The sequence below is a fragment of the Alcaligenes sp. SMD-FA genome, assembly GCF_025960365.1.
Taxonomy (GTDB): Bacteria; Pseudomonadota; Gammaproteobacteria; order Burkholderiales; family Burkholderiaceae_B; genus Alcaligenes; species Alcaligenes aquatilis.
Map to the genome: position 1 here is coordinate 631869 of NZ_CP110108.1, position 54290 is coordinate 686158.

At 56.2% G+C, this 54290-nt stretch carries 59 protein-coding genes and 1 pseudogene (2 of these 60 cut by a window edge); 34 read left to right on the plus strand and 26 right to left on the minus strand.

The window, feature by feature from the left end; translation table 11 throughout:
* The 4 genes from OKX01_RS02870 to OKX01_RS02885 all read left to right on the plus strand — a co-directional run.
* Positions 1 to 699: the 3' portion of a crotonase/enoyl-CoA hydratase family protein gene (locus tag OKX01_RS02870; RefSeq protein ID WP_125277088.1), read on the plus strand. 72 nt of this gene lie to the left of the window's left edge; 699 of the gene's 771 nt are visible here — the last part of the coding sequence; its start codon lies beyond the left edge, outside the window; its stop codon occupies positions 697 to 699.
* A gap of 101 nt (positions 700 to 800) precedes the next feature.
* Entirely contained in the window at positions 801 to 2708 is a 1908-nt protein-coding gene (gene asnB / locus OKX01_RS02875; protein WP_264672426.1) for an asparagine synthase (glutamine-hydrolyzing), read from the plus strand.
* 51 nt (positions 2709 to 2759) lie between these two features.
* Complete coding sequence (locus tag OKX01_RS02880; protein WP_264672427.1) at positions 2760 to 3644, plus strand: EamA family transporter; 885 nt, start codon at positions 2760 to 2762, stop codon at positions 3642 to 3644.
* A gap of 371 nt (positions 3645 to 4015) precedes the next feature.
* Complete coding sequence (locus OKX01_RS02885) at positions 4016 to 4168, plus strand: hypothetical protein (protein ID WP_162988100.1); 153 nt, start codon at positions 4016 to 4018, stop codon at positions 4166 to 4168.
* Positions 4169 to 4229: 61 nt separating this feature from the next.
* Here the strand turns inward: OKX01_RS02885 and OKX01_RS02890 are convergent, their stop codons facing one another.
* Complete coding sequence (locus OKX01_RS02890; RefSeq protein WP_230019012.1) at positions 4230 to 5726, minus strand: 7TM diverse intracellular signaling domain-containing protein; 1497 nt, start codon at positions 5724 to 5726, stop codon at positions 4230 to 4232.
* Positions 5727 to 6097: 371 nt separating this feature from the next.
* Positions 6098 to 6781 carry a LuxR C-terminal-related transcriptional regulator gene (locus OKX01_RS02895; RefSeq protein WP_108728108.1) on the minus strand — a complete coding sequence of 228 codons (684 nt, stop codon included), beginning with the start codon at positions 6779 to 6781 and terminating at the stop codon, positions 6098 to 6100.
* Between the two features lie 269 nt (positions 6782 to 7050).
* On the opposite strand from OKX01_RS02895, the gene OKX01_RS02900 reads away from it, so the two are divergent.
* Positions 7051 to 7383, plus strand: coding sequence for a hypothetical protein (locus OKX01_RS02900; protein WP_108728107.1), 333 nt, complete (start codon positions 7051 to 7053; stop codon positions 7381 to 7383).
* Between the two features lie 366 nt (positions 7384 to 7749).
* Here the strand turns inward: OKX01_RS02900 and OKX01_RS02905 are convergent.
* Positions 7750 to 9363 (minus strand): annotated as a pseudogene (locus tag OKX01_RS02905) (ABC-F family ATP-binding cassette domain-containing protein).
* A gap of 488 nt (positions 9364 to 9851) precedes the next feature.
* Here OKX01_RS02905 and OKX01_RS02910 point away from each other — a divergent pair.
* Positions 9852 to 10493, plus strand: coding sequence for a DsbA family protein (locus tag OKX01_RS02910; RefSeq protein ID WP_094195622.1), 642 nt, complete (start codon positions 9852 to 9854; stop codon positions 10491 to 10493).
* Between the two features lie 104 nt (positions 10494 to 10597).
* Here OKX01_RS02910 and OKX01_RS02915 read toward each other — a convergent pair whose 3' ends face one another.
* Positions 10598 to 11248 carry a carbonic anhydrase gene (locus tag OKX01_RS02915; RefSeq protein WP_094195623.1) on the minus strand — a complete coding sequence of 217 codons (651 nt, stop codon included), beginning with the start codon at positions 11246 to 11248 and terminating at the stop codon, positions 10598 to 10600.
* Positions 11249 to 11356: 108 nt separating this feature from the next.
* Here OKX01_RS02915 and cynR point away from each other — a divergent pair, with 108 nt between their 5' ends.
* Positions 11357 to 12244, plus strand: coding sequence for a transcriptional regulator CynR (gene cynR / locus OKX01_RS02920; RefSeq protein WP_094195624.1), 888 nt, complete (start codon positions 11357 to 11359; stop codon positions 12242 to 12244).
* 45 nt (positions 12245 to 12289) lie between these two features.
* Here cynR and OKX01_RS02925 read toward each other — a convergent pair whose 3' ends face one another.
* The gene (locus OKX01_RS02925) at positions 12290 to 12826 is read right to left on the minus strand and encodes an ureidoglycolate lyase (protein ID WP_094195625.1); all 537 of its coding nucleotides are present in this window, start codon (positions 12824 to 12826) and stop codon (positions 12290 to 12292) included.
* A gap of 222 nt (positions 12827 to 13048) precedes the next feature.
* On the opposite strand from OKX01_RS02925, the gene ccmA reads away from it, so the two are divergent.
* Genes ccmA through OKX01_RS02975 form a run of 10 tightly spaced genes read left to right on the plus strand, consistent with a single transcriptional unit; the run spans position 13049 to position 20273 of the window.
* On the plus strand, positions 13049 to 13669 hold the full coding sequence (gene ccmA / locus OKX01_RS02930) for a cytochrome c biogenesis heme-transporting ATPase CcmA (RefSeq protein WP_264672428.1): 621 nt from the start codon (positions 13049 to 13051) through the stop codon (positions 13667 to 13669).
* On the plus strand, positions 13663 to 14331 hold the full coding sequence (gene ccmB, locus OKX01_RS02935) for a heme exporter protein CcmB (RefSeq protein WP_094195627.1): 669 nt from the start codon (positions 13663 to 13665) through the stop codon (positions 14329 to 14331). Before ccmA ends, ccmB begins: the two co-directional genes overlap by 7 nt.
* Positions 14332 to 14336: 5 nt before the next feature.
* Positions 14337 to 15068, plus strand: a complete 732-nt coding sequence (ccmC, locus tag OKX01_RS02940) for a heme ABC transporter permease CcmC (protein WP_094195628.1) — start codon at positions 14337 to 14339, stop codon at positions 15066 to 15068.
* Positions 15068 to 15253: a heme exporter protein CcmD gene (gene ccmD, locus OKX01_RS02945; protein WP_230019015.1), complete on the plus strand. Its 186-nt coding sequence runs from the start codon at positions 15068 to 15070 to the stop codon at positions 15251 to 15253. Before ccmC ends, ccmD begins: the two co-directional genes overlap by 1 nt.
* Positions 15246 to 15695: a cytochrome c maturation protein CcmE gene (gene ccmE, locus OKX01_RS02950; protein ID WP_094195629.1), complete on the plus strand. Its 450-nt coding sequence runs from the start codon at positions 15246 to 15248 to the stop codon at positions 15693 to 15695. The genes ccmD and ccmE overlap by 8 nt, the downstream gene beginning before the upstream one ends.
* On the plus strand, positions 15692 to 17665 hold the full coding sequence (locus OKX01_RS02955) for a heme lyase CcmF/NrfE family subunit (protein WP_264672429.1): 1974 nt from the start codon (positions 15692 to 15694) through the stop codon (positions 17663 to 17665). Before ccmE ends, OKX01_RS02955 begins: the two co-directional genes overlap by 4 nt.
* The gene (locus tag OKX01_RS02960) at positions 17662 to 18192 is read left to right on the plus strand and encodes a DsbE family thiol:disulfide interchange protein (protein ID WP_094195631.1); all 531 of its coding nucleotides are present in this window, start codon (positions 17662 to 17664) and stop codon (positions 18190 to 18192) included. Before OKX01_RS02955 ends, OKX01_RS02960 begins: the two co-directional genes overlap by 4 nt.
* Entirely contained in the window at positions 18189 to 18662 is a 474-nt protein-coding gene (locus OKX01_RS02965; RefSeq protein WP_094195632.1) for a cytochrome c-type biogenesis protein CcmH, read from the plus strand. The genes OKX01_RS02960 and OKX01_RS02965 overlap by 4 nt, the downstream gene beginning before the upstream one ends.
* Positions 18659 to 19534: a c-type cytochrome biogenesis protein CcmI gene (gene ccmI, locus OKX01_RS02970; protein WP_094195633.1), complete on the plus strand. Its 876-nt coding sequence runs from the start codon at positions 18659 to 18661 to the stop codon at positions 19532 to 19534. Before OKX01_RS02965 ends, ccmI begins: the two co-directional genes overlap by 4 nt.
* A gap of 1 nt (position 19535) precedes the next feature.
* Positions 19536 to 20273, plus strand: a complete 738-nt coding sequence (locus tag OKX01_RS02975; RefSeq protein WP_264672430.1) for a cytochrome c biogenesis CcdA family protein — start codon at positions 19536 to 19538, stop codon at positions 20271 to 20273.
* A gap of 59 nt (positions 20274 to 20332) precedes the next feature.
* On the opposite strand, the gene OKX01_RS02980 is transcribed toward OKX01_RS02975, so the two are convergent.
* From OKX01_RS02980 to OKX01_RS02995, 4 genes are all read right to left on the minus strand, one after another.
* Positions 20333 to 21082, minus strand: a complete 750-nt coding sequence (locus OKX01_RS02980; protein ID WP_249461140.1) for an SDR family oxidoreductase — start codon at positions 21080 to 21082, stop codon at positions 20333 to 20335.
* 117 nt (positions 21083 to 21199) lie between these two features.
* The gene (gene ada / locus OKX01_RS02985) at positions 21200 to 22264 is read right to left on the minus strand and encodes a bifunctional DNA-binding transcriptional regulator/O6-methylguanine-DNA methyltransferase Ada (RefSeq protein ID WP_264672431.1); all 1065 of its coding nucleotides are present in this window, start codon (positions 22262 to 22264) and stop codon (positions 21200 to 21202) included.
* 227 nt (positions 22265 to 22491) lie between these two features.
* Positions 22492 to 22686 (minus strand): heavy-metal-associated domain-containing protein, encoded by a 195-nt coding sequence (locus OKX01_RS02990; RefSeq protein ID WP_022983238.1) that lies wholly within the window; start codon positions 22684 to 22686, stop codon positions 22492 to 22494.
* A gap of 73 nt (positions 22687 to 22759) precedes the next feature.
* Positions 22760 to 23197, minus strand: a complete 438-nt coding sequence (locus OKX01_RS02995) for an inhibitor of vertebrate lysozyme family protein (RefSeq protein WP_264672432.1) — start codon at positions 23195 to 23197, stop codon at positions 22760 to 22762.
* A 324-nt stretch (positions 23198 to 23521) separates the two neighbouring features.
* On the opposite strand from OKX01_RS02995, the gene OKX01_RS03000 reads away from it, so the two are divergent.
* The 7 genes from OKX01_RS03000 to serA all read left to right on the plus strand — a co-directional run bounded on the left by OKX01_RS03000 (position 23522) and on the right by serA (position 30819).
* Positions 23522 to 24691, plus strand: a complete 1170-nt coding sequence (locus OKX01_RS03000; RefSeq protein ID WP_094195638.1) for an ABC transporter substrate-binding protein — start codon at positions 23522 to 23524, stop codon at positions 24689 to 24691.
* Between the two features lie 20 nt (positions 24692 to 24711).
* Positions 24712 to 25632, plus strand: a complete 921-nt coding sequence (locus OKX01_RS03005; RefSeq protein WP_094195639.1) for a branched-chain amino acid ABC transporter permease — start codon at positions 24712 to 24714, stop codon at positions 25630 to 25632.
* A 3-nt stretch (positions 25633 to 25635) separates the two neighbouring features.
* Positions 25636 to 26598 carry a branched-chain amino acid ABC transporter permease gene (locus tag OKX01_RS03010; protein ID WP_094195640.1) on the plus strand — a complete coding sequence of 321 codons (963 nt, stop codon included), beginning with the start codon at positions 25636 to 25638 and terminating at the stop codon, positions 26596 to 26598.
* Entirely contained in the window at positions 26595 to 27416 is an 822-nt protein-coding gene (locus OKX01_RS03015; protein WP_094195641.1) for an ABC transporter ATP-binding protein, read from the plus strand. Before OKX01_RS03010 ends, OKX01_RS03015 begins: the two co-directional genes overlap by 4 nt.
* Complete coding sequence (locus tag OKX01_RS03020) at positions 27409 to 28113, plus strand: ABC transporter ATP-binding protein (protein ID WP_094195642.1); 705 nt, start codon at positions 27409 to 27411, stop codon at positions 28111 to 28113. The genes OKX01_RS03015 and OKX01_RS03020 overlap by 8 nt, the downstream gene beginning before the upstream one ends.
* 271 nt (positions 28114 to 28384) lie before the next feature.
* Positions 28385 to 29386 carry a cytochrome-c peroxidase gene (locus OKX01_RS03025; RefSeq protein ID WP_230019019.1) on the plus strand — a complete coding sequence of 334 codons (1002 nt, stop codon included), beginning with the start codon at positions 28385 to 28387 and terminating at the stop codon, positions 29384 to 29386.
* Positions 29387 to 29610: 224 nt separating this feature from the next.
* A complete protein-coding gene (gene serA / locus OKX01_RS03030) occupies positions 29611 to 30819 on the plus strand; it encodes a phosphoglycerate dehydrogenase (RefSeq protein WP_094195644.1) in 1209 nt (402 codons plus the stop codon).
* Positions 30820 to 31030: 211 nt separating this feature from the next.
* Here serA and OKX01_RS03035 read toward each other — a convergent pair whose 3' ends face one another.
* Positions 31031 to 31483, minus strand: coding sequence for an RrF2 family transcriptional regulator (locus OKX01_RS03035; protein WP_094195645.1), 453 nt, complete (start codon positions 31481 to 31483; stop codon positions 31031 to 31033).
* A gap of 2 nt (positions 31484 to 31485) precedes the next feature.
* Entirely contained in the window at positions 31486 to 31890 is a 405-nt protein-coding gene (locus OKX01_RS03040; RefSeq protein WP_094195646.1) for a group III truncated hemoglobin, read from the minus strand.
* 344 nt (positions 31891 to 32234) lie between these two features.
* On the opposite strand from OKX01_RS03040, the gene OKX01_RS03045 reads away from it, so the two are divergent.
* Complete coding sequence (locus OKX01_RS03045; RefSeq protein WP_094195647.1) at positions 32235 to 33254, plus strand: glycosyltransferase family 2 protein; 1020 nt, start codon at positions 32235 to 32237, stop codon at positions 33252 to 33254.
* Between the two features lie 117 nt (positions 33255 to 33371).
* The gene (locus tag OKX01_RS03050) at positions 33372 to 35042 is read left to right on the plus strand and encodes an ArnT family glycosyltransferase (RefSeq protein ID WP_264672433.1); all 1671 of its coding nucleotides are present in this window, start codon (positions 33372 to 33374) and stop codon (positions 35040 to 35042) included.
* Here OKX01_RS03050 and OKX01_RS03055 read toward each other — a convergent pair.
* The gene (locus tag OKX01_RS03055; RefSeq protein WP_094195648.1) at positions 34981 to 35358 is read right to left on the minus strand and encodes a GtrA family protein; all 378 of its coding nucleotides are present in this window, start codon (positions 35356 to 35358) and stop codon (positions 34981 to 34983) included. The genes OKX01_RS03050 and OKX01_RS03055 overlap by 62 nt on opposite strands.
* Before the next feature lie 60 nt (positions 35359 to 35418).
* Between OKX01_RS03055 and OKX01_RS03060 the strand changes: the two genes are divergently transcribed.
* Positions 35419 to 36177 carry a ChbG/HpnK family deacetylase gene (locus OKX01_RS03060; RefSeq protein ID WP_121738105.1) on the plus strand — a complete coding sequence of 253 codons (759 nt, stop codon included), beginning with the start codon at positions 35419 to 35421 and terminating at the stop codon, positions 36175 to 36177.
* Here the strand turns inward: OKX01_RS03060 and OKX01_RS03065 are convergent.
* Positions 36153 to 36416, minus strand: a complete 264-nt coding sequence (locus OKX01_RS03065) for a hypothetical protein (RefSeq protein WP_125277071.1) — start codon at positions 36414 to 36416, stop codon at positions 36153 to 36155. The two genes, OKX01_RS03060 and OKX01_RS03065, sit on opposite strands and share 25 nt — an antisense overlap.
* A gap of 50 nt (positions 36417 to 36466) precedes the next feature.
* Between OKX01_RS03065 and OKX01_RS03070 the strand changes: the two genes are divergently transcribed.
* Both OKX01_RS03070 and OKX01_RS03075 read left to right on the plus strand, forming a co-directional pair.
* Positions 36467 to 36808, plus strand: coding sequence for a TIGR01244 family sulfur transferase (locus OKX01_RS03070; protein ID WP_264672434.1), 342 nt, complete (start codon positions 36467 to 36469; stop codon positions 36806 to 36808).
* Positions 36809 to 36895: 87 nt separating this feature from the next.
* Positions 36896 to 37357, plus strand: coding sequence for a universal stress protein (locus OKX01_RS03075; RefSeq protein WP_094195651.1), 462 nt, complete (start codon positions 36896 to 36898; stop codon positions 37355 to 37357).
* Between the two features lie 151 nt (positions 37358 to 37508).
* On the opposite strand, the gene OKX01_RS03080 is transcribed toward OKX01_RS03075, so the two are convergent.
* The 5 genes from OKX01_RS03080 to OKX01_RS03100 are packed head-to-tail and all read right to left on the minus strand — an operon-like array spanning position 37509 to position 43662.
* On the minus strand, positions 37509 to 37760 hold the full coding sequence (locus tag OKX01_RS03080) for a formate dehydrogenase subunit delta (protein WP_108728092.1): 252 nt from the start codon (positions 37758 to 37760) through the stop codon (positions 37509 to 37511).
* Positions 37757 to 38623 carry a formate dehydrogenase accessory sulfurtransferase FdhD gene (gene fdhD / locus OKX01_RS03085; RefSeq protein ID WP_264672435.1) on the minus strand — a complete coding sequence of 289 codons (867 nt, stop codon included), beginning with the start codon at positions 38621 to 38623 and terminating at the stop codon, positions 37757 to 37759. The genes OKX01_RS03080 and fdhD overlap by 4 nt, the downstream gene beginning before the upstream one ends.
* 32 nt (positions 38624 to 38655) lie before the next feature.
* Positions 38656 to 41577 carry a formate dehydrogenase subunit alpha gene (gene fdhF / locus OKX01_RS03090; protein ID WP_230019024.1) on the minus strand — a complete coding sequence of 974 codons (2922 nt, stop codon included), beginning with the start codon at positions 41575 to 41577 and terminating at the stop codon, positions 38656 to 38658.
* Positions 41578 to 41590: 13 nt separating this feature from the next.
* Positions 41591 to 43159, minus strand: coding sequence for a formate dehydrogenase beta subunit (locus OKX01_RS03095; protein WP_108728090.1), 1569 nt, complete (start codon positions 43157 to 43159; stop codon positions 41591 to 41593).
* Positions 43156 to 43662, minus strand: a complete 507-nt coding sequence (locus tag OKX01_RS03100) for a formate dehydrogenase subunit gamma (protein ID WP_094195656.1) — start codon at positions 43660 to 43662, stop codon at positions 43156 to 43158. Before OKX01_RS03100 ends, OKX01_RS03095 begins: the two co-directional genes overlap by 4 nt.
* Before the next feature lie 202 nt (positions 43663 to 43864).
* Here OKX01_RS03100 and OKX01_RS03105 point away from each other — a divergent pair, with 202 nt between their 5' ends.
* The 3 genes from OKX01_RS03105 to mobA all read left to right on the plus strand — a co-directional run bounded on the left by OKX01_RS03105 (position 43865) and on the right by mobA (position 46886).
* The gene (locus OKX01_RS03105) at positions 43865 to 44971 is read left to right on the plus strand and encodes a substrate-binding domain-containing protein (RefSeq protein WP_199827855.1); all 1107 of its coding nucleotides are present in this window, start codon (positions 43865 to 43867) and stop codon (positions 44969 to 44971) included.
* Positions 44972 to 45255: 284 nt separating this feature from the next.
* Positions 45256 to 46290, plus strand: a complete 1035-nt coding sequence (gene moaA, locus OKX01_RS03110; protein ID WP_159086153.1) for a GTP 3',8-cyclase MoaA — start codon at positions 45256 to 45258, stop codon at positions 46288 to 46290.
* Positions 46287 to 46886, plus strand: a complete 600-nt coding sequence (gene mobA / locus OKX01_RS03115) for a molybdenum cofactor guanylyltransferase MobA (protein ID WP_264672436.1) — start codon at positions 46287 to 46289, stop codon at positions 46884 to 46886. Before moaA ends, mobA begins: the two co-directional genes overlap by 4 nt.
* A gap of 61 nt (positions 46887 to 46947) precedes the next feature.
* Here mobA and OKX01_RS03120 read toward each other — a convergent pair whose 3' ends face one another.
* Positions 46948 to 47544, minus strand: a complete 597-nt coding sequence (locus tag OKX01_RS03120; protein WP_264672437.1) for a hypothetical protein — start codon at positions 47542 to 47544, stop codon at positions 46948 to 46950.
* A 94-nt stretch (positions 47545 to 47638) separates the two neighbouring features.
* Between OKX01_RS03120 and OKX01_RS03125 the strand changes: the two genes are divergently transcribed.
* The gene (locus OKX01_RS03125) at positions 47639 to 48316 is read left to right on the plus strand and encodes a helix-turn-helix transcriptional regulator (RefSeq protein WP_264672438.1); all 678 of its coding nucleotides are present in this window, start codon (positions 47639 to 47641) and stop codon (positions 48314 to 48316) included.
* A gap of 53 nt (positions 48317 to 48369) precedes the next feature.
* Here OKX01_RS03125 and glp read toward each other — a convergent pair whose 3' ends face one another.
* The 7 genes from glp to OKX01_RS03160 form a co-directional block, all read right to left on the minus strand.
* Entirely contained in the window at positions 48370 to 49575 is a 1206-nt protein-coding gene (glp, locus tag OKX01_RS03130; protein ID WP_094195658.1) for a gephyrin-like molybdotransferase Glp, read from the minus strand.
* A gap of 100 nt (positions 49576 to 49675) precedes the next feature.
* Positions 49676 to 50206, minus strand: coding sequence for a molybdenum cofactor biosynthesis protein B (gene moaB, locus OKX01_RS03135; protein ID WP_108728084.1), 531 nt, complete (start codon positions 50204 to 50206; stop codon positions 49676 to 49678).
* Positions 50199 to 50678, minus strand: a complete 480-nt coding sequence (locus OKX01_RS03140; RefSeq protein ID WP_094195660.1) for a molybdenum cofactor biosynthesis protein MoaE — start codon at positions 50676 to 50678, stop codon at positions 50199 to 50201. Before OKX01_RS03140 ends, moaB begins: the two co-directional genes overlap by 8 nt.
* 1 nt (position 50679) lies before the next feature.
* Positions 50680 to 50937: a molybdopterin converting factor subunit 1 gene (gene moaD / locus OKX01_RS03145; protein ID WP_009463873.1), complete on the minus strand. Its 258-nt coding sequence runs from the start codon at positions 50935 to 50937 to the stop codon at positions 50680 to 50682.
* A 19-nt stretch (positions 50938 to 50956) separates the two neighbouring features.
* Complete coding sequence (gene moaC / locus OKX01_RS03150; RefSeq protein ID WP_094195661.1) at positions 50957 to 51460, minus strand: cyclic pyranopterin monophosphate synthase MoaC; 504 nt, start codon at positions 51458 to 51460, stop codon at positions 50957 to 50959.
* 80 nt (positions 51461 to 51540) lie between these two features.
* Positions 51541 to 52179 (minus strand): response regulator transcription factor, encoded by a 639-nt coding sequence (locus OKX01_RS03155; RefSeq protein ID WP_094195662.1) that lies wholly within the window; start codon positions 52177 to 52179, stop codon positions 51541 to 51543.
* The gene (locus tag OKX01_RS03160; protein WP_108728081.1) at positions 52172 to 54142 is read right to left on the minus strand and encodes a PAS domain S-box protein; all 1971 of its coding nucleotides are present in this window, start codon (positions 54140 to 54142) and stop codon (positions 52172 to 52174) included. Before OKX01_RS03160 ends, OKX01_RS03155 begins: the two co-directional genes overlap by 8 nt.
* 115 nt (positions 54143 to 54257) lie before the next feature.
* Here OKX01_RS03160 and OKX01_RS03165 point away from each other — a divergent pair, with 115 nt between their 5' ends.
* On the plus strand, positions 54258 to 54290 hold the beginning of the coding sequence (locus OKX01_RS03165) for a TRAP transporter substrate-binding protein (protein WP_264672439.1). The gene runs 951 nt beyond the window's last position; only the first 33 of its 984 coding nucleotides appear in the window; it begins with the start codon at positions 54258 to 54260; the stop codon falls past the right edge of the window.

The window sequence follows — 54290 nt, forward strand, 5'->3', positions numbered from 1 at the left end:
AAACGCAACGCCATGTCCTTGGCAGTGATGCATGAATTGCGGCGGGTTTTTTCCACTATAGGTAGCGAGATTGGGGCCGCCGTGCTCTACAGCACCAGCAAGCATTTTTGTGCTGGCCTGGATTTGGGTGAAGTGCGTAATCAGTCGGTGATTGATTGCGTGCACTTCTTTCGCGAATGGCACGACACCTTTGAGTTGATCCAGTACGGCAAGGTGCCCGTGGTAGCCGCGATGTCGGGTGCCGCCATTGGTGGCGGTCTGGAAATTGCCACGGCCTGCCATATCCGCGTGGTCGATGAAACCGCATTTTTTTCTTTGCCTGAAGGGATGCGTGGTCTTTACGTCGGCGTGGGTGGCTCCGTGCGTCTGCCGCGTCTGGCGGGTTTGAGTTTGATGACAGACATGATGCTGACGGGACGTAGCGTTTATGCCGAGGAAAGCCTTGCCAGAGGTATTGCTCAATACCTGACTCCTGTTGGTGAAGCCTTGAGCAAGGCCAAGGAGCTGGCCAAGACGATTGCCTCCAATCTGCCCATGACGAATTACGCCATCACTCATGTATTGCCGCGTATTACCGATCAAAGTCAGCAAGACGGCTTGCTGACCGAGGCCTTGATTGCCGCCGTTGTTCAGTCTGATCCGGAAACCAGCACCAGGCTGGCTGACTTTTTGGACAAGAAAAAGAACAAGGTGAGCTAAACCCGGCATCGACAAGAAGCAGAAGTTTCTCAACTAAATCGCCAATCAAGCAATTGCTATGACTTGGCATCAAAAACAAATGAGCAGTAAGGGAGATCTGTATGTGTGGTTATGTCGGGATGTTCTCTGCAGTCCCTACGGACTTGCCTAGAAATATGTTTGATCAGGCACTGCGTGAAATCCATCATCGCGGGCCAGATAGTTCCAGCACCTGGTTTGATCCCATGGGGCAAGTGGGTTTTGGTTATGTACGACTTGGCTTGGTGGGGTTGGGAAATGGTACCCAGCCTATCGTTGCAGACGAGGGCGACCTGGTCCTGATGGTGAATGGTGAGTTTTATGACTACAAGCGCATTCGCAAAGAGCTGGAAGAGAGCGGCTGCCGCTTCAAGACGTCTTCGGACAGTGAAATTGCGCTGCATTTGTACCGGCGTCATGGCGTGCGCGCTCTTAAAGAGCTGCGTGGCGAGTTCTCGATTCTTTTGTATGATCGCGCACGTCGTCAACTGATTGCGATTCGGGACCGGATCGGTGTCAAACCCTTGTACTACGCCGAGCACAATGGTCGCTGGTACTTTGGGTCCGAGATCAAAGCCTTGCTGGCAGCCGGCGTTCCTGCCCAGTGGGATGAGGACTCGTACGCGAATCGCTACTTCATTTTGCGCGATCGTACGGTGTTTCAGAAAATCCGTAGCGTGCGACCAGGCTCCTGGCTGATTGTGGATCAAAGCGGAGTCCAGACCGAGAGCTATTGGGATTGGAGTTTCCCGGATTCTGCCAAGGCCATGGAAGCCCGCTCTGAGCAAGAGCAAATTGAAGGTTTGCGCGCGGTGATTGAGGAGTCCGTCAAGCTGCGTCTGCATGCGGATGTACCCATCGGGGTGTGTCTGAGTGGTGGTCTGGATTCTTCGGCCATGCTGGGCATGTGTACTCAATTGCAAGGTCAGCAGTTGCAGGCGTTCCACCTTTCCTTTGAAGGGGAAGAGGGCTATGACGAGCGCCATTTTGCCGAGATTGCCGCCCAGCATAATCAGGCGCACATGAATGTACTTAGCGTCAGCTCCAACGACCTTGCAGACAATTATGAACATGCTCTCTGGCATGCTGAAGTGCCGTTCACCAATGCACACAGCGTAGGCAAGTACTTGCTGTGCAAATTCGTGCAAAACAATGGCATGCGGGCGGTGATTACGGGGGAAGGGGCCGACGAGGTCTTTGCCGGTTATCCCTATAGCCGTCGGGACATGGTCTTGTACGACAACCAGGGGCAGGATCAGGCCGTGGTCTCCGAGCTCTTGCAGCAGATGGGTGCTGGTTCCAGCCGTTATCTGGACAGCCAGGAAGTGGGAACTGCCTGGGTGAACCGCGAGTTGGGGCACAAGGTTTCCTGGCTGGACGGACAGGCAGGGATTTTTGATCCTTTGGCTAGTCTGTACAGCACCGGCTTTATGGACAGAAACGCGTATCGCGATCCTTACGGTCAGTTCTACAACCGCCTTAAACCGCATTCCTTTGCGGCTTGGTCGCCCGTGAATCGCGCCTTGTATATGGTCGCCAAATCCAGTCTGCCCAATCTGGTGCTGACTTCGCTAGGTGACCGTATGGAGATGGCAGGCAGCCTGGAAGGGCGGCCGCCCTTGCTCGATCACCGAGTCGTGGAATATGCGTGCAGCCTGGCTGTACCCATGAAGGTGCGCGGCAAGACGGAGAAGTACGCGTTGCGTGAAGCAATGCGGCCTTATCTGCCTGCTGAAATCTACGGGCGCAAAAAGCAGTACTTTCGTGCGCCGCCAGCTAGCTTGGCGCCTCAGTCCCGACTACATCAATTTGTCAGCGACACCTTGCATAGCGATCTTTTGAATCGTGTGCCCTTTTTTGATGCCGGTCGAGTCAGAAATTTCCTGAAGAAAATCCCCTCGCTTTCCAGCGAGCAGCGCTTGTCTGCCGATCACTTGTTGATGGAAATCGCGGGGCTTTGCTTGATGCAGAAGCGGTTTTCAATCAACTAGTGAAGCAGGCCGGGGGATTCGAACCCCCGGTCTTGTCTGGAGCTGTCGGACATGCAAAAAAAACACCTGATTCTTGCCATTTTGGTCACGCTGGTTTGGGGAGTGAATTTCCCGATCACCAAGCTAGGGCTGCTATCCATGGAGCCTTTTCTGCTGACGGGGATACGCTTTACCTTGGCGGCTTTGCCGTTGGTGTTCTTGATCCCCAAGCCGAATATTCCATTCCGCTATGTCGTCATTTATGGCTTTATCTTTGGCCTGGGCATGTGGGGGATTATCAACTATGGCATTGAGGTGGGTGTCCATCCGGGCGTGGCCTCGCTGCTGATTCAGCTTAGCGCCTTCTTTACCATGGGCTGGGGCGCCTTGCTGTTCAAGGAGCGCTTGCGAGCCACGCAGTTGCTGGGAGCCGTGATCGCGTTTGTGGGGCTGGTGGGGATCCTCTTGTCGCAAGGTGGTGGGGATGCCACCTTTGGGCTGGTGCTGGTCGTGCTCAGTGCCGTGTCCTGGAGTATCGGGAATGTGATCATCAAGCTCTCTGGTGTGAAGGAGATTTTCTCGTTCATGGTGTGGGCCAGCTTGTTCCCGCCTATCCCGCTATTTATCGTCTCGTACTGGCTGCATGGGGCCGAGCCTTTCACCACCTTGCCAGAGGCGATCAACCTGATGTCGGTGATGTCGATTCTGTTTCAGGTCTATCTGGCAACGCATTTTTCTTACTGGGGCTGGAATTCCTTGCTCAAGCTGTACCCGGTTTCCACGGTGGCGCCTTTGTCTTTGTTGATCCCGGTGTTTGGGCTGGGTAGTTCCATGCTGATACTGGGCGAGCAGGTTAGCTTTGTGGAGGCCCTGTCTATCAGCGCCATTATTGCGGGTCTGGCCTTTGGTCTTTATAAAGGGCCGGTGCGTCCGGTTTCCTATTCAGCGACGCGTTAGGAGCTTTTGGGGTTTGCCAGTAGGCGCAGAGTCCTTGTACGAGAAGCTGTCTACGGAGCCAGCCTAGACTTTGGAGTATGCGCGTCTGGCTTATGTCGGTCAGGTGGCGGATCGCTGTGACACAAGGGGAGAGGAAGCAGAACGTTTGGCGCAGGAACTACTTGGGAGCCTTAAGCAGGCTTTGTAAGGGTGCGTCAAAAATCACGCGGCTTTGATGCTTTGGAAAGCGTCAGGTTTCTCGCATAGAGGCAGTGAGTTTGATCGTGATATTTCAATTCGCTAAGCACAATAGCTTCAAGACCTTGTTGTCAGTGGGCAATTGCTGCTGAATTCGGCCCTCGGATCCACCGCCCTCAGTGTTCGCAGTCAAGATGACGGGGACGAGTCACCCATGTTTTTTCATCGCTACCAGGGTAGTCGTCTCCAGTGTTATCCGCGCCGCCTACAGCCTGCTGGGTCTGCAAACCTACTTCACCGCAGGCGTCAAAGATGGCGGCGTGCAGAACTTCTTGTTCAACGTCTGACCTGTGCCGAGGCAATAGAGTAAGGCTGGAGTGGGGGTATTGGTGTTCAAGAGCCCCCGCTTCAGCTTGTAGGTGTGTTTAGATTGATACTGAGGAAAACCAGGGTTCCCTGTGAGTTTGATTCAATATTGAAACTTCCCCCCAGACGCTGAGCGCGAGCAGCCATGCTCCGCATGCCTACACTGAGTCCGGCATTGAGTACGGAGTCCACGTTAAATCCAATGCCATCATCCTGAATACGTATATGTAGTGAGTCTGTGTCGGCTTGAGAGCAGACAATAGTGACTGATCGGGCGGCGCTGTGTTTAATAACGTTGGCCAACGCTTCTTCGATCAAACGAGTCAGGGCCAGACATATCAGGGTGCTAGGCTGTGTTTTCCAATGTTGATCCAGTTGCCAAGTGGACTGAATATTCAATTGCTCGAATAATCGCGTGAAGCGATGGCGTAACGGAGCAGCCCATTGAATGGGGGAGGTCGGAGCATTGGCCCCAGCGCTGGAGCCGTGGTCAATGACCTGACGCAAGTCGTCCCGCAAGGTTTTTAGCAAAGAGAGCATACGTTCGTTAGACAGTGCTACGGACGACTGTTCAACAAAGGCCATACTGCGCACCAGACTACCACCTAGGCCGTCGTGCAGATCATGCACGATGTCCAGGCGTTCACGGAGTGTGGCGTGTCGGATGGCCTGCGCATGTTCTCGCTCCAAAACGTCTTTCAGACTCTGGCGAGCAAGGGCGATACCTTGCTCCAGTTCAGTATTGAACGATTCAATACGTTGCATGTATAGAACTAGACGTGCTCCTAGCAGGGATGCCATGACTAAAGTGGCCATGAGACCCGCTATGGCCCCCCACATTTGATGGGCTTGCCAGCCTCCCAACAGACGTATTAAGTCGTGAATGCCGACGATAAGGAAAATGAGCCAACATGCGGCCAATAACAGGTGCTGAGGCTGTGGGTTGCGCCAGGCGATGATTTGGCAGTGCACACACGTAGCTAGAAAGATCAGGGCAGACGTTAGCCAAACCAGTTCAACTAGCGGACGGGGGGCGAAAAGCGAGATCAGTATACCCAAGGCGTTACATAACCAGAGGATGCGTTCTATGCGTGGCAGTGTTTGTCCGGTGAAGCGCCATGTGAACAAGCAAAAGCTCAATACATAAAGTTGAAAGCTGATATTGTTGGCGCGGGAGTACCAGAGTGTTGAGTTAAATGGCCAAGGAGACAGAGCCAGAATAGTAGACAGATAGACTACCCAACATAAGGACATGACAGCGTACCAGCCGTAGGCCCGTTCGCTACGGCGCAAGCACCAGACAGCAAAGAACACGCAGCCCAGTGCACTGGATAGGCCCAGGGTGATGTAGTAAATCAAGCGTTGACGCCAGACACTTTGAGTGTGCGTTTGTTGAATATCGGTGGCCAAACCGATCTTGACTCTCCCCAAGCCTGGTGACAAGGTGGCGGGGCCGGAAGTACGTATCCAGATGGTGTTTTCTCCGGCCAGTAAGGCAGGGGCAGGCAGTGTCCACCAGCGGGGCATATTCCAACTCATGGATAGAGGTTCGGTAAGTGATCGATCTCGCCAGAGTAAGGTGGAGTTAATGTAAATTTCTCCGGCCATGCTGATGCCGTCCACACTTACGCCAATGGGGGTGCGGAGTAGTTCCTCAAAAGGGCAATTTGTAGCCCAGGTGAGTTGATACCAGACAGCTCCTTCATGCCTTGGCCAGCGTGTTGTCCACAGATCAGGCAGGGTAATAGTCGTCCACCCGGTATCTGGTTTGACTGCGAGCTTATTGGTTTCAGGAGCCGCGCTGATTAAGAGGTTGTTGGGGATGCAATTTGGATTTCCTAAGGCGGGCTTACCCCAGAGGCTCAGTGTGATTAGCAATAAATACAGTAAGTGCGCTCCAGCGCGCAGGCTCATGGAATGACCCCACGTGCCCGTGCAGTCTTGATGGCCAGCGTTCGTGAGGAAACTGCCAATTTGCGATAAATCCGTTTGACGTGGCTTTCTACCGTATGGTGCGATAGAAACAACCGTTCGGCTATTTCCCTATTGGTCAGGCCATCAGCCACCAGAAGTAGTATTTGTCGTTCACGGTCACTCAGTCGCTCTTCTTGGGGGGCGCTGATGGTGGTAGGGAGGGTTGGCAATAGCTCGAGGATGCGTCGCGCAATAAATGGATCGATCGGGGCACCACCTCGCAGCACACTGCGTATTGACATAGCTACCTCAATATCATCCCGTTCCTTCAAAACATAACCGGTGGCGCCTGCACGCAACGCGCTCAAGATGGATTCTTCCGTGCTCCAGGCCGAGATAACCAGTATCCCCAGTCCTGGGTCATCTTTGCGCATCGCTTCTATCAGGCTTAGCCCGTTGCCATCGGGCAGCATCAAGTCGACTAGGGCTAGAGCGACAGGGCCCATATCTAGGCAGTCCCTGGCTTGTGCCAATGAACCCGCAAATAGTAAGGCGTCTTGTGGGTAGCCGAGTTGCAGCAAAATGTCTTGTAAACGCCGCTGCAGCAACGGCTCATCCTCGACGACCAGGACAGGGACCGGCAGGGCAATATCAACGGGAAGGAATAAAGAATCGCTCATGCCTGAAATCGGAGTGGTGGCTGTAGAAGAGGGGAGGGTGGAATCCACATCTCTTAGTGTCCTGGCATTCTAAGAGTATTAATACGCTTTGGACATGAGCAAAGCTGAAATCTTGCAGTGGGGATTGCAAATTACCGGGTTTCAGGGATATGGCAAAAAATGTCAGCACCGTAATATCTGGACATTAACTAAATTGCTGGGTCGTGAGGTGGTTCTATGACTCAGCGTTCCCATTTGATGGTCTATTTATATTCAATTACGGATCTACTATGTTTAAAGTCAGCTCATTTTTGCTTTCTGTTGTTGTGTTGGGTGGTAGCGTGTTGCCTACGACAGCTTCGGCAGCGGACCGGCGCGTAAAACTCGTTAACAAGTCGGGTGTTACCTTGGTGGAGTTCCACGCTTCGCGTTCGAAGGTTGGGGATTGGGAAGAAAATATTATTGCAGGCCAGCCATTGAGGTCTGGTCAATCCATGATCGTGAATGTTGATGATGGCACGGGCGCCTGTGAGTACGATTTTATGGGTACGTTTTCTGATGGTGATGTTGTGACTAGTATGGAGAATGACGTTTGCGTGTTGGAAGAGTTTACGTTTGAGTAATCCAGATAGATCTTGATCTATCCGTACATTTTGGTCGTGCCATAAGCACGTTTAATTGGCGAATTAAAGTACGGATGTCGCACCTTGTACGTATGCTTCTTTTCTTTGGGGGTCATATAGACAAGGCAGCCTGGAGAGAATTCAGCTCAGACTTTATACAGGCAGGGTGGTCAATTTATTGCTTGTCTTGCGAAATGGTCGGTGTGTCTGTGTGAGGCCAGTGCATAAGGGTTGAGTTTTTTCAGGCGGTGAGATCTTGGTCGGATGGCGTAAGTTCACCAGTACTTCATTTTGTCTCTGACTTGAACGAGACAGGTGGCTAGTTAATGATAGATAACGGGGGCGAGTCACTGGTGTTTGTGCTTGCTACCAAGGCCGCAAGCTCCAACCTTCCTCACTAAATTCCAGACGCTTCGTCAGCCCAAGATTGTTCATGAAGGCACCGTCGTGCGAAACCACCATCAGCGTGCCCTGGTAGCTGCTCAACATGGATTCCAGGGCCAAGGTGGACGGCAGGTCCAGGTGGTTGCTAGGTTCATCCAGAAGCAGCAGTTGTGGTGGGGGATCAGCGTACAGCACGCAGGCCAGAGCGGCTTTTAGCCGCTCGCCACCGCTCAAGGCCCCGCTGGGGCCGGTGACTTTTTGGGCGTCTAGTCCCAGTTGTGCCAGACGCATGCGTAAGTCACCCTCGCTGCTTTTGCGGTTGACGGCCTGTATCTGTTCCAGCACGGTTTGCTGTGGATCCAGATCGGCCAAGCCCTGATCCAGATAAACATGTTGTGGCACTACTTTGCAGTGTCCAGCAAGCGGTTCCACTTGGCCTGCAATGACCTTGAGCAGCGTGGATTTCCCGCAGCCGTTCGGGCCTATGACCCCTACCCGTTGCTGGCCGTTTAGTAGCAGCGTGACTGGGGTTTGGTCGGCCGGGACATAGGGGAGTTTCACCTCATCCAGTTCCACAACGCGCTGACGGGTCAGCGGCATCAAGGGTAGGGCGTGCAGATTGATGGTGCTGTCCTGCTCAATCAATTCGGCGGCTTCCTGTATGCGTTGTGCTAACTGCTTTTGAGCCGTCACGTGTTGCTGGTGCAGTTTGCCGGTGGTGGCTTCACTGCGGCCCTTTTGCCTGTCCAGCAGGATTTTGGCCTGATTGGCTTGCTTGCCTTGTTGATTCCCGCGTGCCTGTCTACGCTCTTGCCGTTGGCGTTGCTCTTGCATGGTGCTTTGCGCGCGCTGACGTTCCAGCTTGCGGTGCTCCAGTTGGTTCATGGCGCTTTGCTGTTCCAGGGCTTTCTGTTCGGCGTAGTGGCTGTAATTGCCGCCATAGCTACGCAGCCCCAGGGAAGATAGCTCCACAATGCGCTCCATTGTGTCCAGCAGTTGGCGGTCATGGCTGATGAGCAGCAGGCCGTGGGGCCAGTGTCGTAATTGCTCGATCAAGGCAAGCCGGTTGTTGCGATCCAGGTGGTTGCTGGGTTCATCCAGAATCAGGAAATCGGCCTGAGACAGCAAGGCATTGATCAGCGATACTCGCATAGCCTGGCCGCCGCTTAACGTTTCGGCAGGTGTCTCGGCATTGAGATGCCCTAAGCCATTGCGCGCCAGCGCTTCCTGGAGTTGTTGTCGAATATCCCAACGGTTCTCGATCAGATTGAAGTCTTCCACGGCACTACTGCCAGCTTCAATCCGGGCCAGTGCGTCCAGGGTTGGGCCTACGCCCGCCAGATCAGCGACGCGCAAGCCACTGACGGACGCCACTTGCTACGCCAGATAATGGACTTTTCCCGATCGCAGGCAATGGCCGCTGCTGGGTTGGAGTTGTACAGCCAGGATTTGAGCCAGAATGGTTTTGCCCACGCCATTGCGTCCGACCAGGCCTGTGCGCCGCGAGTCGAAGGTTTCGTTCAGTTGGGAAAACAGAGTCTTGCCTTGCGGCAAGGTATAGGAGACGCCTTTCAGCGTCAGATAAGGATTCGTCATACGAGATGCTTTCATTAATGCCAAAAACTCCCCCTGCGTGATGGGGGTGGGTGGAGACTGGCCGTCTAGGGGACGGCGGCATTAGTGGCGCATTGGACGAATACCTCAGGGGAAATGAGTCGAAGCCACACTATAAAAGGATTTTGCCGGGAAGGTAAAGCCGGCCGGACTCTCAAGAGAACGTTGAAAGTCGTGTCATCTCATCACAGGAGCTGGTTTGGGTTCAGAAGCCTGAGCTTGTCTTACGGTTTGGGGATCTTGTCTTATCGGTCTCAGCGCTGTGGGGGCTTTGTTGCTGTAGATCGCTTGAAATAACGAGCCGCGCGAGACGGCCACCCAGCAGGAAACGAAGTTTATTTCCTGACGTTTATTCAATAAAGTGGAGTTCTCGGCTTTTCATCCTCTGCGTCGTTTCATGTCTGGAGGCCAGGATCAGGAGTGCCTTTTCTCTCCCATTCCGGGAAGCCACACCATTTTGAAGGAATGCCATGAACACGTTCAATTTACCCGCCCGCTCGATTGTGTATGTGCAGGATGTGTATTGCGGTTGGTGCTGGGGTTTTGCCGAACGCATGGTCGAGTTCGAGGTGGCCAACAAGCACCGAATACCGTTTACCGCCGTTTCAGGGGGCTTGTTCGTGGGTGATCGGGCTGCTCCCATGTCCCGCTACCCTTACATTTCCGAGTCCAACAAGCGCATCACGCAAATGACAGGGGCGAGGTTTGGGGCTGCTTATCAAGCTTTGGCAGAGGAAGGGACTACGGTTATGGACTCTCTGGATGCGGCAACTGCCTTGGCTGTCTTGCGTGCGCAAGACTCGGAGCGGGCCATTCATTGGGTACACGAGTTACAGCAGGCCTTCTATGTGAACGGACGCAGCTTGTCGGATCAGGAGGTCTGCCTGGGGATTGCCGCTGCTGGTGGTCTGGATGTGGAGATGGTTCGACGCCATTTGACTGACGGTTCAGGTCGGGAGCAAGCCTTGGCGGACTTCGCGTTGGCGCGAGCCTTGGGCGTGCAATCCTATCCGACCTTATTGTTTGTGGATGGTCGAGAAGTGACGCCGCTACCTGCGGTTGGGACCCCTTTGGAAATGCTGAATCAGTCCTTGGACTCCTTGTTGGGCTGATCAACATGTAGCCATAGTGTGCTGCGCTTGGCTAAAAGGCTGGCAAGGAGCAATTAAAAACGCCATGCAAAAGCATGGCGTTTTCTATTCAAACCTGGGAGGGCTTAGCCGCGTCTTAAGGGCGCAACACACACATCCGGGTTGTCTGCCAAGGACACAAACTTCATGCTGCCACCGTCATAGGCGTCGATGGTGCCCGACTCAATGTCGTAGACCCAGCCATGCAAGGTCAAGCGGCCTTCGGACATGGCCAGACGCACCGAAGGGTGGGTCTGGATATTGGCCAGTTGGGCCACCACGTTTTCACGCACCATGGAAGCAATACGTTCCTGCTCGTTGGCGTGGGTGCGGGCTTCATTGACCAGACGTGCCGAGTCGGCATAACGCAGCCAGTGCTCCACGGCAGGCATGTGGTCCAGGCACTGACAGGAAGCAATCGCGGTCATGGCGCCACAGTCCGAGTGACCACAGATCACGATATCGGACACGCGCAGGGCGGACACGGCGTATTCCACCGAGGCGGTCACCCCACCGGGTTCCGGGCCGTAGGAGGGAACGATGTTGCCAGCGTTACGAATCACGAATAGATCACCGGGTTCACGTTGTGTCACCAGCTCTGGGACCAGACGGCTATCGGAGCAAGAGATAAACAAAGCGCGGGGGTTTTGTTGTGTGGCCAGATTTTTGAAGAGCTTGGCGCGCTTGGGATAGGCTTCCCGTTGGAATTTCAGGAAACCGTCGATAATGTCTTTCATCCTTGTCCTTGTAGTTCGGCTTGGATAGAAGATTAACGCTTCATGGTCATAAGGTAAAATACCGAATTCTGATGCTTTCCATTGGGTTTGCTTATAGAAAGGCCCTGTATGCTTTTGCGCCATCTTAATTACTTTCTGGCGGTTGCCCAGTATCAAAGCTTTACCCGCGCTGCGCGTGCCTTGCACGTGTCTCAGCCGGCCTTGTCACAACAGGTGCGTCAGCTGGAGGAACATCTGGGCGTGCAACTGTTTGATCGTACTGGGCGGCTGGTGCGTTTAACGGATGCGGGTGAGGTCTATCTGCGTTATGCCCGCCAAGCCTTGCAGGATCTGGAAGAAGGACGGCGGGCCTTGCATGATGTCAGTGACTTGAGTCGAGGCTCCTTGCGTGTGGCGGTGGCACCGACGTTTACTTCTTACCTGATTGGCCCTTTGGTGGAGGCCTTTTACCGGCGCTATCCCAATGTGCGCCTGGTGGTGCAGGAAATGTTGCAGGAGCGCGTGGAAACGCAACTGGTCGAGGACGAGTTGGATATTGGTATTGCTTTTGAAAAGCCCACGTCAACTGCGGTGGAGTTCCAGCCATTATTGGTGGAGACCTTGGCGTTGGTCATGAGTCGTACCCACCCTTTGGCCGAGCGACGCAGCATTGATAGAGACACCTTGACGCGTGAGTCCTTGGTGTTGCTAACGCCGGAATTTGCCACACGTGAACAGATCGAACGTTATTGCCGACAACATGATCTGGACTTGAAGGTATCGATGGAGTCGAACTCGCTCAATGCCGTGATCGAGGTGGTGCGGCGCACGGGTCTGGCGACCTTGCTGCCTGCTGCGATTGCCAGCAATAGCGAGTATTTGGTGGCGGTGAGTCTGGAACCGGCCCCGCCACAACGGCGGGCTATTTTGATGCAGCGCAAGGGCGCTTACCAGTCCGCTGCCATGCGCGCCTTTATTGAGCTGGCGCTGAAATACGGCGCGGCATCGACGTTTTAAAGTAGGTGTCGGACAGAGCGATTGTGATGCGCTACTGCAGGCACCTTATAGCGACACCAGCACACTTTGCTCCAGAGGGCGCAGCTCGCTTTCTACAGCCGGTTTGCCCTCGTTCAAATGGGCGACCAGATCGACTGTGGTTGACATGCGTGTCAACATCAAACAGGTCACTTCACCCTGGGCAACACGGCTGCTGTGCCAGCAACCGGGCCGCATGCACACACCTTGCCCTTGAGCAATGCGGAAGGCTTGCAGGGTGGATAAATCCGGGCCGCCTTCGGCTGTGCTTTCGGCCACGATATGGATCACTTCGCCAGTCAGCGGGATCAGTGCCTGTTGCGTCAGCAGGTGATTTTCCAGGGTTGTGATGGTGGGATCCTGAATACGGTAATTCACCCATAACACTTCGGTCTGCTTGTTTTGACCTGTGTCAAACGCATGTTCGTGCCAAAAGTCTGTGGCGGCATTGCTGAAAGCAGCCGTCGCAGGTGCAGTAGCCAAGCCTTTCCCTAACATCCAGCCATAAGGCTCAAACGCCTCTGGGCTTAGCGGCTGGGGAACCAGATTAATTGAAGTATTCATGATCAATCACGTGAAGAAAGTGCTATGGCGGCATATTAGCAAAAATGGCAACTCAGGTCAGGATTGGCCTAGATCAATAAGCTTGAGTTTCTGACGGTTATTGCGGAACTAAGTCAGGTATCCCCTGTCTTGAAAGAGGCTCGTCATTACTTAGCGAGCTAAGCAAGCCGCCTTTTTCGATGGGCGGCTTCGCTCTGTCTGCTTTCTTGATAAGGAGGTGCTGTGCTTGACGCTGTTTCGCTGACCTGTAAACGGGGCCAGCGTCGTGTGTTCTCCGAGCTGAGCCTAAGGCTTGACGCTGGCCAATGCATTTTGGTCAGTGGGCCCAATGGTAGCGGCAAAACCAGCTTGCTGCGTATCTTGGCCAATATCGCCCAGGCCGATGAAGGCCAACTGATCTGGCGCGACCGACCTGTGCAAAGCAACGATAGCGATTACCGGCAACAGCTTGTGTACGGCGGCCATGCCTCCGGCTTGAATGGCAGCTTATCGGTGCAAGAAAACCTGGACAGCCTGCTTATGCAGGATCGTGTTCCTTTGGAGCGGGACGCCTGTGATCAGGCGCTGCTGGCAGGCAGTTTGCTGGCTTACCGTCGAGTGCCGGTAAGGCAGTTGTCGGCAGGGCAACGCCGCCGTGTGTTTTTGGTGCGTCTGGCGCTCAGCAACCGTCCCTTATGGATTCTGGACGAGCAACTGACCGCGCTGGATAGTGCCGGTCAGAAGTTTCTGGGCGAGTTGATTGCACAGCATTTGCACAAACAGGGCGCTGTCATTCTGACCAGTCACCAGACCTTGCCCTGGGATTTGGAGGTGCAGCACCTGGATCTGGGGCAGGCATGTTGAATCTCTTTTTAGCCTTGATGAAGCGCGAGTGGCGCTTGGCGATGCGTCGGCCCGGCGATGTGCTGATTCCCCTGGTTTTCTTTCTGGTGGTGTGCAGCCTGTTCCCTTTGGGCGTGGGAGCAGATGCGGCCTTGTTGTCCAAGATGGCCCCGGGTGTGCTGTGGGTGTCGGCCTTGCTGGCCACGCTGTTGTCGCTAAGCCGCCTGTTTGAACAGGACGAGCAGGACGGCGCGTTGGAGCAGGTTCTGTTTTCCCATTTGCCGCTTAGCCTCTGGGTTTTGGGCAAGGTGCTGGCGCATACCTTTTTGACTGGCGTGCCGTTGCTGTTGTTGGCTCCCATTCTGGGGCTGCAATTCAGTCTGCCTACGTCCAGTCTGGGTGTGTTGATGGTGTCCCTGGCGCTGGGGCTGCCCGTCCTGACCTTGTTGGGGGCGATTGGCGCGGCCTTGGTGCTGGGTTTGCGTTCAGCAGGTGTCTTGCTGGCTCTATTGATTTTGCCCTTTTACGTTCCCGTTCTGGTCTTTGGGGCGGGGGCGGTGCAAGCGGTTCAGGCCGGGTTGGGTGCACAAGCGCATCTGTCCGTTCTGGCCGCTTTTTTACTGTTGGCTTTGTTCTTTGCGCCACTTGCTACGGCAGCGGCGTTGCGCCTTGCTCTTGAGTAAATTCCATGAACTTTTTGTATCGTTACGCCGCCCCTCAAAACTTTTATGTCCTGGCCGGACGCATTGTGCCGTGGGCCGCTGCATTGGCCCTGTTGCTGTTCGTGGCAGGGGCTTATGTGGGCTTTTTCCTGGCCCCGACGGATTTCCAGCAAGGCGAGGGTTACCGCATTATTTTTCTGCATGTACCGGTGTCCTGGATGTCCATGCTGATTTACCTGGCCATGGGTTTCTGGTCCTTGATCAGCCTGGTTTTCAATAGCCGTACGGCAGCCATGATGGCCGCTGCACTGGCACCGACCGGGGCGATCTGTACGGTTTTGTCCTTGGTGACTGGTGCGCTGTGGGGCAAGCCTATGTGGGGCGCCTGGTGGGTCTGGGATGCCCGTCTGACGTCCGAATTGTTGCTGCTGTTTCTGTATATGGGTTTCATGGGTTTGCGCGGGGCGATCGACGACCCGCGCCGCGCGGATAAAGCCGCCTCCATTCTGGCCTTGGTCGGGGTGGTCAATGTGCCCGTTATCTATTTCTCGGTGCAATGGTGGAACACCTTGCATCAGGGGGCTTCGGTATCGCTGACCAGCTCGCCTTCCATGGCGACCGTCATGCTGACGGGCATGTTGCTGATGAGTCTGGCCATGTGGTGCTACAGCATTGCCATCGCACTGTATCGGGTGCGCAATTTGATTCTTGAACGTGAGGCGCATACCGCCTGGGTTCGCAACTTGACGGAGGGCTGATGATGCATTGGTCGAGTGTGGGCGATTTTTTCGCTATGGGCGGCTACGCCGTGTACGTATGGGGCTCGGTGCTGGCCTGTACCGTATTGTTGCTGGGCGAAGTGCTCAGCGTACGGGCAGGACGGGCACGCGCCTGGCAACGGGTGCGTGATGAGCGCGCCCTGGGAGAGCAGCGTCATGACTAAGCGACAGAATCGTCTTGCCCTGATTCTGGGCGCTTTAGTGGTACTGGGAGCGGCAACGGCTTTGGTCCTGAACGCCTTTCAAAGCAGCTTGGTGTTCTTTTTCACCCCTACTGAGGTTAGCCAGGGGCAAAGCCCTGAAAACCGGACTTTCCGGGTGGGCGGCATTGTGCAGATGGACAGTATTCGCCGTGGTGGAGCCCAAGGTATGGCTGTGAATTTTGTGGTGACAGACGGTGCGGCCCAGGTGCCCGTCAGCTATACCGGAATTTTGCCGGATCTGTTTCAAGAGGGGAAAGGCGTGGTGGCCCAAGGCCGCCTGAACGAGCAGGGCCATTTTGTAGCGGAAGAAGTGCTGGCCAAGCACGATGAAAACTACATGCCGCCCGAGGCCATGCATGCCATGGAGCAGGCCGAGCGTGCCAAACAAGGAGCCCAGCCATGATCCCGGAGCTTGGGCACTTTGCCCTGATTCTTACCTTTGTGCTGGCGCTGGCCCAAGGCATTGTGTCCTTGTACGGCGCCTGGCGCGGCAATCTGGCCTGGATGGCCTTTGCGCGCCCGGCAGCGCGCTGGCAATTCGGTCTGGTGGCGTTCAGCTTGCTGTGTCTGGCCTGGTCTTTTGTCAGCTTTGATTTTTCGGTCGCCTATGTGGCGCAGAACTCCAGCACCAAGCTGCCTTTGTTCTACCGCATTGCCGCAGTATGGGGCGGGCACGAAGGCTCGCTCTTGCTGTGGATGTTCATGCAAACAGGCTGGGCTTTTGCCGTCAGTGTTTACTCGCGCTCCTTGCCTGAGGCCATGCTGGCTCGGGTGCTGGGTGTATTGGGGCTGATCACCGCCGGTTTCCTGTTGTTTGTCCTGCTCAGTTCCAACCCCTTTGAGCGCATGTTCCCGGTGCCGGCTGAAGGTTTGGACCTGAACACGCTCTTGCAGGATATTGGTCTGATTATTCACCCGCCCTTGCTGTATATGGGCTATGTGGGTTTTTCGGTGGCCTTTGCCTTTGCGATTGCTGCTTTGCTGGCAGGCCGTCTGGATGCCAGTTGGGCACGTTGGTCGCGTCCCTGGACAACCTCGGCCTGGTTGTTCCTGACCTTGGGGATTGCGGTCGGTAGCTGGTGGGCCTATTACGAGCTGGGGTGGGGCGGCTGGTGGTTCTGGGATCCGGTGGAGAACTCCTCCTTTGTGCCCTGGTTGGCGGGTACTGCCTTGATTCACTCTTTGGCGGTCACGGAGAAACGTGGCAGCTTCAAGAACTGGACCGTATTGCTGGCAATCAGCACCTTCTCCTTGTCCATCTTGGGCGCCTTCCTGGTGCGCTCCGGTGTGCTGACGTCGGTGCATGCGTTTGCGACAGACCCGGCCCGTGGTGTGTTCATTCTGAGTCTGTTTGCCGTCATTGTTGGTAGCTCCCTGATTCTGTTTGCCTGGCGCGCACCGCGTGTCGGGGCAGGCGGGCAGTTTGCCGTGGTGTCGCGTGAATCCTTGCTGCTGGTCAATAATGTTTTGCTGGTGGTGGTGACAGGTACAGTCTTGCTAGGAACCTTGTACCCGCTGATCATGGATTCCTTGGGCCTGGGCAAAATCTCGGTAGGCCCGCCTTATTTCAATAAGGTGTTTGTCCCTTTGATGATCCCGGCTTTGGTCTTGATTGTCTTTGGTGTGCTGGCGAACTGGAAACGAGCCAACGTTCTGGATCTGGTGCGCCAACTGGCCTTGGTGATTGTGTTCAGCGTCGTGTTGGGTGCCGCTATTCCGTTGCTGTATGGGCAATGGCAGGGCACTGCCGCCTTGGGGGCGGGATTGGCCGTGTGGATCGTGCTGGGCAGCTTGTTCGATGTGGTCAAGCGTGTGCGCGCCACGCGTTCAGGCGTGTTCTCGCAACCACGTAGCTGGCTGGGACAGCATCTGGCGCATATGGGGGTGGCGGTTTTTGTTCTGGGCGTGACCATGGTCAGTCATTACGAAACAGAAACCGACGTTCTGTTGCAGCCTGGACAGACCGCGCAGGTCGGCGCGTATGACGCACGTTTCCAAGGCGTACATATTGTGCCCGGTCCAAATTTCTCCGCCGAGCGTGGCACGGTGGAGCTGTTACGGGACGGCAAGGTGGTCGCTACCTTGTACCCGGAAAATCGCACTTACCTGTCCTCGGCCTTGCCCATGACGGAATCGGCGATCAATACCAATGGCTTGCGTCATATTTACGTGGCACTGGGCGATAAGTATGACCAAGGCGTCTGGAGTGTACGTCTGTACTACAAACCGCTGGTGGACTTTATCTGGCTGGGTTGTTTGCTGATGGCCTTGGGTGGCGGACTGGCGATCAGTGATCGACGCTATCGTGTCAAGCAAACTCGTACCGCTGTACAGAACAAGGCCATGAATACGCACAAGCAGGTGCAGGCATGAACCGTTTTACCGTCCCTTTGATCGGCTTTGTGCTGTTGTTGGTGTTTCTGGGTATTGGTTTGACCTTGAAACCCAGCGAGGTGCCTTCGCCCTTGGTTGATAAACCGGCCCCGGCGTTCAGCCTGCCTCAATTGCACAAGCCTGAAGCCAGTTTTTCGGGGGAGCAAATGAAAGGCCGCGTCTGGCTGTTGAACGTGTGGGCCTCCTGGTGCTATCCGTGTTTGACAGAGCATCCTTTTATCAAGGAGCTGTCCACCAAGCACAAGGTGCCGGTTGTGGGTCTGAACTACAAGGATGTACCCGAGGAAAGCCGTGAGTGGTTGCTGCGCAATGGCAACTCTTACGAGGTTTCCGTTATGGATCGGGACGGGCGTGTGGGCATTGATTTCGGTGTGTATGGTGTGCCGGAAACCTTTGTGATCGACAAGCAGGGCATTGTGCGCTTCAAGCACATAGGCCCCGTGTCGCGTGAGTCCATGGAGGAAACCTTGTTGCCCTTAATTCGTCGTTTGGAGCAGCAGCCATGATGATGCGTCAATGGATGGCGGCACTGGTTGCCAGTGTGTGGCTTTTTCTACCGTCTGCCCAAGCCCAGTCGGGGGTGCAAGGTGCGCAGGAGTCGGTGATGCTGGAAATTGCGGCTGAACTGCGTTGTCTGGTGTGCCAGAACGAGTCTATTGCGGCTTCGCGTGCCGAGCTGGCCGTGGACTTGCGCCACCAGATCATGGAACAGCTGGGCCAGGGCCGTACCCCGGATCAAATCCGTACATACATGGTGGACCGCTACGGTGATTTCATCTTGTATCGCCCGCCTTTCAAAGCCAGCACGGTGATGCTTTGGTTGGGGCCTGCCCTGTTGCTGTTGATCGGTTTTCTGGTTTATGCCTTTACCTTGCGCCGTCGACACCGTGCCGGTGATGACACGGCCCTGACCGATGAGCAGCGTCGTCAAGCCGATGCGCTTTTGCAAGGTTCTTCTCGGGATGAACAATCGTGACTATTGTTTTTTATATCGTGGCCGCACTGCTGGTCTTGGTGTGTGCGCTGTATTTGATGTTAAGCGTCAAGCGCAAACCGGCCTTGCAGCGAGTGGTGGAACACAAACAGGCCAATCTGGCGATTTTGCGCGAGCAGCTCAAAGAGATTGAGCGAGACAAGCAGGCGGGTGTGTTGTCTGCTCAGGATTTCGAGCAGGCGCAGATGGATTTGCGCCAACGTGTACTGGAGGAGAACGAGGGCCTGAAAACGGAAGCAGTGCAACAAACCGGCGCACCCAGGCTGGCTTGGACCTTGATGCTGAGTATTCCGCTTGCCGCCATCGCCTTGTATTTTTATCTGGGTAATCCGGTGATGCTGGACCCGGCTGCCGTGCAGCAGCAGGCCAACGCCCAGCCCGTGGATATTGAGGCCATGGTGGCCCGTCTGGAGCAGCGTCTCAAAGACAATCCGGATGATCCTGGTGCCTGGTTGATGATGGCCCGTTCGCATCGCTATTATGGCCGTCACCAGCAAGCGGCAGAAGCTTATGCCAAAGCCATGCCGGTCGTGGACGGAGATCCGGCTGCGCTTGCCGAGTATGCCGAGTCCATGCTGTTGGCAGGTATCGACACCTTGGATGGCTTGCCAGGCCGCCTGGTCAAGCGGTCGCTGGATCTGTACCCTGAAGAACCTTTGGGTTTGATGCTAGCTGGAGCGGCTGCTTTGCATAACGAGCAATACCCGGCAGCGATCGATTATTGGCAGCGTTTGTTGGCGCAGTTCCCGCCAGATTCGGAAACCGCCAAGGTAGTGAATCAAGGCTTGCAACTGGCGCGCGAACGTATGCGTATGCCGGCCACGCCTGCAGCGGAACCTGCTACGGCCCCTTGATATGGAAATAGTGTCTTTGGATTTGGGCTTGATCGCTCTGACAACAGCGTTTTTGGCGGGGATGGCTTCGTTTCTATCCCCCTGCGTTTTGCCTCTGGTCCCCGGCTATTTGTCCTATCTGGCTGGGGACGGACAGGTGTATACGCAGGTCAAGCGCAGCCAGCTACTGGGGCGCAGCGTTTGCTTTGTCGCCGGTTTTTCGCTGGTGTTCATCGCTTTGGGGGCCAGCCTGTCGTATCTGGGGCAGTTGTTGATGGCGTACCGTTATGAGCTGAATGTGGCGGCGGGCGTCATGGTAGCGCTAGCAGGTTTGAGTGTGATGGGTGTACTGCGCATGCCCATGAGCCTGCAACGCTACTATCGCTTTGAGTCCGGCAAGGCGGCTGGTCCTGGCGGTGCAACGGTGATGGGCCTGGCCTTCGGTTTTGGTTGGACTCCCTGTATCGGCCCGATTCTGGCTGGCATTTTGATGATGGGCGCCAGCACGGCCAGCGCAGGCAAAGCCAGTATTCTGCTGTCCGTTTACGCCTTGGGCCTGGGCGTCCCTTTTATCCTGGCCGCCTGCTTTGTGACGCCTTTTTTGCAACGCATGACGCAAATCAGGAAGATCGGGCTCTATGTGCGCTGGGGCGCGGGTCTGGTTTTGATTGTGATGGGCTGGGCTATGGCCACAGGTGAACTGGCGCGTTTTGCTATCTGGGTGCTCAAGACGTTCCCGGTTTTAGGGCAGTTGGGCTAAGCCTTCGGCTACCTGAAATCCGTGCGGTGCTTCCTCTGTTGTCAGGAAGCACCGTCTTGTCATTTCACAGCCGCATTGCCGCCATCCGCAAACAGGGCGGAGCCGGTAACAAAACTGGACATGGGGCTGGCAAGAAAAAGCGCAGCAGATGCAATTTCTTCAGGTTTGGCGATTCGTTTCATGGCGTGCAGCCCAGCCGCCCATTCTTTGGTGCTCTGGTCTCCGGCGATGTCTGTATCGGTTCCGCCCGGTAAAAGGGCATTGGCTCGTAAGCCGTTGGCCGCATAGTCTGCAGTGATGCCTTTGACCAATCCCATGAGTGCCGCCTTAGCGGCTCCATAGGCGCTCATGCCGGGCAGGCCAACACTGGTGCCTACAAAGCTCGATGTGAAAACAATCGAACCGCCACCGCGCTTGAGCATGGCCGGAATCTGGCTACGCGCACCCAAAAAGGCTGCTCCAAGATTGGTGTCCAGTGTGGCTTGCCATTCTTCCAGCGTCATCTCAGCCAGCGGCTTGAGGGCACCGACAATACCGGCGTTATTGATTGCAATATCCAGACCGCCAAATTTGCTGGTCGCGGTGTCGATCAACTGCTCATGGGTTTGAGCCTGTGTAATGTCCCCCGCCACAAACTCAGCGCGGCCACCCTGTTGTCGGATTTCCTTGGCGACGGCCTCAAGCAATGCGCCACGCCTTGCCGTAAGAACAAGTGCCGCTCCCTGCTCAGCAAACATCAATGCGATGGCGCGTCCAATACCAGAGGATGCTCCGGTAACAAGGGCAACCTTTCCATCAAGCAAAGCCATGAGTGAAATCTCCTGTATTTCTATTGGGAGCTCATATCGTATGTATCCTGGCCTGACGGGGAACTCCGTTTCTTGCCTTCAAAACCCGTTATTGATGATGGGGCAGGCAGCCGACTATCAGTCTTGTACTTCACGACGCAGTAGTTCACGTTTACGGTCTATACCCCAGCGGTAGCCGGCCAGGTCGCCATTGCGCCGCACGACGCGATGGCAGGGGATAGCCACGGCAATGTGGTTGTTGGCGCAGGCCTGCGCCACAGCGCGCACCGCTTTGGGAGCGCCGATGCGTTCGGCGATCTCGGTGTAGCTGACGGTGGTGCCGGGTGGGATCTCGCATAAGGCGCGCCAGACACGCTCCTGGAAGGCCGTGCCCTGTACATCCAACGGTAGGTGCAAACCAATTGAAGGGGTTTCGATAAAGCCCACGACCTGGGCGATCAATTGCTCGAAATCCCCGTCGCTGCCGATAAGCTCGGCTTTGGGAAACTGGTCTTGCAGATCGCGCACCAGTTGTTCGGGGTCCTCGCCTAGCAGGATGGCACAGATGCCGCGTTGGCTCTGGGCGACCAGAATGGCTCCCAGCGAACACTGGCCCACCGCGAAACGGATAAGCGCACCGGCACCACCGGCCCGGTACTCGCGCGCGCGCATGCCCAACAACTGTCCAGAGGTTTCATAAAAGCGGCTGTTGGAGTTGAATCCGCTGTCGTAGATTGCGTTCGTGATGGAGGCGTTGGGGCTGCTCAGTTCCTCGCGCAGTCTGCGAGCGCGATAGGCCGAGCTGTATGCCTTGGGCGTCAGGCCGGTTTCCGCTTTGAACAGTCGGTGGAAATGAAAGGGGCTCTTACCTACTGCGGTGGCCAGTTGCTTCAGCGAAGGGGGTGTTTCCGACGTTTCGATCAGGCGGCAGGCACGCGCCACGATCGCGGCTCGTTCGGCTGCGGCACTGGTTTGGTTGCCACGGACGCGACGACTGTAACGGTAGCCCGCTGCTTCCGCAGCCTGGGCCGAATCAAAAAACTCGACGTTTTCGCGCTTGGGAAGCCGTGTTGTCGAGCTGGGTTGGCAGTACACGCCTGTGGTGCGTACCGCATAGACGAACTGGCCGTCGGCGGCGCAGTCCCGCGCTTGCACGGCTGCCCAGCGCTGATCCTCAGTTTCGTAAGCACGCTTTTTAGTCATGAGGCATATGTCCTGACATCATTCATTACGAAGCCAGAATACGCTGGTCTTTCATCGCAAGCACTCCGATTCTTGCGGCCAATATTGGCAGGCCTGACCGGTATTGTCTCAGAGGCGTGCAGCCATTGCCGGTATGCTCGTGCCCGCCAAGTCCGCGATAGAAAAAGGCCGGTAACAACCGGCCTTTTCCGCTCTGCAGCATTGACGCCATGAAAGGCGCGGCATGCTTACAGGGCGCTGGGGGTGTAACCCGCTTCTTCAATCACTTTCAGGGCTTGCGCGCCATCCAGACCTTGAACAGTAACCTGGTGTTTTTCCAGATCCGTGCTGACGGTGGCTTGAGGGGCGACAGCCTGAATGGCTTCGGTGATGCTGCGTACACAGTGGCCGCAGGTCATGTCGGGTACGGAGAAGGTGGACATAGCTGACTCCTTGATAAAAACAATGGAGCCAGCTTAAGGCTTGCCACGGGGGCAAGGTCAAGTGCTGTTTGCTTTAGAACAGGGCAGGCGACATCAAACGGATTTGATCAAGCTCGGGATTTCCCAGCCATTGAATCTGGCTGCTGGCCCAACCTGGGCCCGATTCCTTGTTTTCGACAAAAGCGCCGTAGGAGAGGGTCTGCGCTTGTGCATCCAGCAGGACAACGTAGCTGGAGCTGGTGCAGTCATGAGGCTTGCAGCCCTGGAAGACCTGGTAGTCGCGGCCATCCAGGGAAACGGTCTCACCCGGTGAAGCCGTACCAAATTCTTTTACCCAGCTGGCGCGTTTGGCAACGTCCTGCATCAGGCTTTGATATTGCTGGGCCACTTGCTTGTTGGACTTGGCCAGATCAGCCAGATACACGGATTCCGAGGACTGTGCATGGCTCAGGACGGGAACGAGCAGGGCGCTGCCAAGGACAAGGCGACACAGAGAATGGGAAATACGCATGGGATCTCCAATAATGACGCAAGCCGTCAGTGTAGCAGCGGGTCTGGCGCAATATTGTTAACAAAATCAAGGAAAACGTGCATAAACGGCTATCTCTACAGTCGTTATAGTGCTTATCCGTACAGGGAGTTGGTACGGTCCTCTGTTTCTTGTCGAATGACCTGGACTTGAAGGAGTGTAGGTAAAAACCACAGCTTGTCAGCAAAATTGTTTGATAACTAAACTATTTATAAATGAATGGTTGGCATAGTTGAATTGGTGTTTCGATCTGCTGTGCATCTTAAAGAAAGACAGCCTATAAGCGCGGTGGCGCAAGGAGATAACATGAAACGTATTGCATTGACCGTGGCGTTGGCTGCGGCTTTTGGTGGTTCTCTGGCTCATGCCGATACCATCAAAGTGGGGATGGCAATGGATACATCCGGTCCGTTTGCGGCTGTTGGGGGCGAGGTTCGCGATGGCTTCAATCTGGCCATCAAGCAATTGGATGGCAAGCTGGGCGGCTTTCCTGCCGAGTTCATTGCACAGGATATGGCCGGTAATCCGGATCAGGCCCGCCAATTGGTCAATCGTTTCGTTCAACGCGACAAGATCGACTTCTTTACTGGCCCTGTCGGCTCCAACGTCGCCCTGGCAGTGGCTCCCGCCTTGTTCTCGGCCAAAGTACCTTATCTGACCAGCAACCCGGGCCCCAGCCAACTGGCCGGCGCTGGTTGTAATCCGTACTTCTTTGGCGTGTCCTACCAGAACGACGCCTTTGACGAGGCTGCCGGTAAAGTGGCGGCGGATCGCAATTACGAAAAAATGTTCATCATTGCCCCTGATTACCCAGCCGGCAAAGACCACTTGAACGGCTTCAAACGAGGTTATGGCAAACCCGTTGACAATGAGCTCTACACCAAGTTGGGCCAGATCGATTACTCGGCTGAATTGGCACAAATCCGTGCTGCCAAGCCTCAGGCCGTGTTTTTCTTTCTGCCCGGTGCCATGGGCATCAACTTCATCAAACAGTTCGTGGCCGCAGGCCTGAACAAGGATGTGGTCTTGCTGGGTCCGGCCTTCTCGGGTGATGAAGACATTATCCCCGCCGTGGGCGAGCCTATTCTGGGCATGCTCAATACCGCCCAGTGGTCACCAGATCTGGATATTCCGGCCAACAAGACCTTTGTTGAGGAGTTTCGCAAAGCCTACGACGGCCGATACCCCTCGGTTTACGCCGCCCAGGCTTATGACGTGATTTTGGCGATCGACGCCGCCGTCAAACAGGTCGATGGCAAGGTGTCTGACCGCGAAGCGGTGCTCAAGGCATTGAAAGCGGCCGACTACAACTCGGTTCGTGGCCCCTTTACCTACGGCAACAACAATTTCCCCATTCAGGCTTACTACCTACGTGAGGTGGTCAAGGATCAGGACGGACGTCTTGTAAACCGTATGGTCAGCAAGGTGTTTGACTCCTACCAGGATGTCTACGCCAAAGATTGCAAACTTAATTAAGATTCACAGGTGGTAAAAGCATGTCGCTCATTCTGATTAGCGAGCAATTGCTGAATGGTTTGCAGTTTGGTTTGATGTTGTTTCTGATTGCCGCCGGCCTGACATTGGTCTTTGGCATTATGGATATCATGAACCTGGCCCACGGCTCCCTCTATATGGCGGGAGCCTATGTGGCCGCGGAAACCATGCAGCGTACAGGGTCCTTTACCGCCGCCATTGTGGTGGCGGTGGCAGTGACAGCCCTGGTCGGTATTGCCTTGGAAATTCTCATTCTGCGCAAGCTGGTCACTCGTGATCACCTGGCTCAGGTATTGGGAACCTACGCCGTTATTTTGATCGCCAATGATGTGGTCAAAATGATTTGGGGCCCAACCCCCGTTATGTTGAATATGCCTGCCTTGTTGTCCGGGCCGGTCGAACTCTTGCCTGATTTCCTCTATCCCGCCTTCCGTCTGATGATTATTGCGGTCGGTCTGGTGGTGGCACTGGCTCTGTATGCCTTCGTGACCAAAACCCGAGCCGGGGTGCTCGTGCGGGCAGGTGCATCCAACCGACAAATGGCGACCCTGATGGGGGTTCGCGTGCCTATCCTGTTCTTGGGGGTATTTACTCTGGGAGCCGCTTTGGCTGCGCTGGCCGGTGCCTTGCTCGGGCCGATTACAGCGGTTCAGATCGGTATGGGCGAGGACATCCTGATCCTGGTCCTGGTGTGCATCGTGATCGGCGGCATTGGTTCGATTCGTGGTGCGTTTGTAGGTGCCTTGCTGGTGGGTATGGTTGATACTGCTGGCCGTGCCTTCCTGCCGATGTTGCTGCGTAACGTATTCCCGGCGGATGTGGCATCCAGTGTCGGTCCTACGATTGCTGCCATTTCGATCTATGTTCTGATGGCTGTTGTTCTTGTTTTCCGTCCTTCGGGCTTGTTCCCGGCGCGAGGTTAATGTATGTCTACTTCGCGTATTTTATCGGTCCTGGCGCTGGTGGCCTTGTTGGCTTTCCCCTTGATTGCACCGCTGTACGGGCTTGAGTTTTATATTTCCTTTGTACGCCGTATCTTCATCTATGCCATGGCAGCGACTGCCTTGAATCTGGTGCTCGGTTATGGCGGGATGGTGGCTCTGGGGCATGCTGCTTTCTTTGGCGCCGGGGCCTATACCGTGGGCATTTTAGCCACTGAAGGTGTGCAAAGCGGCCTGATCACCTGGCCAGCCGCCATGCTGATTTCCGGTTTGCTGGCTTTCCTGACTGGTGCCGTGTCGCTGCGTACTCGTGGTGTGTACTTCATCATGATTACGCTGGCGTTTGCGCAGATGATCTTTTATCTGTTCATCTCCTTGCGGCAGTACGGTGGCGAGGACGGTTTGAACATGTACAACCATTCCTCTTTGCCCGGTATTGATTTGGGCAATGAACTGAGCTTTTACTACCTGGTTCTGGCTCTGTTACTGGCGGTTCTGTTCCTGATCAACCGTCTGGTTAATGCTCGTTTCGGACAGGCCTTGATGGGCACGCGTGAAAACGAAAGTCGCATGACGACCTTGGGCTACCCCGTCTACCGCATTCGCCTAACGGCCTACACCTTGAGTGGTGCCATCATGGGGCTGGCTGGGGCTTTGTTGGCCAACCATAACCTGTTTGTCTCGCCTAGCCTGATGAATTGGACTCAATCAGCGGACCTGATCATCATGGTGCTGGTGGGGGGGATTGGTCTGTTGTATGGCGGTGCGCTGGGGGCGTTTGTGATGCTGGTGCTGGAAGAGTTGCTGCGCAACTGGACCGAGTACTGGCACATGCCTTTGGGTATTTTATTGCTGCTGGTGGTGTTCTTTGCCCCCAAGGGATTGGCCGGACTGGTACGTATCCGCTCGGTCGCTGATCCAGCTACTACCGCCAAGGAGCAAACATGACGAATACGATAGCAGCCACCTCCAAGGCAGGCAGTGGCTCGGCCGCCTTGCAGGCCCGTGGTCTGATGAAGCGCTTTGGCGCCTTGCAGGCGACCAATGATGTGTCTTTGGACCTGGTGCCCGGTGAAATCCATGGTTTGATCGGCCCGAACGGTGCGGGTAAATCCACTTTGATTCATTTGTTGTCGGGCACCTTGAGTCCGGATTCGGGCCAGCTCTTGCTGGGCGGGCGTGACGTGACGTCCTTGTCGGGTCACGAGCGTGTTGCCGCCGGTCTGGCGCGCTCCTTCCAGATCACCAATATCTTCAAGAACTACACGGTGCTGGATAATCTGGTATTGGCTTTGCAGGCATGCAGTGGCAGCAGTTTCCGCTTCTGGCGTGCTCGTCAGGCGGAAACCGAGTTGTATGAGCAGGCCCGTGAGTTGGCCGCCGAATGCGCCATTAATGCATCGCTGCTGCACACTCAGGCTGGTGTTTTGCCACATGGTGAGCAGCGCAAGGTCGAGTTCGCCCTAGCGTTGGCCAGCCGGCCGCACGTTCTTTTGCTGGACGAACCTATGGCCGGGATGGGGCCGGATGAAACACTGCGTCTGACTGAACTGATTGAAACCATGCGTGGCAAAGCCACCATGTTGCTGGTCGAGCATGATATGGAAGCCGTTTTCCGTCTGGCTGACCGGATTTCTGTGCTGGTGGCAGGTCACATTATTGCCACGGGTACGGCTGCCGAAATCCGTGATAACGAGGCTGTGCGTCAAGCTTATCTGGGCGACGATGACACGCCAGTGCCAACCAAGGTGGAAAGCCATGCTTGAAACAACTCAATTACAAAGCGGCTATGGCGCCAGCCAAGTGCTGTTCGGGGTAGATCTGTCCATTCGCAGCGGACAGGTGGTGACGGTGTTGGGCCGCAATGGCATGGGCAAGACCACCTTGCTGAAAACCATTCTGGGCCAGTTGCCGGTGCGCGGTGGGGATGTGAAGTTCGACGGCCAGTCTATTGCAGGCTGGAATCCGGATCGTATTGCCCGTGCCGGGATTGCCATTGTGCCCGAAGGGCGCCAGTGCTTTCCCAACCTGACGGTGGCCGAGCACCTGACGGCGTTTGCTTGTAACCGCAACCCGCAAGCCAGCAAAACCTGGACGCCCGAGCGTGTTTATGAGTTTTTCCCGCGCTTGCGTGAACGCGCCTCCAATATGGGTAATCAGCTCTCAGGGGGGGAGCAGCAGATGCTGGCCATCGGTCGTGCCCTGGTTACCAACCCCAAGCTGCTGATTCTGGACGAAGCCTCCGAGGGCCTGGCGCCCAAGGTGCGTGAGGAAATCTGGAACTGTCTGGCCGTCTTGCGTGAAGAGGGGCAGACCATCTTGCTGATCGACAAATATGTCGAGCGTTTGATGGCCTTGTCTGATCACCACATCATTTTGGAACGTGGCAAATTGGTCTGGCAGGGGAACTCCGATGCATTGGGGGCCGATCGCACTTTGTGGACGCGCTATTTGGGCGTGTAAAAAACACAATTTGCAACAAATCTGAGGTGCCGCCTGCTTGATCGCAGGCGGCATTTTTTTTGCCTTTCGTCAAGGCGTGATAGAGAACGTGGCGGCTTAGTTGCACTTTCCTCTGAAAGTTCCCTAAGCATCTCTGGAAAGATTATTTCCTTGCGATGTATCAATGTGTAATGAAATGGCATTCCTTACGATATCCATAAGGCCAGCAGGGTTATGGGTCCTACCCGGACCTCACTGGCAGGAAGCTCTGTCATCCCATAAGGAAGTTGTTATGAAATTACGCCTGTTCACTCTCTCGGCTCTAGCCACCGGCTTACTGCTTGGCAGCGTCGCGCAAGCCCAGCAAAATGAACCTGTACAGCCGATTCCCGCTGCTGTTGTCAGCGACCCGGCACGTGTTGAACTGGGTAAAAAGCTGTGGTTTGAACCCCGCTTGTCCCGTTCGGGCTTTATCTCATGTAATTCCTGTCACAACCTGAGCATGGGCGGCACGGACAATATCCGTACCTCCATCGGTGATCGATGGCAGGAAGGCCCCATCAACTCGCCCACTGTCTTGAACTCCAGCCTGAATCTGGCCCAGTTCTGGGATGGCCGTGCTAGCGACCTGAAAGAGCAGGCTGGCGGCCCCATTGCCAATCCCAAGGAAATGGCGTTTACGCACGAACTGGCCATGGAGTTCCTGAGCTCCATTCCCGAGTACAAGGCCGAGTTCAAGCAAGTCTTTGGCAAGGCCGACTTTGGCATTGATGAAGTCACCTCCGCGATTGCCGCGTTTGAGGAAACCTTGGTGACGCCTGATTCGCGCTTTGATCTGTGGCTAAAAGGCGATAAGAAAGCCATTACTGATCAGGAATTGGCCGGCTATCAACTGTTCAAGGGTAGTGGTTGCGTAGCTTGCCACAACGGTCCCAACCTGGGTGGTACGTCCTTTCAGAAAATGGGGCTGATCGAGCCCTACCAAACCACCAATCCTGCCGAAGGCCGTGTGGCTGTGACGGGTAAAGATGCCGACCGTTTCAACTTCAAGGTTCCTACCTTGCGCAACGTCGAGTTGACCTACCCCTACTTCCACGACGGTGCGGTAAATACCTTGACCGAAGCCGTGGATATAATGGGTCGTTTGCAGTTGGGTCGCAGTTTCTCTGCAGAGGAAAATGCCCAAATCGTCGCGTTTTTGAAAACGCTGACGGGCAAACAGCCTGAAATCGTACTGCCCATTTTGCCCCCTTCGCGTGACAACACACCACGTCCGGTGCCATTTGGTTCTTGATAGCAGTCTGTGCAGGCAGCAAACGCTTTTAAGGGCTTGAGCTGCCTTTGAATAACCCAGGTCTTGGACGTTGTTTTCTGAGCCTGGGTTTTTGTATTTGGCTTTGGATTCATCGTCCTGGTCTGCCAGTCAGACTTGAATCCCCTGCTGCTATTGTTGATGCTCGATCCGGTGGGCTAAAAAAATAGTACCATTTAGATACTATTTAAATGACTGGAACCATCATGAGTCGCATTGTCCTGTTTGAGAACATTCATCCTAGCGCCCGTGAAGTTTTTGAGGCTGCTGGTTTGACCGATATTCAGACCTACAAGGGAGCCTTGTCGGGTCAGGAGCTGCTGGACGCTGTCAAAGGCGCCGAAGTGGTCGGAATTCGTTCCCGTACCCAGTTTGACAGCCGGGTGCTGGAGCACGCAGACCAGCTTAAAGTGCTGGGATGTTTTTGTATTGGTACCAACCAGGTGGATCTGGACCAGGCCCAGAACCACGGCGTACCAGTCTTTAATGCGCCGTTCTCCAACACCCGCTCGGTTGCCGAGCTGGTGCTGGGTGAGGCCATCTTGTTGCTGCGTCGTATCCCCGAGAAGAACCTGCGCGTACACCAGGGTTTCTGGGACAAGAGTGCCGATGGCGCTTTCGAGATCCGTGGCAAGACTTTGGGTGTGATTGGCTACGGCAATATTGGTTCTCAGGTCGGTACCTTGGCTGAAGCGCTGGGTATGCGCGTGCTCTACCATGATGTGGAATCCAAACTGCCGCTGAGTAATGCCCGTGTCTACGGCAGCCTCAAACAAATGCTGGCCGAGTCCGATGTGGTGACCTTGCACGTCCCAGGCGGGCAGGGCACGCATAACATCATGAATGCCGAGACGATCGCGGCCATGAAGCCAGGCTCCATCCTGATCAACGCGTCGCGCGGCACAGTGGTGGACATTGATGCTTTGCATCAGGCCCTGGTCAGTGGTCATTTGGCAGGTGCGGCACTGGATGTTTTCCCCACTGAGCCGAAAAGTGTGGACGAGCCTTTAAAGAGTCCGTTGATCGGCATGCCCAATGTGATTCTGACGCCGCATATTGGCGGTAGCACCCAGGAGTCGCAGGAAAACATTGGCCGTGAAGTGGCCGAGAAACTGGTCAGTTACTTGCGTAGCGGTGCCACTAAGGGCGCAGTGAACTTTCCGGAAGTGTCGTACTACGATATTCAAGGCGCCGTGCGTTTGTTGCATGTCCATCGCAATGTTCCTGGTGCAATGGGGGGCTTGAACAATATTTTGGCCCAACACGGCATCAACATCACTCGTCAGCAGCTGCAAACACAAGGTGAGCTGGGTTATGCCATGACAGATCTGGATCGTGTACCAGAACAGGAGTTGCTGGACGCCGTGCGTGCTCACTCGAGTACCGTACGCAGCGAGCTGATTTTTCCGGCGTAAGGCCTGAGTCAGACCGTCGACAAACGGCCCCGGATTCTTTGAAATCCGGGGCCGTTTGCTATCCGTCCGTTTGCTATCCGTCCGTTTGCTATCCGTCCGTTTGCTATCCGTCCGTTTGCTATCCGTCCGTTTGCTATCCGTCCGTTTGCTATCCGTCCGTTTGCTATCCGTCCGTTTGCTATCCGTCCGTTTGCTATCCGTCCGTTTGCTATCAGGCGGAGTGCATCGACTTGGTGGGCCAGGAAATGGTCTGTTCCGGGCTGCTGCCGGGAACAATAATGTCGCGCAACGTGTAGTTGTCCAGGTAACTCAGGAACTGAACCAGTGCCTGTTTAAGGATATTGCTTAGATTGCAGCGACCACTCAGGATGCAATGGGTGCCACTGCCCAAGCACTCCACCACGGCCAGATCGGTTTCTGTATAGCGCACCAGCTCGCCCAGATTGATATCTTCAGGAGCACGCGCCAGCCGCATCCCGCCATTTTTCCCGCGCTGCGTCTGAATCCAGCCGCCTTTGGATAGCAGGTGGGTGACTTTCATCAGGTGGGCTTGGGAAATCTGGTGGTACTGGGCAATTTCCGCGATGGTGCAAAGCCTGTCTTCGTTCTGGCCCAGATACATCAATTGACGCAGAGCGTAGTCGGTAAGGTTGGTCAGGCGCATGATCAGGGCAGTTGCAGTTCGCTGGCTACTTTGGTGGGGTTGTGCTGGAATTGGTAGCCAAACCAGAAGCTACGGGCGATACGCTGTGCGTACTCCAGCGCCAGTTTGGCCATAGCCTGATTTTCGCGTTCCTGACAGGTTTCCTTGAACAGACGCAGCCATTGTTCAAAGTGGCTGGCCTGAATGTGCTGGAGCGACAAGTGCTTGGCCATGGGGTTGCCATTGAAGCCATCGGTCTTGAGCAGCAGGGACGACCAGAACTCTTCCATTACACCCAGGTGTGTATCCCAATCCTTGATGCGCTCGGAGAAAATCGGGCCAAGGACTTCGTCCATGCGGATGCGATCGTAAAAGTCCCAGACCAGGTCATGAATTTCCTGGCGGGTACACAAAGCGTTGAGAGTCATAATATTTTTAATTTAAAGATATATATTTTATCTATCTTATTGGTAGGGCTCACCGGGGTCAAGCCGGAAAGAAAACGCTCGGATGCGGGATATGTTCACGTCGGATTTCACGCAGATTCAACGCCTGCCTTCCTACACTGAGTCCAAGTTTCAGAGTATGGATGTTGTGTTTCAGGTGTTTTTTCCTTGAAAGGTGGTTTTTAGAGGACTTGATGATCTTGAGCGGCGTTTTTTTGCTAAGGCAAGCAGCGCGTAGGGTAAATTGCACGAGTCGGGCTGGCAGGCTACGATTACTTTTTGTTGGCTAGCCCTCAATTTTGTTACAGCATGGTGCTCAAGGAATAATGATTACAAAGAGACAGGCGCAGACACTTTCTTGCGTTATCCCGGGTTTGAATGAAGCAGAAAACTTGCCCGCACTGTTGCCCGTTCTGGTGGCAACGTTGCGTGAACTGGTTCCGGCTTTTGAAATCATTTTCGTTGACGATGGCAGCACTGACGCAACGCCTTTGGTCATAGAGCAATTGCGTCAAACTTACCCCCAATTGGTTTATCTGCAGTTATCACGCAACTTCGGTAAAGAAGCGGCGTTGACGGCAGGCTTGGAAGCCAGTCGCGGGCAGGTGGTCGTGTGTATGGATGCGGATTTGCAGCATCCTCCTGCCTTGATTGAAACCATGCTGGAGCGTTGGTCTACCGGGCTGGAAATGGTCTATGCCGTACGGGAAACCCGCGAGGACGAAGTTTGGCTAAAGCGTGTGGGCACCAGTGTGTTCTACAAGTTGATGCGTACATCCAATGGCCTACGCGTACCTCGTGATGCGGGCGATTTTCGCTTGATGGATCGTTGTGTGGTCGATGCCCTGATGGCCTTGCCCGAGCGCAGTCGTTTCATGAAAGGCTTGTTTGCCTGGGTGGGTTTTCCGTCCGAGCCTATTTACTACTCCCCCGCCGAGCGTTTGTATGGGGTCAGTCGATTCCGCCCCGCCAAACTACTACGCTTTGCAGTGGATGGTTTGACGGCATTTACCACCTGGCCGCTACGTTTGTTGAGTTTGTTGGGTGCGGTGCTGGCGATGCTGTCTTTCAGCTACGGTTTGTTCATTATCTTCAAGCATTTGATTTATGGAGACGCCGTACGGGGCTGGACCACCTTGATCACCGTAGTGCTGTTCTTTGCGGGTGTGAATATGCTCTCGCTGGGCGTGGTAGGTGAGTATGTCGCCAGCATCTTTGCCGAGGTCAAGAACCGACCTTTGTATTTGGTGCATCGTCGCCGGGGGCAAGGCTTGGCTCCGGATCAGGAACCCGCTCACAGTCAGGATCAAGGCAGCACCCAAAGTCAGGCTCGGCAACAGGACTGATCCAGTCGTTTAATTGCCGTTCTGCTTTCAAGTGTCATTGGACGCTACATCGATATTCTGAATTGTTTTGACAGCCACGAAGGTGGCTGCCTAACCCTTTTGGTTTGGCGACAGTCGATGAGTATCGAGAATTCTTTTCCCCCTTCTGGCGTAACCTTGCCTCTTGGGCGCGCGCGTGGCCCAGCCTACTGGCTGGGGCAAGGCGTACGAAACCTGGGCACCCTCTCTAGCCTGGCTGTGGGTCTGCTGGCGCTGCTGTGGTTTGCGCTGACCCTAGGTGTATATCCCCTGCTGATTCCGGACGAAGGGCGCTATGTCGGTGTGGCTCTGTCCATGTTGGAATCCGGTGATTATCTGGTGCCGCGTTTGGACGGCTTGCCGTTTTTCCATAAACCCCCTCTGCATTACTGGCTCACTGCGCTGAGCCTGAAAGTGCTGGGCGTGAATTTTGTGGGTGCGCGTCTGGTGCCTGCCTTGATGGCGGCCTTGTTGATTGCTGGTATGCATGCCTTTCTGAAGCGCCATGCTAGCCAGCAACATGCGGGCTGGACGGCTCTGATTCTGGTCAGCAGCCCATTGCTGTTTGGAGCCTCCCATTACGCCAATCTGGACATGACGGTTGCTGCCTTGATCAGTAGCTGTGTGCTATTGGGCGGCCATGCTGCCTTGCAGATGGAGCAGGGGCGTCCCTATCGGTGGGCCTTGATGGGGCTGTATGCCACCGCAGGTTTGGCCTTCCTGGCAAAAGGCTTGATCGGGATTTTGATCCCCGGCGGTATCTTGGTGTTCTGGCTGTTGGGTCGAGGACAGTGGCGTACCTTGCTGCGTCTGTTTTCTTTGACCGGCCTGGGAGTCTTGTTGCTGGTCGCCACGCCCTGGATGTGGCTCATGCAGGCACGTTACCCCGGTTTTTTTGACTATTACATCGTCTATCAGCACTTTCAGCGCTTTCTGGAAACGGGCTTCAACAACCCTCAGCCTTTCTGGTTCTACTTTGCCCTGATGCCTGTCGCTACCTTGGGTTGGACGCCATTTTTATTCAAGCGCCTTCGTGGCTCTGTTAATAGTCCAGATGGTTTGGGGCCGGTACGGGGCTTGATGCTGTCTGCCTTGCTGACCGTGCTGGTTTTCTTTTCCATCCCTACGTCCAAGCTGGTGGGTTATGTCTTGCCTGCGATTGGCCCCTGGGCTTTTTTCCTGGCCGATGGAGTGATTCGTCGTAGCCAGCGGGATGGGGCAGCAAAGGTAGAGCGCTTTGCGGTCTGGAGCCTGGGTGTTTGTGTCGCTATTTGTGCGGTTGCGGTGGGCGCGATGATATTGCGACCACAGGCTAATAGTCAGGCCCTGGGGCGCGTGCTGGCGAGTGAATATCAACAGGGGGACCGGGTCGTCTTTCTGAATACCTACCGCTACGATATGGGCTTTTATGTTCCGGGTCTGCAGAACATCAGCGTCATGGAACGCTGGGATGATCCGGAGATCATGCGCACCGATAGCTGGCGTAAAGAGTTGCTGGAAGCCGCCCGTTTTGAGCCGCAGCGTGGGGCGATGACCTTGATAGACCGGGAAACCTTGCGTCAGCAGCTATGCCGGGACAGCAAGGCTGTAGTTTGGCTGATTGGCTCGCCAGATGCCGTGCGTCAAAGTCAGGTGCTCAACTATGCCCAGCGCCTGTATGACGATCAGCGCATCGCGCTGTGGCGTTTTGATCATGATGAGTTTGCGCTTATGTGCGGCGAAACGCCCAAAGCCGCCCAGCCAGAAACGTCAGCACAGCCAGGCCGATAAGAATCAGGCCCAGCAGCACGTCATAGCGCAGGCCGGAGTGATTCAGCAAAAACGCATAGCTGGCTTCGTTCACCGCGAAGCCAGCGGCAGACACCAGAAAAAAACGCGTCAGAGCCGGCAAAAAACGGGCATTCTGGGAACGGAACGTCAGCCAGTAATGGCCGCCAAAAGACACCAGAAATGCAATCAGCCAGCCAAAAAGATTAGCCAGCAAGGGAGATAGACTGAGCGTTTGCACCAGGGCGATTACAATGCCCCAGTGTGTGAAGGCGGCCAAGGTGCCGACTAGAATGAACAGAATGATTTGACGAGACATAAAGCGGAGCGAGCAGTGGCCAAGGATTGGCAGATCAGTATATGCGCGGATGATTTTGGGATGGCCCCTGCCGTGGACGAGGCCATACTGACATTGGCCCAGGCCCGACGCCTGACAGGAACATCCTGCCTGGTCGATGGGGACAGCTTTGTGCAAAACGCACCGGCACTGCGCCAGAGCACGTTGCAAAAAGGTTTGCACCTGAATTTTACCGAGTTTGCCTCCCAGAAGGGCGTGTATGCCATGCCGCTCAAGCAGGTGATTATTCGTAGCCTGTTGCATCGTCTGGATAGTCAGAAGGTTAAGGACAGCGTGGCCCGCCAACTGGATCGTTTTGAGGAGGTGATGGGGCAGGGGCCGGACTATATAGATGGGCATCAGCACGTGCATCAACTGCCCATGATACGCGAGGCCTTGCTGGCTGAAATGGAGCGCCGTTATGCCGCTTCCATGCCCTGGCTGCGCTATACCGGCGCCGAGCGTCTGGCCACGGGTTTTGCGTTTAAAGATAGATTCAAGGCGCAGATTATCGCCGGGCTAGGGTCCAAGGACTTGCTGCGTCTGGCCAGGGCCAAGGGCGTTACCTTGAATACCGGTTTTACCGGCGTGTACGACTTTCAGGGGGGCAAGGAGCGCTATGGCGCCTTGGTCCAGGCTTGGCTGGCGGTGATGCAGCATGGTGACAGCATGATGTGCCATCCATCCTTGCGCAGTGTGCAGGATGATCCTGTAGGGGGGCAACGTTTGGCGGAGTACGAGGTGCTGGCAGGAGCTCAAATGCAGCAATGGCTGGATCAATACAGCCTGCGTATTGCCTGAGTACCCGTTCCCAGGCAATGCACAGGCTGGTGGGCGTGTGTAAGACGTGTACGCATTTCCTGTTCATTCGACGGGCTTGGCGTACAGGTCGCTGTGCTGTGCAGCACATGATAGGCAAAGATGGATTGCGCCGTTGCCCTATCGTCCAGCGCGGCGTGATGGATTACTAAGGTGCCGGCGTAATTGAATTGTGGCAAGGCCAGGGAGAAAGGGGCTTGCGTACTCTCGGGGGGGAACATACTATTTTTCCTTTCAGTGCTTTTTGCTTATTCCGATTTCAGGAGTTTTTATGTCCTTCCCCCATCAGTTTTTGACCGAGCAATTGGCCGTCGCGCCGCAGTTATCGGGAGAGGACATGCAAGCCGTGGCCGATGCTGGTTTTAAAAGTGTCATCATCAATCGTCCCGATCTGGAAGGCGGTCCCGACCAGCCTTTGTCGGCAGACGTCATGAAGGCGGCCCAGGCAGCAGGCTTGCAGGTGGAGTATCAGCCCGTTGTGGGTAGCGCTATTAGCGCTGCTGATGTTGCCCGTTTTGGTCAGTTGCTTGAAGCCTTGCCAAGTCCGACACTGGCCTATTGCCGCACCGGTACTCGTTGTGCCGTATTGTTCCGTGCATTGAACGAATCCTGACCTGGCTCAAGGTTCAGGTCTATACCAGCTTGTCCTGTGTCGGTATGCAGCGGTAAGCTATCTGTCTCCATTCAAAGGGGTTATGCCATGTTCAAGAAAATTCTGATTCCAACTGACGGTTCCGAGCTCTCTTCCCAAGCTGCCAATAAAGGCGTGACCTTTGCCCGTCAAATGGGTGCCGAGGTTCTGGCTTTGCACGTGACGCAGCCTTTTGCGGCCACCGTTGGTTTTGATGGTATGGCTGCTGCCTATGCCATTACCGACGAAGACTACGACAAGACCGCCAAAGAACAGTCGCAGAAATACCTGCAACAGATTCTGGACCGTGCCGAAACTGCCGGTGTGAAGGCAACCGGTAAATCCGTGTCCAACTTTAACGTGGCCGATGGTATTGTGCAGGTTGCCGAGCAAGAAGGCTGCGATCTGATCTTTATCGGTAGTCATGGCCGTAGTGGTCTGTCCCGCCTGTTGTTGGGTAGCGTAACCATCAAAGTGCTGAATATGGCCAAGAACACGGTGCTGGTGTATCGCGTTAAAGAGCACGATTAATTCGTGTTTTAGCCCAAAGAAAAAACCCGCTTAGGCGGGTTTTTTTGTGTCTGCGGTGAGTCTGGCAGTGGCTGACCGTAACTGGGTTCGTTGGCTCTTGAGGCGTGCTGTTCGCGGTGGCCGATCTTCAGGAACGCCAGAGCCGCCCACTTTAATAGCTGCGTGGCTCCAACTGCTGTTTATGGGCGACGACCGCCTGCAAGACAATAGGCAAAAGCTCGCCGTCTTCGCTTTTGCCGCTGGGATTTTGCTCTACAAAGTCCAGCAGGGAACGACGCATGCGCGGGTCCCAGAATTTCTGGATATGTTCCGCAATCTCGCGCAGACCTTGCTCCCGATTGCTCAGGGTTTCAAAGAACTGGCCGATCTGGTTGGCCATGGGAATCAAAGGAACAATATTCATGGTGATGTGGCCGAGCGGGACTCGGCAGAATTCAGGTAGTGGGGATGGCTGTACAGCGTGAAGCTGCGGTCACGGGCAAAGGCGGCCAGCATGACACCCAGTTCATCGGCAATCTGCACGGCATAGGCGGTGGGGGCGGAGACCGCCACCACAAAGTTGATGCCCATGGCAGCGGCTTTCTGGACCATCTCGAAGCTGGCACGGCTGGAGATCAGCACCATGCCAGAGCGGGGATCAATATCATTGCGAAGCATGTGGCCCAGCAGCTTGTCCAGTGCGTTGTGGCGGCCTACGTCCTCACGCACGGCCAGGATATCGCCTTGCAGATTGCACCAGGCAGCGGCGTGGGTAGCCCCTGTCAGGCGATGCAAAGGCTGGCTGGAGCGCAAGGCATCCAGCGCCTGGAAGATGGCGGCGGCATCGGGGTTGTGCTCGGGGGCGTCCAGGCGGGGCAGTTGTCGGCGTACCTCGTCCAGGCTTTCCAGACCACACAGGCCACAGCCCGTACGGCCAGCGAGCTGACGGCGACGCGCCTTGAGCTGATGCTGGCAAGCGCTGGCAATTTCGATTTGCAGCAAACTGCCGCGCTCGCCTTCCAGCACATCCACGCCGCGTATATCGTCAGCCGTACGGATTATGCCCTCGGTCATGGAAAATCCGTAAGCCAGATCCTCCAGATCGCTGGGGCTGCACAACAAGGCACTATGGCTGATGCCGTTGAATTCCAGGGCAACGGCCTGTTCGCGCGCCAGCGCATCCTGATCCTCTTGGGGCAGGGTGTCCGCTTGTGTTTGCGCTGGGGTACGCGCCTGCCGCCATACAGTGGCAGGGGCGCTGGCATCACGAAAATCTGCCTGGCTCACGTGGGCAACTCCTTAGGGCCTGTTTAGACGCATCATACTTTCGCGACGGCCTCGGCAGGCTCATGCGAGTGGCTATGATCCGCCTGGGCCAAATCCTCGGCCGGGACGGTCTCGCCTTGCAGGAGACGTTGCTGAATATCGTGGAAACGGTTCCAGCGATTTTGCCAGGCCGACTCGGAGGTCACGCGCTGAATTTGCACGGCTGTCACCTTGTACTCGGGGCAGTTGGTTGCCCAGTCCGAGTTGTTGGTGGTGACCACGTTGGCGCCCGACTCGGGAAAGTGGAAAGTAGTATAGACCACCCCAGGTTGTACCCGTTCGGTCACCGTCGCACGCAAGGCAGTCTCGCCCGCACGGCTCTTGACCGAAACTTTGTCGCCACTACGAATGCCACGATCTTCAGCATCCACCGGGTGAATTTCCAGCAAGTCTTCGGCATGCCAGGCCACGTTGTCGGTACGGCGGGTTTGTGCGCCCACGTTGTATTGCGACAGGATGCGGCCGGTCGTCAGCAGCAAGGGGAACTTGCGGCTGCTGCGCTCTTCGGTAGGCACATACTGGGTCAGCATAAAGCGGCCTTTGCCGCGCACGAACTCGTCAATGTGCATGGTGGGGGTGCCTTCAGGCGCTTGCTCGTTGCAAGGCCATTGCACGCTGCCACCCAGTTCCTGGATGCGATCGTAGGACACGCCGGTAAAGGTCGGTGTCAGGCGGGCGATCTCGTCCATGATCTGGCCGGGATGCTCGTAGCTCATGGGGTAGCCCAGCGCACGGGCCAGGGCGCAGGTGACTTCCCAGTCGGCCATGCCTGCCTTGGGTTCCATCACTTTGCGTACACGCGAAATACGGCGCTCGGCGTTGGTGAAGGTGCCGTCTTTTTCCAGGAAGGACGAACCGGGCAGGAATACGTGAGCGTATTTGGCGGTTTCGTTCAGGAACAGATCCTGCACTACCACACATTCCATGGCGGCCATGGCGGCGGCTACGTGCTGGGTGTTCGGGTCGGATTGAACAATGTCCTCGCCCTGGCAGTACAGCCCCTTGAAGCTGCCACTCAAGGCGGCCTCAAACATATTGGGAATGCGCAGGCCGGGTTCGGATTGCAGGGACACGCCCCAGGCTTCTTCAAACTGCTGACGTACGCTGGTGTCGGAGACGTGACGGTAGCCAGGGAATTCGTGCGGGAAGGAACCCATATCGCAGGAGCCTTGCACGTTGTTCTGACCACGCAGCGGGTTCACACCCACGCCTTCGCGGCCCACGTTGCCGGTGGCCATGGCCAGATTGGCAATGGCCATCACGGTGGTGGAACCTTGGCTGTGTTCAGTCACGCCCAGGCCGTAGTAAATCGAGCCGTTGCCGCCGGTGGCGTACAGACGGGCTGCGCCACGGATGTCCTCGGCGGACACGCCGCAAATCTCGGCCATGGCTTCTGGCGAGTTCTGGGGCTGGCTGACAAAGCTGCGCCATTCATTGAAGGCAGCAGTATCGCAGCGCTCGGCCACATAGGTTTCGTTCACCAGATTTTCGGTGACGATAACGTGGGCCATGGCGGTCAGTATGGCGGTGTTGGTGCCGGGGCGCAGGGGCAGGTGGTAGTCGGCCTGGATGTGTGGCGAGCTGACCAGTTCGGTCTGGCGCGGGTCGATCACGATCAGGCGCGCACCTTGGCGCAGGCGGCGTTTCAGGCGCGATGCAAACACGGGGTGGGCGGCGCTGGGGTTGGCACCCATCACGATCACCACGTCGGTGTGCATCACCGAATCAAAGGTTTGCGTACCGGCAGACTCACCCAGGGTCATCTTTAGGCCGTAGCCGGTAGGGGAGTGACACACGCGGGCGCAGGTGTCTACGTTATTGGTACCAAAGGCGGCGCGAACCAGCTTTTGCACCAGATAGGTTTCTTCGTTGGTGCAACGCGAGGACGTAATACCGCCCACGGCGTCACGACCGTGCTGATCCTGAATGCGACGGAACTCGGACGCGGCGTAATTGATGGCCTCGTCCCACGACACTTCCTGCCAGGGATCGGTAATGCTCTTGCGTATCATGGGGTTCAGGATACGGTCCTGGTGAGTGGCGTAACCCCAGGCAAAACGGCCTTTCACGCAGGCGTGGCCACGGTTGGCCTTGCCGTCTTTCCAGGGGGTCATGCGAATGACCTTGTCGCCCTTCATCTCGGCCTTGAAGCCGCAACCGACACCGCAATAGGCGCAGGTGGTGATGACGGCGTGCTCGGGCTGGCCCAGATCGATAACGGATTTTTCCATCAGGGAAGAGGTCGGGCAGGCCTGGACACAAGCACCACAGGATACGCAGTCGCTGCCCAGGAAATCGTCGTTCTGGCCGGCGGTGACGCGCGACTCAAAACCGCGCTTGTCGATGGTCAGTGCAAAGGTGCCCTGAACTTCCTCACAGGCGCGCACACAGCGGTTGCAGACAATGCACTTGCTGGAGTCGTAGGCAAAGTAAGGGTTGGAGTTGTCGGTGCTGTCGTCCAGATGGTTGGCACCCTCAAAGCCATAGCGCACGCTGCGCAGGCCCACAACACCGGCCATATCCTGCAGTTCGCAATTGCCGTTGGCAGGACAGGTCAGACAGTCCAGCGGGTGATCGGAGATGTACAGCTCCATCACGTTGCGGCGCAGCTTGTGCAGGGTGTCGTTTTCGGTCTGGACGACCATGCCTTCTTCCACCAGGGTGGTGCAGGAAGCAGGGTGGCCGCGACGGCCTTCAATGTCCACCAGGCACAGACGGCAGGAGCCAAACGCTTCCAGCGAGTCGGTGGCGCACAGTTTGGGAATATTGATGCCGGCCAAGGCGGCCGCATGCATCACGGATGTGCCAACGGGCACTTCAATCAATTTGCCGTCAATGGTCAGGTTGACCATCTCGGTCTGGGTCGAGGCTGGGGTGCCCAGGTCACGTTCGCGTACGGCGACTGTTTCTTTCATGGTGATCTCCGTCTTAGACCTTGGCCAGGTCCTGCTCGGTTTGCGGGGCCAGTCCAAAATCCTGGGGAAAGTGTTCCAGCGCGGACAGGACGGGATACGGGGTCATGCCGCCCAAGGCGCACAAGGACCCGGAGAACATGGTGTCGCACAGATCACGCAGCAGCTCGACATGGTTGTCCATGTCTTGGCGGCGACGGATCTTCTGGATGGTCTCCACGCCACGCGTAGAGCCGATGCGACAGGGCGTGCATTTGCCACAGGATTCGATGGCACAGAACTCCATGGCGTACTGCGCCATGTGAGCCATGTCCACTGTGTCGTCAAAGGCCACCAGACCACCGTGACCGACCATGGCATTGATCTTCATGTAGGCTTCATAGTCCAGCGGGACATCCCACTGGTGCTCGGGTAGATAGGCACCCAATGGGCCACCTACTTGCACCGCACGCAAAGGACGACCGCTGGCGCTGCCGCCACCGTAGTCGTACAGCAGTTCACGCAAGGTGACGCCAAAGGCTTTTTCCACCAGGCCACCGTTTTGCAGATTGCCGGTCAACTGGAACGCCAAGGTGCCACGCGAACGGCCCATGCCGTAGTTCTGGTAGTAAGCACCGCCCTTGGCCAGAATCACCGGCACGGAAGCCAGCGACACCACGTTATTGATCACGGTAGGCTGACCGAACAAGCCTTTGATGGCGGGCAGAGGTGGTTTCACACGCACCATGCCGCGTTTGCCTTCCAGACTGTCGAGCAGGGCGGTTTCTTCGCCACAGATGTAGGCGCCGGCTGCTTTGCGTACTTCCAGGTCGAACTCGTAGCCGCTGCCCTGAATATTCTTGCCCAGCCAGCCTGCCGCGCGCGCTGCCTCAATGGCTTCGTTCAGCGCTTGCACGGCCAGCGGATATTCGGAGCGCACGTAGATGTAGCCATAGGTTGCGCCCACGGCCAGACCAGCAATCGTCATGCCTTCAATCAGGCACAGTGGGTCGCCTTCCATCAGCATGCGGTCAGAAAAGGTGCCCGAGTCGCCTTCGTCGGCATTACAGACAATGTATTTCTGCTGTGCCGGAGTGTTCAGTACCGTGTTCCATTTGATGCCGGTGGGGAAAGCCGCACCGCCACGACCACGCAGGCCGGAGTCGGTCACTTCTTTCACAATAGCGGCCGGCTCCATGGCCAGTGCTTTGCTCAAACCCTCAAAGCCACCACAGGCCTGATAATCGGCCACACTGACCGGATCAATAATGCCCACGCGGGCAAATGTCAGGCGTTCCTGGTTCTTCAGGTAGGGGATGGCGTCCGTCAGGCCGTGGCACAACTTATGTGTACCACCTTGCAGGAAACCGGCGTCAAACAGACCGGGCAAATCTTCAGTCTGGACAGGGCCATAAGCGACGCGGCCTGCTGCCGTTTGTACTTCCACCAGAGGTTCCAGCCAGAGCAAGCCGCGTGAGCCATTGCGCACGATCTGTATGTCCAGACCGCGCTCCTGAGCCTGGGCCGCCAGTTGCTGGGCAATCTCATGGGCGCCCATGGCGACCGCCGCAGTGTCGCGCGGAATGTAAACGGTGATGGTGCTCATGACTGGGCCTCCTGGCTGCTTAGCAGGGCGTCCAGTTTTTCGGGGGTGACGCGGGCATGGGGAACGCCGTCCAGCATGACAGCGGGGGATTGGGCGCACAGGCCCAGGCAGTAGACGGGCTCCAGTGTGTACTGGCCGTCGTCGCTGTTTTCGTGGAAGTCGCAGTTCAGGCGGCGACGGGCATGAGCCGTCAGCTCCAGCCCGCCCCGCGCCTGACAGGCTTCAGCCCGGCAGATTTCCAGGGTATGAGTCGCGTGAGGCTGGGTGCGAAAGTGGGCGTAAAAAGAGATAACGCCATGGATTTCCGCCCGGGATAGAGCCAGTTGTTCGGCCAGCACCGGCACCACGGACTCGGGAATACAGGCAATCCGGTCCTGAATCGTGTGCAAAATAGGCAATAGGTTACCTTTCTGGCCGGCGTGCTCCTGCACGGCCTGTAAGGTGACCTCTTCAGGCGTCAGGCCGGACTGGTCCTGCTCCTGGTGATGAGGGGTTGTTTGCATGTCCTGTGTGCGCGGTGCCCGAGTAGGGAGCCTGCGCCTCCATGTTTTTTTATGCACAGCCGTGCATATTATTTGACAGTGTTTTCCCTTGTAATCTAACCACTTAAGTCCATAACTTCAATAAGCAATATTTCGCATATATAATGTTTGGTACATGCAGCACAAAACATAAATACGAAAATACACTGGTCGACAAAAACACATGACCAAACAGAAATTCAAAGCCCGGCTGCGCTCTGAATGGATTCTGGAAAATGCAGACGGCGTGGAACTCCTCATGGGGGATGTGCTGCGTCTGTTGGGTGCCATCGAGCGACTGGGGCACTTGGCGGGAGCCAGCAAGGAATGCCAGTTTTCTTACAGACATGCCTGGGGCTTGTTGCGCAATGCCGAACAACAGTTTGATGCCGCCTTGCTGGAAACGTCCCGGCGTAAAGGCACCAAGCTGACCGAGTTTGCCCAGCGTTTGCTATGGGCAAACCGGCGCCTGGATGCGCGTCTGACGCCGACCCTGGAGAGCATGGCCTCCGAACTGGAAGAAGAGCTGGGTCGCTTGTATGCTCAGCCTCTGGACCGTTTGCGCTTTCAAGCCAGTCACGGATTTGCGATTGAAGGCTTGATGCGCTTTGCCAACGAACACGAGGGCTTGCCGCTGGAACTGCGCTATCGCACCGCTATTGAAGCACTGGCTTCGCTGGAGCGTGGGGACTGCGACCTGGCCGGTTTCCAGGTTCCGGTAGGCGAGTTCGAGGTGGCTGCCATGCGCCGTTATGGGCAATGGCTGTCACCGGCGCGTCACCGGCTGATTTTCCTGTCCACGCGCCGAACGGGCCTGTTTGTGGAACAGGGCAACCCCAAGAACATCACGGGCATGGCGGATTTGCTACGGCCCGATGTGCGCTTTGTGAACCGTCAGATGGGGTCCAGCACACGCTTTCTGGCCACCTTGCTGCTGGGTCAGTTAGGGGTAAACACGAATGCGGTCCTGGGCTTTGAAACAACAGAATTGACGCATATGGCGGTGGCGGCCCATGTTGCCAGTGGCATGGCCGATACCGGCCTGGGTGTGGAAACCGCGGCCAGCCGATGCGGGCTGGAGTTCATTCCCCTGGCGCAGGAGCGTTACTTCATCGCGGTCGAGCAAGAAGCGCTGGATAAGGCTCCTATGCAGCAACTGATGAACGTGATTGGCGGTTCCGCGTATAGTCAATTCATGCAAGATCTGGTGGGTTATGACCCACGCGGTTTAGGGCAGATCATGACGCTGGAACAGGCGTTCGGGCAAGCTGCCGAGCTGCTCTGGCGTTAGACTCCCTTGCTTGACGAAAACACACATACACCATGAGACGGGGCCAACCCTGTCCTTGAACGAAAGAGAACACCATGAGCGATGATCATGGGCCAACGTTTGAATCCCCGCCTGAAGGCGCGGATTCGACCGGGCCACATCAAAAAGCGGCTCCTCCAGGCGCCGGGGCTTTGTCGTCGGGGCGGACTGACGCGGCGCCTGCTGGATCGGGGCTTGTACCGTCAGGCATTGAACAGGGGATTCAAACGAGTGCTGCTGAACCTGCGCGCCGCCCCACCGTGCGCATGGCGGCGGTGTCTGAGCAACCGCTGGACAAGCGCCATCGTCCGTTTCACGATCTGCGTATTTCTCTGACCGACAAGTGCAATTTTCGCTGTACCTACTGTATGCCCAGGGAAGTGTTTGGCACGGACTACGAGTTCCTGCCTCATTCTTCCCTGCTCAGCTTTGAAGAGATCGAGCGCGTGGCACGGCAGGCGGTTTCCCTGGGCGTGCGCAAGCTGCGCCTGACAGGTGGCGAGCCGCTCTTGCGTCGAAATATTGAAGTGCTGATTGCCATGCTGGCCAAGCTGCGCACACCGGAGGGTGAGCCGGTAGAGCTGACTTTGACCACCAATGGCACCTTGTTGGGTCGCAAAGCTCAGGCGTTGAAAGACGCGGGCTTGAATCGTGTCACTGTCAGCCTGGATGCCTTGGACGATGCCCGCTTTACGCAACTCAGCGACAGCGGCGTGTCCGTGTCCACCGTGCTGGATGGCATTGCCAAGGCGCAGGCAGCAGGTTTGAGCCCGGTGAAGGTCAATATGGTGGTGCGCAAAGGGCTGAACGATGACCAGATTCTGCCTATGGTGGAGCACTTCAAAGGCTCGGGTCAGATTCTGCGCTTTATTGAATATATGGACGTGGGCACCAGCAATGGCTGGAATTTGGAAGAGGTCGTCAGCGGTGCGCAGATTGTGGAACGTATCCAGTCCCGTTTCGCGCTGGAGCCGGTAGCGGCCCAATACCGTGGCGAAGTAGCCAGCCGCTGGCGTTTCAAGGATGGCACAGGGGAAGTGGGCGTGATTACCAGCGTGACGCAACCCTTCTGTGGGGACTGTTCACGCATGCGTCTTTCCCCGGAGGGACGTCTGTTTCTGTGTCTGTTTGCCTCTCAAGGTTATGATGTGCGGGCGCAATTGCGCTCGGGTGCTTCCGACGACCAGTTAGCCGCCTATATGCACGGTGTTTGGACGGGGCGGCAAGACCGATATTCCGAGATTCGGGGTGAGCACACCACGAGTCGTGACCGTATAGAAATGAGTTACATCGGCGGATGATAAGCACACAGGACATCAGCGGTATTGTGCTGGCAGGCGGACAGGCCCGGCGTTTTGATTTGTCGGGCCAGGTCGATAAAGGCTTGCTGCTTTTACAGGGCCAGCCTTTGGTTCAGCATCTGGTACGTCGCCTGCGTCCGCAGGTGGGGACTATCTTGATCAGTGCCAATCGCAATCCTGAACAGTATGTCCATTGGGGGCGGGTGGTGCCCGATGCGCTGGAGTTGGAAGGCTATCTGGGCCCCTTGGCCGGTCTGGCCAGTGTGCTGGAGCAGATTTCTACCCCGTGGGCCTTGTCCTGTCCCGTGGACTTGCCCTTTGTGCCAAAGGATCTGGGCAAACGCTTGATCAAAGCTGTAGAAGAGCAGGGCGCTGTCGCCGCTTATGCGCAAGCTGAACGCAGCCATCCTCTTTGTCTGCTGCTGCGTACTGATCAGGCTGCTAGCTTGAAACAGTATCTGCTGAGCGGTGAACGCCGCGTCATGAGCTGGTTGGAAAGCATAGCTGCGGTGGCAGTGGACTTTCGCGATGCACCGGAACATGCTTTTTTCAATATCAATACGCCGCAGGATCTGGATCAGGCACAGGGGCGGTAGCGCACCTTTCCATTGAGCAATGGGCTAGCCAACGTCGGTGATCGCGCTCCTTGGACGATGCTTAAATAAGCGTCCCAAATTCCATGCTGATCGGTTCAATCATATCCAGGAAGGTATTGCAGTCAGCATTCCCGGCCCAACTGCGACAAATGTTTTGAGCGTGGGTGTCGGTTGTAGCGAAAGCGATATCCATGAAGCTGCCATCTTGTAGACGAACCAGCCTCTGTCCGAGCCAGCCAGGTTGTAGGGACAAGTGCTTGTTGACCATTTCGGTGTGAGCTGCACGCAGCGCTTCTTCGCTAAAGCCTTGGCGCAAACGAAATTGGCCAACTTCGATGCCGCTTCCGGTTTGCATTAAAACGACTTCATTGGCCGCGGTCGTATAGTGGCCCATCGTGCCAAACTCCGTAATCGTTACACGAAAGTCGGCAAAATCGTCTGACTTAGCTACGATTTGCGCCGCTGTTTCAGCCGCTTTGGGATTATTCCAAAGGACGATATCCGCCCGCTTGCTCTGGTCCATGCTATCAGTAAGCGGTAACCATCCTTTAAAGCCGGAGAGCGTTGAAACTCGCTGGCGTGCGCTGTCGCGCTGTTGGTCGGCCTGGATTGGATTTTCTATCTTATAAGTGACAATTTCGATACATTGACTGGCCATAGGGTTTGGTTCCTTGTAGTGGGCGTGTTGAAGAAGCCTCAGTTTAATAAGAGCCCCTGACACTTTCTGTCAGGGGTGTAGTACAAAATAATTTATGAAAATTCTTCGGCTTTTTGCCCTCTTGGATCAATTGAGAAGTGCTCGTTATCCAGTTTCTGCCGAGGCACTCGCACAGAGGTTCGGCGTTTCACCGCGTACTATTTATCGAGATATGGCCAGCCTTCAGGCGATGGGTGCGCCTGTGCGGGGCGAGTCCGGCCTTGGCTATCAATTGGAGAAGGGCTATTTTCTGCCACCGCTGCAATTTGACCCTGATGAGATGGAAGCGATCATGCTTGGCTTACGCCTTGTGATTGCTCGTGATTGTGGGGACTTGAGGGATGCTGCCCAGCGAGTCTCGGGTAAAGTCGCCAGCGCCCTGGGTGAAGAAGGAGGGGAAAGGTTTCAGACCCTCCCAATTTTGGCGGTAAGCCGACCACAGCTAGGTGAGGAGCAAGTCACGAGGTGGGGCAGCATTCTGCGTAAATCCATTCGTGAGCGACGTGTCTTGGAGCTTGCCTATTGCGATCTTGGCGATCGCACTAGCTGCAGACGTGTCCACCCTCTTGGCCTGACGCTGTTCGATGAAGTGTGGCTTCTGACAGCGTGGTGCGAGCTGCGTCAAGATTTTAGGAATTTCCGACTGGATAGGATTAGCGGGATTAAGGAGATGGATGATCATTTCCGTCCGCAGAACGGGCAACGCTTTAAGGACTATTTAGCCAAACTTTGAGTGTGTCGTAAGGGGGCTGTTGCCCCCAAACTATTTTCTCTATGAGGCTTAAATCAAGCCTGCCACTGGCTGTATTCGTACAGACGCACCACATCGCCGGGGGAGACATGGGAGTCGGCAGGGATGCGGGCCAGTGCCTGCGCCCAGGGCAGGGAGCTGATCACGCCCGAACCCTGATTATTGAATGGCCGCGCCAGCAGGCGGCCTTGTTCGTCGCTATCCACTTGTACTCGGATGAACTCTTCGCGGTCACCTTCAAAGTGGCGCTCGCCTTGCAAAATGCCGTAGCGAATCGCAGGCAGTACTTGATGGCGGCCTTGCAGGCGACGAATCAGCGGTGACACCATCAAGGAAAACACCGCGTAAGAGGACACCGGATTGCCGGGTAGGCAGACCAGGGGTTTGTTGTCTATGTACGCCAGTGCCAGCGGTTTGCCGGGCTTCATGCGCACTTTCCACAGATCTAGCTGACCGCCTATCCCTTCGATGGCAGGCTTTACAAAGTCCTTTTCACCGACCGAGACACCTCCTACGGTCAGCACCAGATCGCAGCGTTGCAGTAGTGCTTTCAGGGCGTCCTGAATGGCTTCCAGTGTGTCTTTGGCATGGACAGCATGGACTGTTTCAACCCCTAGTGCTTGAAGCTGTGCACGCAGCATGGGGGCGTTGGAGTTGTAGATCTGGCCGGTTTTCAGTGGCTGACCGGCGGGGGTCAGTTCGTCACCTGTGGTCAGAATACCCACTGTCAGGCGAGGGTAGACCTGTAGCTGAGCGTGGCCTTGCGCAGCCAGTTGGGCAATATGGGCTGCTGTCAGCTTGGTGCCTGTGGTGATCAGCACCTCACCGATGCGCATGTCTTCACCACGGCGGCGGATGTTCACGCCTGCCACGGGCATTTCCAGAATGCGCACGCCCTGTTCGTCTTCCTGGCAGTTCTCCTGAATCACCACGGTATCGGCACCGGGCGGCAGCATGCTGCCGGTAAAGATGCGAATCGCCATGTTCTCTTGCAGCGTTTCAGGAATATCGCCGGCATAGCAGCGTTGCTGAATGGGCAATACCTTGCCATCGGCAATATCAGCCAAGCGCAGGGCATAGCCGTCCATGGCGCTGTTGTCGGCAGGCGGCATGTCCAGTTGAGCTTGAATATCCTGGGCCAGAATGCGTCCCAAGGCCTGCGACAAGTCGCAGGTCTCGATTTGGGTGGGAACTTGCCCTGCCTGGGCCAGCCTTTGCTGTGCTACGTCAAATTCGATCATAGGATGGATAAATTCGATAAAACAATTCGTGGCTCAGGGCGTCAGAGCACGGTGGAAAGGAGGTCGTTCCGGAGCAGCCACTGCCATGCCTTTGCAGGCATCAGGACTTGGCTGGCTCCAGATATTCAGAGGCAAAATTGCACGGGCGATGACGGCTGTCCAGTTGTTCTTTCAGGATTTTTTCCCAGGCTAGTTTGCAGGCACCGCCCGAGCCGGGAATGCAGAACAACAAGGTCCGGTTGGCCGTTCCAGCCAGCGCATCGGATTGCAAGGCCGAGGAGCCAATATCCTGATAGGACAGGTAGCGGAACTGTTCGCCAAAGCCGGTAATGACCTGATCGAGCAAAGGCGTGACTGCGGCAATCGTGGATTTTTTATGGCTGAAACCCGTACCGCCATTGCAGATGATGACGTTGATTTCCGGGTCCAGAATCCATTGGCTGAGCAGGGCGCGGATGGCGTAGATATTGTCCTTGCTGATGGCTCTCCGTACGCAGTAGTGGCCGCTGTCCGTCAGGCTGGCTGCCAGATAGTCGCCGGATGTGTCTTCATCTGGGCCACGGCGGTCTGAAATTGTCAGGACGGCCACATTCAATCGGGCAGCGGGTAAGTCGCTCTTGGCTTTAGACATGCTTGTTGGTGTCCGCAGAAGTATTCCAGGCATCGGTTTTCTGGGCATCGCTGTCGCGCTGCTGTACCCAGAAACGTTTGCCGTCAGCCAGGGTTTCGCGTTTCCAGAAAGGAGCGCGGGTTTTCAACACATCCATGATGAATTCGCAGGCACGAAAAGCATCGCCCCGGTGGGCGCTGGTCACGCCAACATAAACGATTTGTTCGGTCAGATGCAGTTCGCCCACACGGTGTACGACCAGCGTATCCAAAATGGGCCAGCGTTGGCGGGCCTGATCGCAAACCGCTTCGATCTCGCGCTCGCACATGCCAGGGTAGTGTTCCAGGAACAGGGATTCGGTGGCAGTGCCATCGACCTGATCGCGCACATAGCCGGTAAAGGTCACCATGGCACCGGCCTTGCCGCCAGCCGTGGTACGCAGTTCGGCGTTCAGGGTGGCAACATCAAAATCTTCGGTCTGGATGCGAATCATCTCAACCTCCGGTGACGGGCTCGAACACAGCCACTTCATCGCCGGGTCGGACAGGGTCGGTGGGTTTGGCGTGAAACTGGTTCACCGCCACATGCAGGCGGCCTGCCATATCGCTCAAATTCGGGTGGCGTTGCAGTAGGGCCTCAGTCCATTGCTGGACGGTGCCTTCCTGGGGCCATTCCCAGTTTTCCTGGCGCTGGCCTGTGCGTTCGGCCACTTGGGCGAAGTACAGGACGCGCAATGTTAAAGGGCTTGTCATGCTATCTCCGTGAAAGGGCTTAGGCAAAAGCTGTCCAGGTCCCGCTTTTGCCGCCGGTTTTCTCCAGCAAACGGGTCTGTTCAATCACAATGCCTTTGTCGGCCGCTTTGCACATATCGTAAATGGTCAGGGCGGCAATGGAGCAGGCCGTCATGGCTTCCATTTCAACGCCAGTGGTATAGCGGGTGCGGCAGGTAGCCAGCACCGCAATGGTGCCCGCCGCCGCATCACTTTCAAAATCAATGCCGACAAAATCCAGGGGCAGGCTGTGGCACATGGGTATCAGTTCGGCACAGCGTTTGGCGGCCAGCACACCTGCCACACGGGCGGTGTTAAGCACTTCGCCCTTGGCATTGTGCTGGGCTGACAGCAGTTGATAGGCAGCCGGGCTCAAACGTACCACGGCGCGGGCAGTGGCAGAACGGGATGTCGCCGATTTGTGGCTGACATCGACCATCTGAACTTTGCCATCTTCATCCAGATGGGAAAGGTGCAAATCGGTGTTTTCGGTAGTGGTGCTCATGATCGCTCCGGGGACCGGGCCTAGTGCGCGGTTCTAATAGTTTATGGCTGCATTATATACACCCGCCCCGGTGGTTTTGACTAAGGCCCCGGCGGGTTGCGGTCTTCCCGCAGGCGGGCTGGGTCCAGTAGTCGGGCCAGCTCGATCAGCGTGCGGGCCTGCATCTTTTCCAGTGCTCGGGCACGGTGTACCTCCACCGTGCGCATGGTGATGTTCAGGTCCTGGGCAATCTGTTTGTTCAGTCGTCCCTCCAGCGCCAGGGCCAACACTTCACGTTCGCGCTGAGACAGGGTATCCAGCCGTTGTTCCAAAGCCTGCTCGTGGTCTCGTGCTTCCTGGCTGGCTTCGTAGTTGCGCAGCACCTCCAGCACGCGGTCCACCAGATCGTTATCGTTAAAAGGCTTTTCGATGAAATCTGCCGCGCCTTGTTTCAGCGCGGTCACGGCTAGGGGCAGGTCGCCGTGGCCGGTCAGAAAAATAACGGGCAGGCAGGACTGGCGCTGGCGCAGTTGCTCAAACACCTCCAGGCCGGACAGGCCATCCATGCGTATGTCGAGCAGAATGCAGCCTTGGGTTTCGGGGCCAAGCGCATTGAGAAAGGCCTCGCCGCATTCCCAGCGTTCGGTATTGACCTGACGGGTAGCAAAGAGCCAGGACAGGGCATCGCGGATGGCCGGGTCGTCGTCCACGATGTGGACTAAAGGGGCGTGCTTAGTCATGTTCGATCAAGGGCAAGGAAAACAGGAAGGTGGCACCGTGGGGAACCCCGTTTTCAAACCAGAGTTTGCCATGGTGCAGCTCCACAATGGAGCGACAAATATTCAGACCAATGCCCAGGCCCTGAGCTTTGGTGGTGGTAAAGGCCTGGAACACCTCGGCCATGATGGTCGCTGCTACACCGGGGCCTTGGTCGGCCACCATCACCAGCACCACACCGTTGCTGGCCTGCATGCTGACTTCCAGTACCCGGCGTTCCGGCTCCAGGCCGGACATGGCTTCGGCAGCATTACGCAGCAGGTTGAAAATCAGTTGTTCCAGTAGCACCTTGTCACCCATCACGGGCAGGTTCTCGGGGTGAGAGGGCACGATCAATTGAATCTGATGATGACGCAGGCCCGCCTTGGCCATGGCCAAGGCGCCTTGCAAGGCATCGGGCAAATTCAGGGGGCTGAGCTGCGGATCGCGTTTACGTACAAAGTCGTGAATGCGGTGGATGATTTGCCCGGCACGGCGTGTTTGTTCGGCCAGACTTTCCAGGCCTCGACGCAGCAGTGTCGGATCCAGTGGTTCATTACCCAGCAGGTTCAGGGAGCCGGCTGCATAGCTGGCAATGGCCGATAGCGGCTGGTTCAGTTCATGGGCCAGCGTGGAGGCCATCTCGCCCATGGTGATGAGTTTGGCCGTGTGGTGCAATTGTTCGGACTGTGAGCTGGCCAGGGCTTCGGCCTGCTTGCGCGAGCTGATGTCAATGATGGAACTGATCCAGCCCACATGCTGTTTCTGGGCGTCAATCAGCGGGGATTCAAAGACCTGTACATCGACGCGCGAGCCGTCCGGACGTTGGAACAGCGTGTCAAAGACCTGCACGGAGCGGGAGGACTTCAGGCGGTCCCGGCGCTCCAGCGTTTCATCCATCATCTCCGGCACCCACCAGGGCATGGGCGGTGCCAGACCAATAATTTCTTCGCTGCTGCGCCCGACCAGTTCGCAAAACGCCGGGTTCACATACAGCACCTTGCCGTCCAGATCGCGGGCGCGCATGCCGGTCACCATGGAGTTCTCGATAGCACTGCGAAAGGCTTGTTCCTGCCTCAAGGCCAGCTCGGCATCACGGCGTTTGCGTGCGTAGTGATGTTGCATGGCCAGGTTCACCACAGCCAGTAAAGCCAGACCGGCAATGACGGTCAGCAGCAAGGTGAAGGTGGGAATGTTTTTTTGCGGATAGGGTGTCATCAGCAAACGCACGCCATGCAAAGGCGGGTCTACCGACATGGCGTAACGTAATTCGCTTTGCCCCGGCTCGCCTTTGGAGCGTGTGGCCAGCGTCTGGTCGCCCTGGTCGATCAGGGAGACGTGATACTGCTCGGCGATCCACCAGGGCACGTTTTCCATCAGAATGGTGGCCAGGGAAAAGGTGGCGCGCAAGGTGCCGACAATCTCGTTGTCCTCGTAAATGGGCACCACCAGATCCAGCACACTTTCCTGGTGCTCATTGGAGTAGTAGGCAGGTAACCAGGTGGACGTGCGAGGCGTGCTGACGTGGGCCGCAATTCGGGTGTCGGCACCGGGAGGGCGCACCAGCAAAGTGGTGCCAAAGCGATCTTGTACCGCGACTTTGAGCAGATCGGGGTGAATGGTTTTGAAGTGCTGTAACTGTGTCAGTGCCGTCTGGGTGGTGGCGGGCTGGGAGTGAACTTCAATTTCACTGGCAATGCGGCTTAAATTGTTCTCGTGCGAGCGCAATTGAAAGGACAGGGACTGCTCCACCCACAGGGCATTGCGTATCAGCTCGTTGGATTGCTCCTCATGGCGCTCCTTGCTGACTGCCCAGGCAAACACGCCCATCAGCAGCACAATAATCAGAATGGCCAAAATGGGCACATAGGTGCTGATCGGGTGGGCGGCCAGGGTGCGTGAGGCAGCCTGGCGCATGAATCCGGACGGACGGGCAAGACGCATCATGACAAAAGGTTTCGGATTTCCACAATAGATAATTCGGGACTGCTTTTTTAAGCTACACGCTTTCAAGCAAATCAATCAATAACACGTGTCGGTTCCCCACCGACCGGAGGCAAACATGAAAAAGACCCTTGTGGCCAGCTTGCTGGCG

What these genes read in the sequence shown, in the direction of transcription:
- cynR (WP_094195624.1), top strand. Translation starts at nt 11,357, where the DNA reads ATGCTTTTGCGCCATCTTAATTACTTTCTGGCGGTTGCCCAGTATCAA.
- OKX01_RS02900 (WP_108728107.1), top strand. Translation starts at nt 7,051, where the DNA reads ATGTTTAAAGTCAGCTCATTTTTGCTTTCTGTTGTTGTGTTGGGTGGT.
- OKX01_RS03060 (WP_121738105.1), top strand. Translation starts at nt 35,419, where the DNA reads ATGGCCCCTGCCGTGGACGAGGCCATACTGACATTGGCCCAGGCCCGA.
- OKX01_RS03050 (WP_264672433.1), top strand. Translation starts at nt 33,372, where the DNA reads ATGAGTATCGAGAATTCTTTTCCCCCTTCTGGCGTAACCTTGCCTCTT.
- OKX01_RS02965 (WP_094195632.1), top strand. Translation starts at nt 18,189, where the DNA reads ATGATGATGCGTCAATGGATGGCGGCACTGGTTGCCAGTGTGTGGCTT.
- OKX01_RS03140 (WP_094195660.1), bottom strand. Translation starts at nt 50,678, where the DNA reads ATGATTCGCATCCAGACCGAAGATTTTGATGTTGCCACCCTGAACGCC.
- moaB (WP_108728084.1), bottom strand. Translation starts at nt 50,206, where the DNA reads ATGTCTAAAGCCAAGAGCGACTTACCCGCTGCCCGATTGAATGTGGCC.
- OKX01_RS03160 (WP_108728081.1), bottom strand. Translation starts at nt 54,142, where the DNA reads ATGATGCGTCTTGCCCGTCCGTCCGGATTCATGCGCCAGGCTGCCTCA.
- OKX01_RS03020 (WP_094195642.1), top strand. Translation starts at nt 27,409, where the DNA reads ATGCTTGAAACAACTCAATTACAAAGCGGCTATGGCGCCAGCCAAGTG.
- OKX01_RS02885 (WP_162988100.1), top strand. Translation starts at nt 4,016, where the DNA reads ATGACGGGGACGAGTCACCCATGTTTTTTCATCGCTACCAGGGTAGTC.
- OKX01_RS02975 (WP_264672430.1), top strand. Translation starts at nt 19,536, where the DNA reads ATGGAAATAGTGTCTTTGGATTTGGGCTTGATCGCTCTGACAACAGCG.
- OKX01_RS03120 (WP_264672437.1), bottom strand. Translation starts at nt 47,544, where the DNA reads ATGGCCAGTCAATGTATCGAAATTGTCACTTATAAGATAGAAAATCCA.
- OKX01_RS02955 (WP_264672429.1), top strand. Translation starts at nt 15,692, where the DNA reads ATGATCCCGGAGCTTGGGCACTTTGCCCTGATTCTTACCTTTGTGCTG.
- OKX01_RS03005 (WP_094195639.1), top strand. Translation starts at nt 24,712, where the DNA reads ATGTCGCTCATTCTGATTAGCGAGCAATTGCTGAATGGTTTGCAGTTT.
- OKX01_RS03125 (WP_264672438.1), top strand. Translation starts at nt 47,639, where the DNA reads ATGAAAATTCTTCGGCTTTTTGCCCTCTTGGATCAATTGAGAAGTGCT.
- OKX01_RS02925 (WP_094195625.1), bottom strand. Translation starts at nt 12,826, where the DNA reads ATGAATACTTCAATTAATCTGGTTCCCCAGCCGCTAAGCCCAGAGGCG.
- ccmC (WP_094195628.1), top strand. Translation starts at nt 14,337, where the DNA reads ATGAACTTTTTGTATCGTTACGCCGCCCCTCAAAACTTTTATGTCCTG.
- OKX01_RS02990 (WP_022983238.1), bottom strand. Translation starts at nt 22,686, where the DNA reads ATGTCCACCTTCTCCGTACCCGACATGACCTGCGGCCACTGTGTACGC.
- OKX01_RS03000 (WP_094195638.1), top strand. Translation starts at nt 23,522, where the DNA reads ATGAAACGTATTGCATTGACCGTGGCGTTGGCTGCGGCTTTTGGTGGT.
- OKX01_RS03015 (WP_094195641.1), top strand. Translation starts at nt 26,595, where the DNA reads ATGACGAATACGATAGCAGCCACCTCCAAGGCAGGCAGTGGCTCGGCC.
- asnB (WP_264672426.1), top strand. Translation starts at nt 801, where the DNA reads ATGTGTGGTTATGTCGGGATGTTCTCTGCAGTCCCTACGGACTTGCCT.
- OKX01_RS03075 (WP_094195651.1), top strand. Translation starts at nt 36,896, where the DNA reads ATGTTCAAGAAAATTCTGATTCCAACTGACGGTTCCGAGCTCTCTTCC.
- OKX01_RS03155 (WP_094195662.1), bottom strand. Translation starts at nt 52,179, where the DNA reads ATGACTAAGCACGCCCCTTTAGTCCACATCGTGGACGACGACCCGGCC.
- ccmB (WP_094195627.1), top strand. Translation starts at nt 13,663, where the DNA reads ATGTTGAATCTCTTTTTAGCCTTGATGAAGCGCGAGTGGCGCTTGGCG.
- OKX01_RS02890 (WP_230019012.1), bottom strand. Translation starts at nt 5,726, where the DNA reads ATGAGTTGGAATATGCCCCGCTGGTGGACACTGCCTGCCCCTGCCTTA.
- OKX01_RS02895 (WP_108728108.1), bottom strand. Translation starts at nt 6,781, where the DNA reads ATGAGCGATTCTTTATTCCTTCCCGTTGATATTGCCCTGCCGGTCCCT.
- OKX01_RS02910 (WP_094195622.1), top strand. Translation starts at nt 9,852, where the DNA reads ATGAACACGTTCAATTTACCCGCCCGCTCGATTGTGTATGTGCAGGAT.
- ccmD (WP_230019015.1), top strand. Translation starts at nt 15,068, where the DNA reads ATGATGCATTGGTCGAGTGTGGGCGATTTTTTCGCTATGGGCGGCTAC.
- OKX01_RS03070 (WP_264672434.1), top strand. Translation starts at nt 36,467, where the DNA reads ATGTCCTTCCCCCATCAGTTTTTGACCGAGCAATTGGCCGTCGCGCCG.
- moaA (WP_159086153.1), top strand. Translation starts at nt 45,256, where the DNA reads ATGGCGGCGGTGTCTGAGCAACCGCTGGACAAGCGCCATCGTCCGTTT.
- OKX01_RS03035 (WP_094195645.1), bottom strand. Translation starts at nt 31,483, where the DNA reads ATGCGCCTGACCAACCTTACCGACTACGCTCTGCGTCAATTGATGTAT.
- OKX01_RS03105 (WP_199827855.1), top strand. Translation starts at nt 43,865, where the DNA reads ATGACCAAACAGAAATTCAAAGCCCGGCTGCGCTCTGAATGGATTCTG.
- OKX01_RS02960 (WP_094195631.1), top strand. Translation starts at nt 17,662, where the DNA reads ATGAACCGTTTTACCGTCCCTTTGATCGGCTTTGTGCTGTTGTTGGTG.
- OKX01_RS02915 (WP_094195623.1), bottom strand. Translation starts at nt 11,248, where the DNA reads ATGAAAGACATTATCGACGGTTTCCTGAAATTCCAACGGGAAGCCTAT.
- serA (WP_094195644.1), top strand. Translation starts at nt 29,611, where the DNA reads ATGAGTCGCATTGTCCTGTTTGAGAACATTCATCCTAGCGCCCGTGAA.
- fdhF (WP_230019024.1), bottom strand. Translation starts at nt 41,577, where the DNA reads ATGAAAGAAACAGTCGCCGTACGCGAACGTGACCTGGGCACCCCAGCC.
- ccmE (WP_094195629.1), top strand. Translation starts at nt 15,246, where the DNA reads ATGACTAAGCGACAGAATCGTCTTGCCCTGATTCTGGGCGCTTTAGTG.
- OKX01_RS02980 (WP_249461140.1), bottom strand. Translation starts at nt 21,082, where the DNA reads ATGGCTTTGCTTGATGGAAAGGTTGCCCTTGTTACCGGAGCATCCTCT.
- OKX01_RS03045 (WP_094195647.1), top strand. Translation starts at nt 32,235, where the DNA reads ATGATTACAAAGAGACAGGCGCAGACACTTTCTTGCGTTATCCCGGGT.
- mobA (WP_264672436.1), top strand. Translation starts at nt 46,287, where the DNA reads ATGATAAGCACACAGGACATCAGCGGTATTGTGCTGGCAGGCGGACAG.
- ada (WP_264672431.1), bottom strand. Translation starts at nt 22,264, where the DNA reads ATGACTAAAAAGCGTGCTTACGAAACTGAGGATCAGCGCTGGGCAGCC.
- OKX01_RS03055 (WP_094195648.1), bottom strand. Translation starts at nt 35,358, where the DNA reads ATGTCTCGTCAAATCATTCTGTTCATTCTAGTCGGCACCTTGGCCGCC.
- OKX01_RS02995 (WP_264672432.1), bottom strand. Translation starts at nt 23,197, where the DNA reads ATGCGTATTTCCCATTCTCTGTGTCGCCTTGTCCTTGGCAGCGCCCTG.
- moaC (WP_094195661.1), bottom strand. Translation starts at nt 51,460, where the DNA reads ATGAGCACCACTACCGAAAACACCGATTTGCACCTTTCCCATCTGGAT.
- OKX01_RS03100 (WP_094195656.1), bottom strand. Translation starts at nt 43,662, where the DNA reads ATGCAAACAACCCCTCATCACCAGGAGCAGGACCAGTCCGGCCTGACG.
- OKX01_RS03025 (WP_230019019.1), top strand. Translation starts at nt 28,385, where the DNA reads ATGAAATTACGCCTGTTCACTCTCTCGGCTCTAGCCACCGGCTTACTG.
- OKX01_RS03010 (WP_094195640.1), top strand. Translation starts at nt 25,636, where the DNA reads ATGTCTACTTCGCGTATTTTATCGGTCCTGGCGCTGGTGGCCTTGTTG.
- moaD (WP_009463873.1), bottom strand. Translation starts at nt 50,937, where the DNA reads ATGACAAGCCCTTTAACATTGCGCGTCCTGTACTTCGCCCAAGTGGCC.
- OKX01_RS03040 (WP_094195646.1), bottom strand. Translation starts at nt 31,890, where the DNA reads ATGACTCTCAACGCTTTGTGTACCCGCCAGGAAATTCATGACCTGGTC.
- OKX01_RS03080 (WP_108728092.1), bottom strand. Translation starts at nt 37,760, where the DNA reads ATGAATATTGTTCCTTTGATTCCCATGGCCAACCAGATCGGCCAGTTC.
- OKX01_RS03095 (WP_108728090.1), bottom strand. Translation starts at nt 43,159, where the DNA reads ATGAGCACCATCACCGTTTACATTCCGCGCGACACTGCGGCGGTCGCC.
- OKX01_RS03065 (WP_125277071.1), bottom strand. Translation starts at nt 36,416, where the DNA reads ATGTTCCCCCCCGAGAGTACGCAAGCCCCTTTCTCCCTGGCCTTGCCA.
- glp (WP_094195658.1), bottom strand. Translation starts at nt 49,575, where the DNA reads ATGATCGAATTTGACGTAGCACAGCAAAGGCTGGCCCAGGCAGGGCAA.
- OKX01_RS02880 (WP_264672427.1), top strand. Translation starts at nt 2,760, where the DNA reads ATGCAAAAAAAACACCTGATTCTTGCCATTTTGGTCACGCTGGTTTGG.